The sequence below is a fragment of the Xanthomonas floridensis genome, assembly GCF_001642575.1.
In the GTDB taxonomy this organism is placed as follows: domain Bacteria; phylum Pseudomonadota; class Gammaproteobacteria; order Xanthomonadales; family Xanthomonadaceae; genus Xanthomonas; species Xanthomonas floridensis.
On sequence record NZ_LXNG01000020.1, the window covers coordinates 57672 to 103096 of the forward strand.

37 protein-coding genes and 4 pseudogenes are annotated in these 45425 nt (G+C 66.3%); 27 read left to right on the plus strand and 14 right to left on the minus strand.

Translation table 11 applies throughout. The features are described from left to right. Nucleotides 1-67: 67 nt before the first annotated feature. The 4 genes from A7D17_RS12590 to A7D17_RS12605 form a co-directional block, all read right to left on the minus strand. Entirely contained in the window at nucleotides 68-697 is a 630-nt protein-coding gene (locus A7D17_RS12590; protein ID WP_239692179.1) for a TetR/AcrR family transcriptional regulator, read from the minus strand. A 114-nt stretch (nucleotides 698-811) separates the two neighbouring features. Then, entirely contained in the window at nucleotides 812-2998 is a 2187-nt protein-coding gene (locus A7D17_RS12595; RefSeq protein WP_239692183.1) for a methyl-accepting chemotaxis protein, read from the minus strand. A gap of 47 nt (nucleotides 2999-3045) precedes the next feature. Further along, nucleotides 3046-3348, minus strand: a complete 303-nt coding sequence (locus A7D17_RS12600) for a hypothetical protein (protein WP_153041942.1) — start codon at nucleotides 3346-3348, stop codon at nucleotides 3046-3048. 111 nt (nucleotides 3349-3459) lie between these two features. Continuing rightward, complete coding sequence (locus A7D17_RS12605; protein WP_064509399.1) at nucleotides 3460-4911, minus strand: cellulase family glycosylhydrolase; 1452 nt, start codon at nucleotides 4909-4911, stop codon at nucleotides 3460-3462. 211 nt (nucleotides 4912-5122) lie between these two features. On the opposite strand from A7D17_RS12605, the gene A7D17_RS12610 reads away from it, so the two are divergent. From A7D17_RS12610 to hemC, 8 genes are all read left to right on the plus strand, one after another. Next, on the plus strand, nucleotides 5123-6610 hold the full coding sequence (locus tag A7D17_RS12610; RefSeq protein WP_064509400.1) for a SulP family inorganic anion transporter: 1488 nt from the start codon (nucleotides 5123-5125) through the stop codon (nucleotides 6608-6610). Between the two features lie 234 nt (nucleotides 6611-6844). Beyond that, nucleotides 6845-7825, plus strand: a complete 981-nt coding sequence (locus tag A7D17_RS12615) for a GGDEF domain-containing protein (protein ID WP_064509401.1) — start codon at nucleotides 6845-6847, stop codon at nucleotides 7823-7825. Nucleotides 7826-8143: 318 nt separating this feature from the next. Beyond that, complete coding sequence (locus A7D17_RS12620) at nucleotides 8144-9778, plus strand: M28 family metallopeptidase (RefSeq protein WP_095522605.1); 1635 nt, start codon at nucleotides 8144-8146, stop codon at nucleotides 9776-9778. Between the two features lie 734 nt (nucleotides 9779-10512). After that, on the plus strand, nucleotides 10513-12450 hold the full coding sequence (mdoH, locus tag A7D17_RS12625; protein WP_064509402.1) for a glucans biosynthesis glucosyltransferase MdoH: 1938 nt from the start codon (nucleotides 10513-10515) through the stop codon (nucleotides 12448-12450). 382 nt (nucleotides 12451-12832) lie between these two features. Next, a complete protein-coding gene (locus A7D17_RS12630; protein ID WP_064509403.1) occupies nucleotides 12833-13501 on the plus strand; it encodes an alpha/beta hydrolase in 669 nt (222 codons plus the stop codon). 4 nt (nucleotides 13502-13505) lie between these two features. After that, a complete protein-coding gene (locus tag A7D17_RS12635) occupies nucleotides 13506-14558 on the plus strand; it encodes a sensor histidine kinase (protein ID WP_064509404.1) in 1053 nt (350 codons plus the stop codon). Between the two features lie 33 nt (nucleotides 14559-14591). Then, nucleotides 14592-15329 (plus strand): LytR/AlgR family response regulator transcription factor, encoded by a 738-nt coding sequence (locus A7D17_RS12640; protein ID WP_064509439.1) that lies wholly within the window; start codon nucleotides 14592-14594, stop codon nucleotides 15327-15329. Between the two features lie 30 nt (nucleotides 15330-15359). Next, nucleotides 15360-16274, plus strand: a complete 915-nt coding sequence (gene hemC / locus A7D17_RS12645; RefSeq protein WP_064509405.1) for a hydroxymethylbilane synthase — start codon at nucleotides 15360-15362, stop codon at nucleotides 16272-16274. Nucleotides 16275-16599: 325 nt separating this feature from the next. Here the strand turns inward: hemC and A7D17_RS12650 are convergent, their stop codons facing one another. Then, a complete protein-coding gene (locus A7D17_RS12650; RefSeq protein WP_064509406.1) occupies nucleotides 16600-17406 on the minus strand; it encodes a DUF481 domain-containing protein in 807 nt (268 codons plus the stop codon). A gap of 276 nt (nucleotides 17407-17682) precedes the next feature. Between A7D17_RS12650 and A7D17_RS12655 the strand changes: the two genes are divergently transcribed. Continuing rightward, nucleotides 17683-18648, plus strand: coding sequence for a helix-turn-helix transcriptional regulator (locus A7D17_RS12655; protein WP_029218898.1), 966 nt, complete (start codon nucleotides 17683-17685; stop codon nucleotides 18646-18648). A 159-nt stretch (nucleotides 18649-18807) separates the two neighbouring features. On the opposite strand, the pseudogene A7D17_RS12660 reads toward A7D17_RS12655, so the two are convergent. From A7D17_RS12660 to A7D17_RS12670, 3 genes and pseudogenes are all read right to left on the minus strand, one after another. After that, nucleotides 18808-19086 (minus strand): annotated as a pseudogene (locus A7D17_RS12660) (hypothetical protein). A 62-nt stretch (nucleotides 19087-19148) separates the two neighbouring features. Continuing rightward, a complete protein-coding gene (locus A7D17_RS12665; protein WP_064509407.1) occupies nucleotides 19149-20030 on the minus strand; it encodes a hypothetical protein in 882 nt (293 codons plus the stop codon). A gap of 15 nt (nucleotides 20031-20045) precedes the next feature. After that, complete coding sequence (locus A7D17_RS12670; protein WP_064509408.1) at nucleotides 20046-20615, minus strand: lipocalin family protein; 570 nt, start codon at nucleotides 20613-20615, stop codon at nucleotides 20046-20048. A 307-nt stretch (nucleotides 20616-20922) separates the two neighbouring features. On the opposite strand from A7D17_RS12670, the gene A7D17_RS12675 reads away from it, so the two are divergent. The 5 genes and pseudogenes from A7D17_RS12675 to A7D17_RS24705 all read left to right on the plus strand — a co-directional run. Further along, a complete protein-coding gene (locus tag A7D17_RS12675; protein ID WP_064509409.1) occupies nucleotides 20923-21153 on the plus strand; it encodes a hypothetical protein in 231 nt (76 codons plus the stop codon). Between the two features lie 23 nt (nucleotides 21154-21176). Beyond that, on the plus strand, nucleotides 21177-21488 hold the full coding sequence (locus A7D17_RS12680; protein WP_064509410.1) for a hypothetical protein: 312 nt from the start codon (nucleotides 21177-21179) through the stop codon (nucleotides 21486-21488). Between the two features lie 68 nt (nucleotides 21489-21556). After that, the gene (locus A7D17_RS12685; protein ID WP_064509411.1) at nucleotides 21557-23650 is read left to right on the plus strand and encodes a prolyl oligopeptidase family serine peptidase; all 2094 of its coding nucleotides are present in this window, start codon (nucleotides 21557-21559) and stop codon (nucleotides 23648-23650) included. A gap of 127 nt (nucleotides 23651-23777) precedes the next feature. Further along, nucleotides 23778-24254, plus strand: a complete 477-nt coding sequence (locus tag A7D17_RS24865) for a hypothetical protein (RefSeq protein ID WP_064509412.1) — start codon at nucleotides 23778-23780, stop codon at nucleotides 24252-24254. A 339-nt stretch (nucleotides 24255-24593) separates the two neighbouring features. Then, nucleotides 24594-24868 (plus strand): annotated as a pseudogene (locus A7D17_RS24705) (P-loop NTPase family protein); the annotation flags it as partial. Between the two features lie 292 nt (nucleotides 24869-25160). Here A7D17_RS24705 and A7D17_RS12700 read toward each other — a convergent pair. Next, the gene (locus tag A7D17_RS12700) at nucleotides 25161-26345 is read right to left on the minus strand and encodes a pyridoxal phosphate-dependent aminotransferase (RefSeq protein ID WP_064509413.1); all 1185 of its coding nucleotides are present in this window, start codon (nucleotides 26343-26345) and stop codon (nucleotides 25161-25163) included. 109 nt (nucleotides 26346-26454) lie between these two features. Here A7D17_RS12700 and A7D17_RS12705 point away from each other — a divergent pair, with 109 nt between their 5' ends. The 8 genes from A7D17_RS12705 to hslU all read left to right on the plus strand — a co-directional run bounded on the left by A7D17_RS12705 (nucleotide 26455) and on the right by hslU (nucleotide 34171). After that, a complete protein-coding gene (locus A7D17_RS12705) occupies nucleotides 26455-28569 on the plus strand; it encodes a S9 family peptidase (protein WP_064509414.1) in 2115 nt (704 codons plus the stop codon). Between the two features lie 190 nt (nucleotides 28570-28759). Further along, nucleotides 28760-29158 carry a YbaN family protein gene (locus tag A7D17_RS12710; protein ID WP_064509415.1) on the plus strand — a complete coding sequence of 133 codons (399 nt, stop codon included), beginning with the start codon at nucleotides 28760-28762 and terminating at the stop codon, nucleotides 29156-29158. A 39-nt stretch (nucleotides 29159-29197) separates the two neighbouring features. Beyond that, nucleotides 29198-29440 carry an LPS translocon maturation chaperone LptM gene (gene lptM / locus A7D17_RS12715; protein ID WP_064509416.1) on the plus strand — a complete coding sequence of 81 codons (243 nt, stop codon included), beginning with the start codon at nucleotides 29198-29200 and terminating at the stop codon, nucleotides 29438-29440. Then, nucleotides 29430-30281 (plus strand): diaminopimelate epimerase, encoded by an 852-nt coding sequence (gene dapF, locus A7D17_RS12720; protein WP_064509417.1) that lies wholly within the window; start codon nucleotides 29430-29432, stop codon nucleotides 30279-30281. Before lptM ends, dapF begins: the two co-directional genes overlap by 11 nt. Further along, nucleotides 30281-30952 carry a DUF484 family protein gene (locus A7D17_RS12725; RefSeq protein ID WP_064509440.1) on the plus strand — a complete coding sequence of 224 codons (672 nt, stop codon included), beginning with the start codon at nucleotides 30281-30283 and terminating at the stop codon, nucleotides 30950-30952. Before dapF ends, A7D17_RS12725 begins: the two co-directional genes overlap by 1 nt. Before the next feature lie 75 nt (nucleotides 30953-31027). After that, nucleotides 31028-31930 carry a tyrosine recombinase XerC gene (gene xerC, locus A7D17_RS12730; RefSeq protein ID WP_064509418.1) on the plus strand — a complete coding sequence of 301 codons (903 nt, stop codon included), beginning with the start codon at nucleotides 31028-31030 and terminating at the stop codon, nucleotides 31928-31930. Between the two features lie 221 nt (nucleotides 31931-32151). Beyond that, nucleotides 32152-32703, plus strand: coding sequence for an ATP-dependent protease subunit HslV (gene hslV / locus A7D17_RS12735; protein WP_064509419.1), 552 nt, complete (start codon nucleotides 32152-32154; stop codon nucleotides 32701-32703). A 100-nt stretch (nucleotides 32704-32803) separates the two neighbouring features. Next, nucleotides 32804-34171 carry an ATP-dependent protease ATPase subunit HslU gene (gene hslU, locus A7D17_RS12740; protein ID WP_064509420.1) on the plus strand — a complete coding sequence of 456 codons (1368 nt, stop codon included), beginning with the start codon at nucleotides 32804-32806 and terminating at the stop codon, nucleotides 34169-34171. 893 nt (nucleotides 34172-35064) lie between these two features. On the opposite strand, the gene A7D17_RS12745 is transcribed toward hslU, so the two are convergent. The 4 genes and pseudogenes from A7D17_RS12745 to A7D17_RS12760 all read right to left on the minus strand — a co-directional run bounded on the left by A7D17_RS12745 (nucleotide 35065) and on the right by A7D17_RS12760 (nucleotide 38810). Continuing rightward, nucleotides 35065-35520, minus strand: coding sequence for a nucleoside deaminase (locus A7D17_RS12745; RefSeq protein WP_064509421.1), 456 nt, complete (start codon nucleotides 35518-35520; stop codon nucleotides 35065-35067). Beyond that, nucleotides 35517-36015: pseudogene (locus tag A7D17_RS12750) on the minus strand (GNAT family N-acetyltransferase). The gene A7D17_RS12745 and the pseudogene A7D17_RS12750 overlap by 4 nt, the downstream one beginning before the upstream one ends. A gap of 60 nt (nucleotides 36016-36075) precedes the next feature. Further along, nucleotides 36076-37164 (minus strand): HlyD family secretion protein, encoded by a 1089-nt coding sequence (locus A7D17_RS12755; protein ID WP_064509422.1) that lies wholly within the window; start codon nucleotides 37162-37164, stop codon nucleotides 36076-36078. Beyond that, complete coding sequence (locus A7D17_RS12760; protein WP_064509423.1) at nucleotides 37161-38810, minus strand: MFS transporter; 1650 nt, start codon at nucleotides 38808-38810, stop codon at nucleotides 37161-37163. The genes A7D17_RS12755 and A7D17_RS12760 overlap by 4 nt, the downstream gene beginning before the upstream one ends. Nucleotides 38811-38896: 86 nt before the next feature. Between A7D17_RS12760 and ubiE the strand changes: the two genes are divergently transcribed. From ubiE to A7D17_RS12785, 5 genes are all read left to right on the plus strand, one after another. Continuing rightward, nucleotides 38897-39658 (plus strand): bifunctional demethylmenaquinone methyltransferase/2-methoxy-6-polyprenyl-1,4-benzoquinol methylase UbiE, encoded by a 762-nt coding sequence (gene ubiE / locus A7D17_RS12765; protein ID WP_046965330.1) that lies wholly within the window; start codon nucleotides 38897-38899, stop codon nucleotides 39656-39658. 181 nt (nucleotides 39659-39839) lie between these two features. Then, nucleotides 39840-40730 carry a GGDEF domain-containing protein gene (locus tag A7D17_RS12770; protein ID WP_064509424.1) on the plus strand — a complete coding sequence of 297 codons (891 nt, stop codon included), beginning with the start codon at nucleotides 39840-39842 and terminating at the stop codon, nucleotides 40728-40730. A gap of 474 nt (nucleotides 40731-41204) precedes the next feature. After that, nucleotides 41205-43181, plus strand: coding sequence for a leukotriene A4 hydrolase C-terminal domain-containing protein (locus A7D17_RS12775; protein WP_193395340.1), 1977 nt, complete (start codon nucleotides 41205-41207; stop codon nucleotides 43179-43181). A 489-nt stretch (nucleotides 43182-43670) separates the two neighbouring features. After that, complete coding sequence (locus A7D17_RS12780) at nucleotides 43671-44390, plus strand: hypothetical protein (protein WP_064509426.1); 720 nt, start codon at nucleotides 43671-43673, stop codon at nucleotides 44388-44390. A gap of 3 nt (nucleotides 44391-44393) precedes the next feature. Then, nucleotides 44394-45023, plus strand: coding sequence for an HAD family hydrolase (locus A7D17_RS12785; protein WP_064509427.1), 630 nt, complete (start codon nucleotides 44394-44396; stop codon nucleotides 45021-45023). 295 nt (nucleotides 45024-45318) lie between these two features. On the opposite strand, the pseudogene A7D17_RS23675 reads toward A7D17_RS12785, so the two are convergent. After that, a pseudogene (locus A7D17_RS23675) lies at nucleotides 45319-45425 on the minus strand (IS110 family transposase); the annotation flags it as partial.

Here is a 45425-nt window from a genome sequence, read left to right on the forward strand (position 1 = left end):
CCGATCCACGCAGCGGCGGTCAGTCTGCTGGCATGACTGCTCGCATTTCAAAGCCTCCAGGCGATCGCTAGACAGGCGATGCGCCGGTGGTGCGCGGGTCTTGCGGCCCCGCGGGGGGCATGCCGAGATAGCCGAACACGGCGCGGCCAATGCGCTGTTCCAGCCCGGCATGATCGTGTTCGCCCCGGTCGCCGGCCGTATTGACCATGCCGCGCACGATGGCGATGACATCGTCGATCGCCTTCGTTGGATCCGGCTGCGTGGGGACATCCGCACGTGCCAGCAATTGCCCCACCAATGCGGTCATCGCGACGATGAACGGCGCCAGCTCGCTGGCGATCACCGGGCGCGTCTGCTCGTAGTCGAGCAGGCGTGCCAATGTTGGCCGATGCAGTTGTTGCCTGACTGCGGCGCTGATGAGTTGCACCAACGCGCCGCGGCCGTCCGTCGCCTGCTGCGCGGCCTGTGCCTCGGTCAGAAACGCACCGCGCTCGCGTTGGCAAAGCGCCACGATCAATGCGTCCTTGCTGGGGAAATACTGATAGAGCGAACCAATGCTGACCCCGGCACGCTGCGCCACGCGATTGGTGCTCAGACGCTCGGTGCCCTCGCTCTCCAGCAGGCACGCCACCGCTTCCAGCAACATAGCGACGGTGTAGGCGGCCCGCGATTGCCTTGGCACCTTGCGTGGACGCACCGGAGAAGGCTGTTGTTTCGTCACGATCGCAGGCGCAATGGCAGGGGCACGTATGCTACCGATATTGCCTGCCGCACACCGCGAGACAGCCCGGGTGCAAGGCAGGCAATACGCCTAGGCACGCAGCCGGTGGTCGTGCGCAGTCTGCGGAGCGGTAGCCGGCGTTGCGCTGGTGTGTTCGTTCGATGCGCGGTGAGCATGCTGTCGCTGCGCGCTCGGTGCCAGGCGGAACACGGCCACCGCGCGTGCCAGGTCCGCGGCTTGGTCTTCCAGGCTGCGTGCGGCTGCCGTGGCTTCTTCCACCAGTGCTGCGTTCTGTTGGGTCATTTCATCCAGCTGCATCACCGTGGTGCTGACCTGTTCGATACCGGCGCTCTGTTCGGTGCTGGCGGCGGTGATCTCGGCCATGATGTCGGTCACGCGCTTCACCGAGCTGACCACCTCGGTCATGGTGCTGCCGGCCTGCTGCACCAGGCCCGAGCCCTGTTCCACCTTTTCCACCGAGTCGGAGATCAGCTGCTTGATTTCCTTGGCCGCACCGGCCGAACGCTGCGCCAGTGCACGCACTTCCGTCGCCACCACCGCAAAGCCGCGGCCCTGTTCGCCGGCACGCGCAGCTTCCACCGCTGCGTTCAAGGCCAGGATGTTGGTCTGGAACGCGATGCCGTCGATCACGCCGATGATGTCGGAAATGCGCGCCGAGGCCTGGGTGATCGCCTGCATGGTGGTGACCACGTCCTGCACCACGCGCCCGCCGCTCTCGGCGACGTCGCCGGTGCCCTTGACCAGCTGATTGGCCTGGCGCGCGTTGTCGGCATTCTGGCGCACGGTGGACGTCAGTTCTTCCATCGAGGCGGCGGTTTCTTCCAGGTTCGCAGCCTGGTTCTCGGTGCGCGTGGACAGGTCGGCGTTGCCGCTGGCGATCTCGCCGGCGGCGGTATTGATCATCTCGGCCGAATGCTGGATACCCTGCACGATGCTGGTCAGCTGGATCGCAGTGCGGTTGGCGGCGTCGGCCAGGCGACCGAATGCGCCTTCGTAATGCGATTCAACCCGCTGCGACAGGTCGCCATCGGCAATGGCGGCCATGATGCGGCCCACATCGTCCAGGCCGGCATCGGCCTGCTGCATCAAGCGGTTCAAGGCCTGCACCATTTCTGCAAACGCAAACTGGTAGCGCCCCTGCTCGCCGCGTGCGGAGAAGTCGCCACGCGCGGCCGCATCGGCCAGGCGCGCGATATCGCCATTGATCGCCGACAGGTTGCGCTTCACCGTATCCAGCGCGTCATGCAGGGCAGCGCGCTGGCCGGGCAGGCGGCGCATGTCGCGGCGCAGATCGCCACGGCCATACTCGCTCATCACATCCATCGCCTCGTTGATGGCATCCAGGTGTTCGAACACCACGGTGTTCACGCCATGCGCCAGCGTGCCGTAATCGCCGGGAAAGTCCTCCGGAATGCGATGCGCGATGTTCTCGCCCTGCTGCAGGCGGATCATGGTCTGCATCTCGCCATTGAAGCGCTGCAGCTGGGTCTGCATCTGCTGCATGCTGTGCATCAGCTGGCCGGTTTCATCGCGCGATTCCACCCGGATAGCGTTATCGAAACGGCCCGAGGCGATTGCTTCGGCAGTGCGGGTTGCTGCACGCAACGGCGCGGCCATGGCCGAGGCAATCAGCCAGCACACGCCGATCACCATCGCCACCAGTGCGGCGCCGATCAGGGTGAGTGTGCGGGTGAAGCCCCAGGCTTGCAGCTGGATGTCTTCGGCGTAGACGCCCATCACCAACACCCAGTTCCAGGCCGGAAAGGTCTTGGCATAGCTGATCTTGGGCAGCTGTTCCTTCTTGCCCGGCTTGGGCGCGTCGTAATAGCTGAAGCCGTCGCCGCTGTCGATGGCGGTCTTGATGTCGCGATACACGTACTGCCCGGCATCGCTCTTGTAGTCGGTCATGTCGGTACCGACCGGGCGCTTGGGATGCATCAGGATGCGCATCTGCGGATCGACGATGAAGAAGTAGTCCACGCCATCGTTGGTGCGCATGTCGGCCAGGGTGGTGCGCGCAGCCTCTTTCGCCTGGTCAGCGGTGAGTTCGCCGCTTTTGACCTTGTCGGCGTAGTGCTGCATCACGGTCAGCCCCATCTCGACCTCGGTCTTGACACTGAGCTTGCGTGCCTCGATCAGGTCCAGGTATTGCAGGCGCGCGGCAGCGACCGCCAACAGGATCACGCCCACGGTCAGCAGCGTGCACAACAGGACGAACTTGCGGGTGAGCGGGAGATTGGCAACGTGACGACGCAACAGGGAGACGACAGGCATGGCAACGACATCCAAAAATGCGCAGGGCGCTACCTTCGGGATATCGGCGGCGCCGCGATCGGATGAAGCGCTATCTGCGGCAGCGCCTGCTTGTAGTTGCGATAGGTCGATGCATCGCAGCTGCCTGCAGGCTGGGCAGCCAGCGACACCGGCAATGCGCGGCGATGAATCACGCGTAGATGTGCAAGGGCATTCGCTGCGTGCGTCGCATTGCAGGCATTGATGTCACGTGCGCGCAACGGTTGAGGTGTGGATGCGATGCGCCGGCAGTTCCCCATGACGGATCCTGGCCGCAAGAGATGCAGTGACGGGATCGCATCGATACCGGGCATCGCCGGCCACGGTGCGTGGTCGGCATGCAGTCTTCAATCCAGCCAGGCGGTGATCGCCCGATCACCGCCTGGCCGGTGGGGCGGACACGCAGGGTGTCCGCCGGGTCCTGCTTATGTTGCCGAGCAGAAGCCAAACTCGGCCGTTGCGCCGGCCGAGAGCGTGCGGTTGAAATCCACGCCGCTTGCGCTCAGGCTGCTGCCGCTCTGCGACCACACCACGTTCCAGGCGTTGTTGACCTTGCCGGTGACCGGCACCGTCACCGCCCAGTTACCGCTGGCGGTACCGGTGTTGGTGACCTGCACCCGGTTGCACGCGCCGCCGTTCCAGCTGCTGTCCAGGATCACCTTGGTGCTGAAGGTGCTGGTACCCGGGGTGGGGGTCGGAGTCGGCGTCGGCGTTGGTGTCGGAGTGGGCGTAGGAGTGGGCGTCGGCGTCGGCGTGGTGCTGGAGACGGTGCCCCACAGGGTGCGCAGCAGCGTCATCTTGTCCTGGCGCACGGTGGTCCAGTCATCGCGCAGGATGCCGCCGGTGTCGCCGCTGTTGGGATTCCACGACCAGTAGAAGCCCTCGTTGATGCCCTTGCTGCGCAGGTACTTCACCAGCGCGTCCTGCCAGACCTTGTCGCGTGCATCGCCTTCGCCGTACTTGCCGCCGAACTCGCCCAGCAGCAATGCGTACTTGCCGGCGAACTGGCCGAAGTGGCGGTCCCAGATGGCCGGCATGTTGTTGGGGAAGTTGCTGTCGTTGAAGTACGACTGCACGTACACGTCCGGGCCGTAGACATGCGGCGCCAGCAGCAGGCGGTTGGCCGGGATGTTCAGCGGGGTGCAGGCCAGCGGCTGCAGGTTGCCGCCCCAGTAGATGCCGCCATTGGTGGAGCACACCGGGTTGTCGGTGATGCCTTCCACGGCAATGATCCACTTCGGCGCCACGGCCAGCACTGCGGCCGACCCGCGCTCGGCGGCCTTGTTCCAGTCGGTGGCGGCGTTGCCGGTGCCCCAGGTGGCGGCGCCGTGCGGTTCGTTCTTCAGGTCCAGGCCGAGCACATACGGCACGTTCTTGTAGCGGTTGGCCACAAAGCGCAGGTCGGCCAGCCACTGGGCTTCGGTGTAGGAGCCGGTGTACCAGAGTTCGGAGATGCCGGCGCAATCGGGGGTGTGGTGATCCAGCAGCACGTACATGCCGCGCGCGTTGAATTCGTTGATCACCTTGTCGAGGATCTGCAGCGAGGTCAGGCCCTGCAGATCGGCGTTGCGGCTGTAGTCGATGCTGCTGGGCATCTGGCCGCTACGCAGCGTGGCCGGGCAGAACGGCAGGCGTACCGCATTGAAGCCCAGGCCCTGCATCTGGACGATCATGTCCTTCCAGTTGCGCGCCCACAGGCCGTGCATGACATGGTTGCCGGTCTCGAAGCCGAACACGTTGACACCCTTGAGCTGCACCACCTTGCCGCTGTCGTCGACAACCTTGTTGTTGCTGATGGAATAGCTGAAGGCCGGCGCGGCGGCCAGGGCCATCGCGGTCGCCAATGCGAGCGTACTTGCAGTCCTGAAGATGGACATGGTTATCTCCCTAGATAACCGGACTCGACACCCGAGCCCGGTGAGGGGGGCATCTTGGTCTGCAGCCGCGTCGCGTGGCGTGATCGCTGCCACAGAAAAGCGCATTGGCGCACAGATCACAGGCGGGCTGCGGGCGCGGTCGCTTTCCCGCACACTATCGCCGCTGCGCACTGTCCGCAGGCTGTCCTTTCTGTCCCCGGAGTGTCCCCCAATGTCTTTCCTGCGTGCCGAACTGGCGCAATGGCGCGCGTCGCCCGCGCGCGAACTCATGGCCGGTGCGGTCGCCACGTTTGCCCTGATTCCCGAGGTGATCGCATTCGCCTTCGTGGCCGGCGTGGATCCGCAGGTCGGTCTGTTCGCATCCTTCGTGATTGGCATCGTGATTGCGTTTTGCGGCGGACGCCCGGCGATGATTTCTGCTGCGGCCGGCTCGGTGGCCCTGGTGGCGGCGCCGCTGGTGGCCGCGCACGGCTTGCCGTACCTGTTGGCCGCCGGCCTGCTGGCTGGCGCGGTGCAGATCGCGTTCGGGCTGCTGCGGCTGGGCGTGCTGATGCGCTTCGTCAGCAGTTCGGTGCGTACCGGTTTCGTCAATGCGCTGGCGGTGCTGATCTTCGCCGCGCAGCTGCCGCATCTGCTGGGCGCCAACCTCGCCACCTGGGCGATGCTCGGGGTGGGCCTGGCGATCATCTACGGCCTGCCGCGCCTGCGCGTGCCCGGGCTGTCGGCGATTCCCTCGCCCCTGCTGTGCATTGCGCTGCTGACCATCGCCGGCAGCGTGCTGCACCTGCCGCTCAAGACGGTGGCCGACCTCGGCAAGCTGCCCACTGCGCTGCCGGTCCTGCAGTGGCCGTCGGTGCCGCTGACGCTGGAGACCTTGCGCATTATCGCGTTGCCGGCGCTGGCCATCGCGATGGTGGGCCTGCTCGAATCGTTGATGACCGCGCGCGTGGTCGATGAGCTCACCGACACCCCCAGCAACAAGAACCGCGAGTGCACCGGGCTGGGCATCGCCAACGCGGCGGCCAGCCTGTTCGGCGGCATCGCCGGCTGCGGCATGATCGGCCAGACCGTGGGCAACGTGAAGTACGGCGGCCGTGGCCGGCTGTCGACGCTGTTTGCCGGCGTGTTCCTGCTGGTCCTGATGGTGCTGCTCAAGCCATGGGTGTCGCAGGTGCCGGTGGTCGCGCTGGTGGCGATCATGGTGATGGTCTCGGCCGAGACCTTCGACTGGCGTTCGCTGCGCACCGTCATCACCCATCCGCGCACCTCCAGCGTGGTGATGCTGGCCACGGTGGCAGTGACACTGGCCACCCACAACCTGGCCGCCGGGGTGGCGGTGGGGGTGGTGTTGAGCGGGGTGTTCTTCACCTTCAAGGTGGCCGGGCTGCTGCAGATCACGCACGACGATGGCGCAGACGGCGTGCGGACCTACAGCGTGCGCGGGCAGGTGTTCTTCGCCTCCGCCGACGTGTTCATCGACGCCTTCGATGCGCGCCAGGTGCCCGGCCGCAGCGTGGTGATCGATGTCAGCCGTGCGCACTTCTGGGACATCACCGCCGTGGCCGCCCTGGACAAGGTGGTGCAGCGGCTGCGGCACCATGATCTGGAGGTGCAGGTCAGGGGTTTGAATGCCGGCAGCCGGCGCCTGATGCAGGCGCATGCGCTGGGCGAAGACGCGCTGGAATCCGCGCTCCCCTGAACCCGCGTGGGCGCTGCGAACGCCCGGCGCAGCGGGCGTTTTTGTCCGCAGCATAAGGGTGGCTGGCCGTTGGCTGAGCGTGGCCAGCCAGCGACCTCAAGTTTGCATGGCCCACGCCGATGAACCGGCATCCTGATTGCCGGTCGCTGCCGTGAAGCCTGTGCGTTGCCACTCCAGTTGTCTGCCAGCGGTCCGTGCCCGCCACACCGGGCCTGCGCGTGGGCCGAGGCGCCGATGAGCACCACGCCCTTGCTGGAGCGGATGGTGGACATGACGGCCATCCGCGATGCCGATCTGCTCGACCTGAGCCTGCTGCGCACCATGCGCGAGGTCTGCGCCGCCGACGACCTGTCGCTGCTGCGCATCGCCCCGGACGGCCGCAGCATGGCCGAAACCCGGCTGCGCGACGATGGCCGGCTGCAGTTGACGGTGGCTGAGCTGAAGGATACGCAGCTGCGTGCCCAGCTGGCCGATGTGCATGGCGCGGGCGACGTGGTGCAGCTGCATCAGGACGGCCGCGCGCTGCTGGTCTACCCGATGATGGAAGCACGCGGCATCCGCACCTGCCTGCGGGTGGGTAGCGCACGCGCGCCTGGTGCCGCCGAACAGGCGATGCTGCAAGGCTTCGCACGTTTCTTCCAGAACTACCGCAGCCTGCTCGACGATGCCCAGCGCGACGCGCTGACCGGCCTGCGCAACCGCAAGACCTTCGACGATGTGATCCTGCAGCTGTTCTCCGGCAGCGCCGAGGCGGCAGCGACGCAGGGCGTGTGGCTGGGAATCGTGGACATCGATCACTTCAAGCGCGTCAACGACACCTTTGGCCATCTGTATGGCGACGAGGTCCTGTTGCTGGTGGCGCAGCTGATGCAGCGTGCATTTCGCCAGGACGATCTGCTGTTCCGGTTCGGCGGCGAGGAATTCGTGATCGTGCTGCGTGGGGTGGATCGCGATGTCGCGGTCAGCCTGTTCGAGCGCTTCCGCGCGGCGGTGGCCGGGCACGACTTCCCGCAGGTGGGCCAGGTCACCCTCAGCACCGGCATCGTGGAACTGACCCATGGCCGCTTGATCAGCCAGATGCTCGACGAGGCCGACAAGGCGCTGTACTGGGCCAAGCAGCACGGCCGCAATCGCGCGGCGGTGTATGCCGAATTGATTGCCAGCGGCCAGATGCAGCAGCTGGCCCAGCAGGTCGGCAGCGTCGACCTGTTCTGAGCGCGCGGCAATCACGTCCATTGCGCAACCTCGGGCTGGCGCGCCTGTGCGCCGGATCGAGGTGGCCTGCGTGCAGACCGTGTTGCTCGCGCTTGGCGCAGGATCCTGACGACTGCGCGCAGCCACGCCATGCCGGCACTACAGGCCGGGTCCGCGTGCAGCAAGCCCGCCGGCACGGATCGCGCCTCACTGCACCGCCAGCAGGTCCCGGCCGCAGTGGCTACACTCGGGGGCTGTTCGGATAACACCTGGGGTGCTGCAGTGAAGCGAGTTGTGATCAAGCGTGCCGCGATCAAGCGGGCCGGCAAGACCGCGGCGATGGGCCTGCTGGCGATGGCGGTCTCGACCGTGGTGATGGCGCAGGCGCCGACGTTCGATGGCGCGCGCATCTCGCGCGACGTCAAGGAACTGGCCTCCGACGCCTATGAAGGCCGCGGCCCGGCCACCGCCGGCGAAGAGAAGACCATTGCCTACCTGAGCAAGCAGTTCGCAGACACCGGCCTGCAGCCTGGCGGTGATCTCGCCGATGGCAAGCGCCTGTGGACCCAGGCGGTGCCGTTGCGGCGCGCCGATATCGTCGGTGCACCGACCATCGCGCTGGCCGATGCCGGCAAGTCGCAGCCGCTGACCCAGGGCAAGGAGATCGCCATCCGCGCTGCATTGGACGGATCGTCCAAGGTCGACATCGCCAACGCGCCGTTGGTGTTCGTCGGCTACGGCGTCAAGGCGCCCGAGCGCGACTGGGACGACTTCAAGGGCGTGGACCTGAAGGACAAGATTGCGGTGGTGCTGATCAACGATCCGGACTTCGAAACCGGCAAGGGCGCCTTCGACGGTGCCGGCATGACCTACTACGGCCGCTGGACCTACAAGTACGAAGAGGGCGCACGCCAGGGCGCGCTCGGCGTGCTGGTGGTGCACGAAACCGCGCCGGCCTCCTACGGCTGGGACACGGTGGCCAGCTCCAACACCAATACCATGTTCGATGTGGTGCGCGACAACCCGCGCAGCGCGCATCCCACGCTGGAAGGCTGGATCCAGCGCGATCTGGCGGCCACGTTGTTCAAGCGCGCCGGCCTGGATTTCGACGCCTTGAAGAAGCAGGCGCAGACCCGCGGCTTCACGCCGGTCGAACTCAAGGGCCAGGGCCTGAGCGCGAGCTACCAGGTCGCCTCCGACGTGATCACCTCGCATAACGTGGTGGCGCGGCTGGAGGGCAGCAAGCGGCCCGGCGAGACGCTGATCTACAGCGCGCATTGGGACCACATCGGCGTGGGCAAGCCGGATGCGCGGGGCGACACCATCTTCAACGGCGCGCTGGACAACGCCAGCGGTACCGCCGCCTTGCTGGAACTGGCGCGCGGCTTCGCCAAGGCGCCCAGGCCGGAGCGCTCGGTGGTGTTCCTGGCGGTCACCGCCGAGGAAAAGGGCCTGCTGGGCTCGGAGTTCTACGCCTCCAAGCCGCTGTACCCGCTGGACACCACGGTGGCGGTGATCAACATGGACGGCATGAACCCGTTCGTGCCCTCGCGCGACTTCGGCATCTACGGCACCGCCAAGCTCGAACTGCTCGACCAGCTCAAGACCGTGGCCGCGCAGTCCAAGCTGCGCTACACCCCCGACCCCAAGCCGCAGGCCGGGTACTTCTTCCGTTCCGACCACTTCTCCTTCGCCAAGCGTGGCGTGCCGGCGCTGTCGTATGCGGCCGGGCAGGATTGGGAAGTGGGCGGCGTGGCCGCAGGCAAGGCCGCATCCGACGACTACACCGCCAAGCGCTATCACCAGCAAGGCGATGAGTGGAAGCCGGACTGGACCTTTGCCGGCGCAGCGCGCGATCTGGGCGTGCTGTACACGCTGGGCCAGCAGTTGGCCGATTCGCGCCAGTGGCCGAACTGGAGCCAAGATTCGGAATTCCGCGCCACCCGCGATGCCAGCAAGGCGGCACGCAAGTAAGGCATGGTGGTCGGGCAGGGCGGGAGCGCATGCATCACCATCGCCGCTCCCGTCCTTGCTGCTGTCGCCGTCCCGCCGTGCGGGGCGCGTCGCCTGGTGTTGCAGGTCCTGCCTGCGCGCTCTCCCTGCGGTGTGTGCCGGATCGCAGCGATCGTACGCAATGGGGCACTACGCGCCACCGTGGCGAACCGGTCGCAGGATCAGCCGACCCCGGCGTGCGCCTGCCACGCAGCCCGGGTGAGCTGGCGCGCGACACGCCGCCCGACACACGCAGCACGCGACGTCGATCACGCGGGTCTGCCCGTTCCCGGCACGCCCGACATCCCGCAACCGATTGCATGTTTGCGTGCCATGGGTGGCACAACGCTTGCAAAGATCGCGACCACAGCGTGATTCGCGGGCCGTGACAGCGCGCTTGCCAGGCTGCAATCTGTTGGGGTTGCGTTCGGTCGTTACCGCGTAGTCTGCCGCGCGGTCCTCGTCGGGAGGGGCGAAGACCGCACGATGGCCTTCGTTTCCTTTAACGGTCGATTCTTTAGGATGAGCCGCGACGTCGCGTCGCCGCCAGGAGAGTTTGTGCATCGGAGTGGTTTCATAGCTGCCAATACCGCGACCTGGTCGCATGCCGCCGGGCATCCCGCCCGTGCGGTGCGCTCTGCACGATCGCTACGCGTGGCGGGGATGGACCTCCCGCTGCAGCCCGCACTGTCGCACGCATGCGACGGGCAGCCCTGATGGACGGTACCGTGACCCTTTCCCCCGCACCAACCGACTTGCCCCCCACCTCCGCGCTCGATGCCGGCCAGCCCACGCTGCCGCCGGAAGCGCCGTTGGCGATGCCCGAACAATCGCTGCGCGAGGGCCAGCTGAAGGTGCCGCACCAGCGCACCTCGCCCCCCGGCATCGGGCTGCGCCGCTTCTATCTGATCGGCGGTACCTTCGCCACCACTGCCATCGCGGTGTGGGTGATGCTCAGCGTGCTGTGGCCCGACGGCATCAGCGTGCTGGAAGGCTGCCTGCTGGGCCTGTTCGTGCTGCTGTTCGCCTGGATCGCGATGTCCTTCGCCAGCGCGGTGGCCGGCTTCGTCACCGTGGTGGCGCGCGCCGGGCGCAAGCTCGGCATCGACCCGGAGCAGCCCCTGCCCACGCTGCGTTCGCGCACCGCGCTGCTGATGCCCACCTACAACGAAGACCCGCGCCGCCTGCTGGCCGGCCTGCAGGCCATCTACGAATCGGTGGCCGAGACCGGACAGCTGGAGCATTTCGACTTCTTCGTGCTCAGCGACACCACCCGCGAGCATATCGGCCGCGCCGAAGAGCTGGTCTATAACGCGCTGTGCGACCGCGTCGGCGGGCATGGGCGCATCTTCTACCGCCGCCGTGCGGACAATGCCGCGCGCAAGGCCGGCAACGTGGCCGACTGGGTGCGCCGCTTTGGCGGCAGCTATCCGCAGATGCTGATCCTGGACGCCGACAGCGTCATGACCGGCGACACCATCGTGCGGCTGGTCGCGGGCATGGAAAACAACCCGGACGTGGGCCTGATCCAGACCCTGCCGGCGGTGGTCAACGGGCAGACCCTGTTCGCCCGCATGCAGCAATTCGGCGGGCGCGTGTACGGGCCGATCATCGCCTTCGGCGTGGCCTGGTGGCACGGCGCTGAAAGCAATTACTGGGGCCATAACGCCATCATCCGCACCCAGGCCTTTGCCGATCACGCCGGCCTGCCGTCGCTGCGCGGGCGCAAGCCGTTCGGCGGGCATGTGCTCAGCCACGACTTCGTGGAAGCGGCGCTGATGCGGCGCGGCGGCTGGGCCATGCACATGGTGCCGTACCTGCAGGGCAGCTACGAAGAAGGCCCGCCCACACTGACCGACCTGCTGATCCGCGACCGCCGCTGGTGCCAGGGCAACCTGCAGCATGCCAAGGTGGTCAGCGCCAAGGGCCTGCACTGGATCAGCCGCATGCACATGCTGATCGGCATCGGCCATTACTTCACCGCGCCGATGTGGGGCCTGTTGATGCTGATCGGTATCGGCATTCCGCTGGCCGGCGGCGGCATCGACCTGGCCGGCGACCTGCCGTTCTCGCCTGCGCGCTACTGGCACGGCAGCAGCCAGGGCAATGCGATCTGGATCTTCATCTGCACCATGTTTGTGCTGCTGGCGCCCAAGCTGCTGGGCTACATCGCGTTGCTGCTCAACCCGCGCGAACTGCGCGCCTGTGGCGGCGCCATTCGCGCGCTGCTGAGCATCCTGCTGGAAACCGTGCTGGCCGCATTGATGGCGCCGGTGGTGATGTATCTGCAGTCGCGCGGCGTGTTTGAAGTATTGGCCGGCAAGGATTCGGGCTGGGATGCGCAGGTGCGCGACGACGGCAAGCTGTCGTGGCCGGCGCTGTTGCGCAGCTATGGCGGGCTGACCGTGTTTGGCCTGTTCATGGGCGCGGTGGCCTACACCGTCTCGCCGTCGCTGGCCGCCTGGATGGCGCCGGTGATCGTGGGCATGGCGGTATCGATCCCGGTGGTGGCGCTGACCTCGCTGCGCCGTTCCGGCCTGGCACTGCGCCGCGCCGGCATCTTCTGCATCCCCGAAGAGCTCGATCCGCCCAAGGTCCTGGTGCGCGCGTCCGAACTGCGCCGTGCCGCGGCGCTGGAACCGTCGCTGATCTGAGCGACCCTGCCATGCTGGCCAGTGGCGGCCAGCATGCATGCATCTGACACCGCTGACTTCGCAGCGTCGCTACACCTGGCGCTGTGCCACGCCTGCATCCTGAGCAAGTCCCCCCGACATCGATCCGGACAGGGTGCGCGCGTCCCAGCCGCGTCGCGGCCAGTAGCCGATCGTCGATCTGGGCGCCCGCATCCGGCCGGTTCGATCCGGGCAGTGCGTGCATCCGCTGTTGCCGTAACGACGCACGGCGCAGCAGCTGCCCGGATGGCGATCCCTGGCGCATCCGGCACCCCATCGACGGCAAGGCGCTGCAATCCAACCCCGGCGTGATCAGGCAGGCCCGGCGCGCAAGGCATAATGCCCGGCCCCCGAACGGAGCTGGATGATGCTGGAAGTGATCGAACGCGAGACCGGACCGAACCCGCAATGGACCGTGCTGTGGCTGCATGGCCTGGGGGCCGATGGCAGCGATTTCGCCCCGCTGGTGCCGGAGCTGGTGCGTCCGGACTGGCCGGCGTTGCGCTTCGTGTTCCCGCATGCGCCGATCCGCCCGATCACCATCAACAACGGCGTACGCATGCGCGGGTGGTATGACATCGTGGGCATGGATTTCGCCCAGCGTGCCGACAAGGCCGGCATCGCCGAATCGGTGGCCCAGGTCGAAGCGCTGATTGCCCACGAGCAGCGCCGCGGTACCGCGCCCGAGCGCATCCTGCTGGCCGGCTTCTCGCAGGGCGGCGCGGTGACCCTGGCGGTGGGCCTGCAGCGCAGCGTGCCGCTGGCCGGGCTGATCGCGCTGTCGACCTATCTGCCGGACCCGGCCGCCGCGGCCACCCAGCTGCGGCCGGCCGCCACTGGCCAACCGGTGTTCATGGCCCACGGCAGCGCCGATCCGGTGGTGCCGTTCGCGGCCGGCCAGGCCAGCATGCAGGCCCTGCGCACGCTCGGCTTCGTGCTGGACTGGCACAGCTACCCGATGGGCCATCAGGTCTGTCTGGAAGAGATCGACGCCCTGCGCGACTGGATGCAGGCGCGCTTCGCCGCTGCCTGAGCCCATGGCCGCCAGCGCGCCCCAGATCACCTGGATGCCGGACTTGTGCCGGCTGCCCCGGCTGGGCGCGATGCTGGGGCTGGCCGAGCTGGTGGTGCTGGTGGTGACCCTGGTACCGGACGCCGGCGCGGCGCGCAGCATCACCTTGTCGCGCTTCGTCTCGGCCAGCGGCCTGGCGCTGTGGCTGGCGCTGGCGGTCAGCGTGTTGCTCTGCGTGCTGCGCCCCGCGTTGTCGCGGCTGCCGCCACGGCTGGGCGGGCTGGCCGCGCTGTCGATCGCCGCCGTGGTGGCGATGCTCGGTGCCGGGATCGTGCACGCCCTGTATGCGGCGCTCGACCAGGCCCCGCTGGGTCCGTTGGTGGGATTCTGGCGGTTCACCCTGGGCAGCGCGGCCACCGTGGTGCTGATCACCGCACTGGCGTTGCGCTACTTCTATGTCAGCGACCGCTGGGAAGCGCAGGTGCAGGCCAATGCCCGCGCCGAGGCCGATGCGCTGCAGGCGCGCATCCGCCCGCATTTCCTGTTCAACAGCATGAACCTGATCGCCAGCCTGCTGCGCCGCGACCCGGTCGTGGCCGAGCAGGCGGTGCTGGACCTGTCGGACCTGTTCCGCGCCGCGCTCGGCGCCGGCGAGGGCGTGTCCACGCTGCGCGCCGAATGCGAACTGGCCGAGCGCTACCTGGCCATCGAGTCCTTGCGTCTTGGCGAGCGCCTGCAGGTGCGCTGGCACCGCCAGGAACCGCTGCCGTGGGAGCTGCCGATGCCGCGCCTGGTGCTGCAGCCGCTGGTGGAAAACGCGGTGCTGCACGGGGTCTCGCGCATGCCCGAGGGCGGCACGCTGTACCTGTCGCTGCGCCAGCGCGGCAGCCAGTTGCAGATCCGCATCGTCAACCCCGCTCCGCAACCGGGAACCCAGTTGCCGCTGCTCGCCGGCGCCGGGCATGCGCAGGCCAGCATCTCGCACCGGCTGGCCTTCCAGTTCGGTGCCGGGGCACGGATGGCGGCCAGCTGGGCCGAAGGCTACTATGCCTGCGAGATCACATTGCCGCTGCCGTGAGGGAGAGTCACCGCAGCGTAGGGGGGGATGTCCATGACGGCCACGCAAGTGCGGGTGTTGATCGCCGATGACGAGCCACTGGCGCGCGAGCGCCTGCGCATGCTGCTGGGCGAGCATCCGCAGGTGCAGGTGATTGGCGAGGCCGAGAACGGCCAGCAGGTGCTGCAGCAGTGCGAGCAATGGCACCCGGACCTGGTGCTGCTGGATATCGCCATGCCCGGCGTCGACGGCCTGGAAACCGCGCGGCTGCTGCGCCAGTGCCAGCCGCAACCGGCGGTGGTGTTCTGCACTGCCTACGACCAGCACGCGCTGTCGGCCTTCGATGCCGCCGCGCTGGACTATCTGATGAAGCCGGTGCGCCCGGAACGCCTGGCCGCCGCACTGGAGCGCGTGGCCACCTTCCTGGCCGGGCGCGTGCCCAGCGCCGCGCCGGTGCCGCTGCGCACCCATCTGTGCGCACGCCTGCGTGGCAGCCTGCGGCTGATCGCCATCGGCGATATCCGCTATCTGCAGGCCGAAGAAAAGTACGTCATCGTCCACCACACCCGTGGCGAGGACCTGATCGAAGAGTCGCTCAAGTCGCTGGAAGACGAATTCTCCGACCGCCTGGTGCGCATCCATCGCAACTGCCTGGTGGCCCGCGACGAACTGGTGGAGTTGCGCCGCAGCGGCGATGGCCAGGTGCATGCGGTGTTGCGCAACGTGCCGCAGACCCTGGAAGTGAGCCGTCGCTGCGTGGCCAGCCTGCGCGATCAATTACGTCAACTGTGAGTTCCGCGCCGGCTCCGCGATAATGCCGGCATGACCACGCTCCGTATCGCCACCCGTAAAAGCCCGCTCGCCCTCTGGCAGAGCGAACACGTCGCCGCCGCGCTGCGTCAGCACCATCCCGGACTGGAGGTGGTGCTGGTGCCGATGAGCACCCGCGGCGACGAAGTACTGGACCGCTCGCTGGCGGCGATCGGCGGCAAGGGCCTGTTCCTGAAGGAGCTGGAGCTGGCCATGTTGCGCGGCGAGGCCGACTGCGCGGTGCATTCGCTCAAGGACGTGCCGATGGAACTGGACGATCCGTTCGTGCTGCCGGCCATCCTGACCCGTGGCGATGCCGCCGATGCGCTGGTGTCCAACCTCTATGCCAGCCTGCAGGCATTGCCGCTGGGCGCGCGGGTGGGCACCTCGTCGTTGCGACGGCAGGCGCAGTTGCGCGCCGCGCGCCCGGACCTGGAGCTGATCGACCTGCGCGGCAACGTCAACACGCGCCTGGCCAAGCTCGACAACGGCGGTTACGACGCCATCGTGCTGGCCTGCGCCGGCCTGCAGCGGCTTGGCCTGGACGCACGCATCAGCGCACGGCTGGACGCGCCTGAGTGGCTGCCGGCACCGGCGCAGGGCGCGGTGGCGGTGGAATGCCGCGGCGACGATGCTCGCATCCACAGTCTGCTGGCGGTGCTGGATGCCGGCCGCACGCGTGCCTGCGTGGAAGCCGAGCGCGCCATGAATCGCGCCCTGCACGGCAGCTGCCATGTGCCTGTGGCCGCCTTTGCGCGCTGGGAAGGGCAGGGCCTGTTCCTGCAGGGCATGGTGGGCAGCGCCAGCGACGGTCGCCTGATCCACGCCGATGCGCATGGCAGCGCCGAAGATACCGAAGCGCTTGGCCGCCGCGTTGCGCAAGGGCTGTTCGACAAGGGCGCCGCGCAGCTGCTGGCCGAGCTGTAACGCGCTGCCATCGCGCGGGCTATTGGCCGCTCGGCCCATGCCCGGGCTGTCGTAGGAGCGGAACCGGCCGCGACGGGCGTCCCGCGGAGGAGCGGATTTGACCGCGACAGATGTTCTGTTAGAGCTGTCGCGGCCAGGTCCCCTGCGCCTACCCGGTGCGGTCGTGTCCCCGAACCTGTGGACCGGGGTCGACCATGGTCGACGTATCGCCCTTCGCCTCGCCCCGTCTGCCGCCAGGCCCGCCGTCGCAGCAGCGGACCGGCCGCGACAGGCGTTCCCGGGAGCGCCTGTCGCGGCCGGGGCCGCTCCCGCCCAGCCGGATCGCTTACTTGAAGGTATAGACCAGATTGACCGTGGTCAGCGTATCGGTCTTTTTGTCGCCTTCGCTGACATCGCTGTTGTGACGCATCTGCCAGGCGGCCTTCAACGCGAAATGCGAGTTCATGCTGACCTGCACGCCGAAGTCGTTCTGCGCGTAGGTGTTGTACTCGCCCGATTCCACCAGCAACGTGTTGATCAGATCGGTGTTGTCGGTGACGGTGTACTTCAGGTCGAACAGGCCACGTCCGATCAGGCCGGTCTCGTTGCGGTCGTCTTCGCTGTTGTGCGCGCGGCGGATACCCGGACCCACCTGCGCATCCAGATAGAAGCGCTGCGCATCGATCAGGCGCGTGCCGTAGCCGATACCGAAGGTGGCCAGCCGGTCGTAGGTGGCGAAGTCGTCGTGTTCGTAACGGCCGGTGGCGGTGAGCTGGCGGTGTTCGCCCAACTGCAACGCGCTGCCGGCGCTGCCGGTGTAGCGCTCGGCGGTGGTCTGGCGCTCGCGCGTGGTGCTGCCGTCGTCGTTGGTATTGGTGTATTCGGAGCTGGAACGCAGCGCGGTGGCGTCCAGGCTGTGGATCCAGTCGCCATCGGTGTAGCGCAGGCGGACGCGGCCATTGAGGCTGTCGGTGGTGCTGTTGCCGTGCGCCGAGGCATACCCCAGTTCACCGCTGCTGCCGCTCCAGGGTGAGGGCATCAGCGCAGCGGCAGGGTCAACCGGCGTCGGCGCAACCGCGATCGACTGGGCCCACACGGCGGGCGTGATCAACAGCAACGGCAACAGGGCGGACAACGGGGCACGGCGTGACATGGGCGGCTCGCTTCAGAACGGGGCGGGGAGGGCGGTGGGTGAAAGCGATTTCATGATAACGGACTGTGCGCCCCGTCATGACCAGGTGAACGCCATGCTTCATTGGCGGTTCGGGCGCTGCCCAAATTCCGGGCGGTTGCGTCCGGTAAGAAGTGGCATGTCAGCATCGCTTGCTGCATTGCGCGCTGTACGACCGGGGCGCTGGCTTGGCGCTCGGACGCCGGGCGCAGTGCGCACGCTCACCCCGTCGCGCGAAGAACCGGACATAATCGGCGCATGGACCGCTATGAACGCATCAACTCCCTGCATCGCTTGCTCAAATCGGCACGCTATCCGGTCACGGTGGCGCGGCTGCAGGATGAGCTGAGCTGTTCCCGTGCCACCGTGTACCGCGATCTGGCGTTTCTGCGCGATGCGCTGATGGCGCCGGTGGAAGGCGACGGCGAATCCGGCTTTCGCTATCTGTCCGGCGAAAGCGATCGTTTTGAACTGCCCGGCCTGTGGCTGAGTTCCGAAGAGCTGCACGCGCTGCTGGCCTCGCAGCAACTGCTCGCGCGCACCGGCGGCGGCGTGCTGTCCTCGATGCTGGCGCCGTTGCAGCAGCGCATCGAAGGACTGCTGGCGGCACAGGCCGGGGTGTCGCAGTGGCCGGTGGACCGGGTACGGGTAATTCCGCACCGCGGCCGCAAGCTGGACGAAGCCAGTTTCCGCACCGTGGCCTCCGGCGTGCTGGAGCGCAAGCAGCTGAGCTTCGACTACCGCGCCCGTTCCACCGACGAATCCACCAAGCGCACCGTCTCCCCGCAGCGCATCACCCACTATCGCGACAACTGGTACCTGGATGCCTGGGACCACGGTCGCGATGGCGTACGCAGCTTCGCGGTGGACCGCATCAACCACGCCCGCCTGCTCGATGCAGCACCGCGCGATGTGCCCGACAGCGAGCTGGACGAACAACTCGCCGCCAGCTACGGCATCTTTTCCGGCGCACCCAAGGGCTGGGCGACCATCGTGTTCAGCGCCAAGGCCGCGCGCTGGGTGGCCGACGAGCACTGGCATTCCAAGCAGCAGGGCCGCTTCTTGCCCGACGGCCGCTACGAGCTCAAATTGCCGTACAGCAACTCGCGCGAGCTGCTGATGGACGTGCTGCACTACGGCTCGGATGCGGAAATCGTCGAGCCCATCTCGCTGCGCGAGCAGGCCAAGGCGCTGCTGTCGTTGGCGCTGAGCAACTACGACTGAGCCTTGTAGGCAGTTGAGGTGTTGGGCAGGGCTGCAGTGGCGGCAGACGCGTGCAAGCGTCCGCAAGACGCACCTGGCCTAGTGCGTGGCGATGCGGTCAATGACGCTCAAGGCCTGAAGTAAGCCGAGTTGCGATGCGGGTTCTGCTTTGATGACTTGTTAGGCCCCATCTTGCGCCACGCGCATCTGTTCCGGCTCCAAGCCCAAGGAGTGGGAGTCAACCAAATCCTCACCTTGATGCCACTGCTTCTCTACCTAGGCCTGTCTTTACCGATCTACCTCTTAAACCTCGAACGTTTCGCCGACCGTGGATAGAAGTCGATCTCTCTCCAACTGCGGCAAGAGGCAGACAGTGGACTCGTGGAGATGCGTGACTTGGACAAGCGTACCGACTTGAACTACGAGGCCTGTGCTGTCAGTTGTCGTGTGCTCTGGCATTGAGTCTGACACCTGAGTTAAGCCGACCCGCGAAGCGGGTTCGGCTTGAAGATTGTTAGCCATCAGGCCCAGAAACGCCACCAAGAGCGCTTTTGAGGTTTAAGTTGAAGCCTCGCGGCAGCCAGCAACGCGGTGGAGTTGGTCGCTGAAACAATTGAATCATTAAGCAGCTTGTAGAGGTCCTCAGAAAGATCCTCGTATGTCTTTTGGTCGTCATCGTCAAAGCCGAGATCGTTCCAAGAGCCCATGCCGCCGAACACCCATGATGATTGGGCTGCCGAGAGCAATTGAGCGGCAGTGAGAGGCATGTCAGCTGTCAGCAGGTCATTGTGATGAAGATCGGCGTCAGGCGATGAAGACGCGAGGTCGGATAGGCCAGCCTCAAAAGCATTTGCAAAGCCATCAAGTTTCTGACGATGGGCGAAGGCGGCTATATCAGTTAGGTTCTTGGTTAGGCGCTGTCGAAGGCTCTGCAGGTCGCTAGCAGCGTGAGGCGATGGGGGTTGATTAGCGGCGATGCGGCCGTATGTGACCCGCCAAATCTTTTTATCAGCGCGACTTTGGTCACCTACCTCCCAGCGGCCTTCCCAGTAGTCAGAGCCGTTGGAACCTGTTGTCTCCAACAGCCAACGTCCGCCGCCGCCAACAAACCCAACGCGCATTCGGTCCGTTGCTCCGCTCAAGTTCTGCCCGCGGGGCATGTAAATCATCCGGATTGCATAAACCCCGCTTTCGCGAAGCTCTTCTAGCCATGATGCAGGATCTTGAGCAAAAAGCGTTTCGCTCCAATTCTCGCCGGAGCGCGTTAGGCCAACGAACTTGACGAACTCGCAAAATGTGAGCGTGCTGTGGTCGCCGGGAAACGCGGCAGCTTGCTCTGCGCCGCGGAAATAGGTATTTCCGTGAACGACAAGAGCCACGATCTGCGCAACGGTTCCCTGCATACTTTCCCCTGATGCCTAACGCTTGTTCGGCACCTCAAACCCCAGGCGGTCCACCTGCTCGCGCAACTGCGGCACGCGCTTGAGTTTGTCGGTGTAGATGGAATAGTCGTCGCGCATCTTGTCGACCAGGGTGCGGTACTGCTCGCGGCTCATGTCCGGCTTGCGCGCGAAGATCCAGGCCAGGTCGCGGCCGGGGTAGGAGATCAGCATCCAGGAACCATCCGGAGCGATTTCCAGGATGCGCTGCTTGGCCGGGATCACCTTGTAGAACCACACGCGCCAGTCGCGGTTGCCGCTGTCCGCATCCACCGAGGCACGCGCGCTGACTTCCTTTTCCGGCTCGCCAAAGCCGTCGCGGTACAGATAGCGCACGGCGACCTTGCCGTCTTCCACCAGGGTGTACTCGTCGCGGCTGGTGACGTGCCCGCGCTCCACCGGGTTGGGCATGCGGGCGATCACATACCAGGTGCCCATGATCTTGGACAGATCGATCGCCGGCTCGGTGGTGGATGCGTCCTTGGCATGCGCCACCGGCAGGCCAAGGACGAGCAGGACAGCGAGGGCGATCGTAACGGTCAGGCGCATCGCAACATCACAAAGGGGCAATAGGTGCAGCACACTACCGCATGCAGGGGGCAAGTTCGCGTCAACGGTCGGGTCTGGCGTGTGCGCCAGCGGTGTTCGCGGCCGATCGCTGCTGGCTGCTGGCTGCGACGGGCGACTGGCTGGCGCCGCCATTGCCGCGCGGCGGGTGGGCGGCGCGCATTCGGCCGCCTGGGTGAAGCCGTGGTGCTGCCATACGGGCCGTGTGGCGCTCGCCGCAGCGCCTGCGCACCAACACGCCGCGTGTCCCCGGCCGGGGGGCGCTGCGCATGCGAGGCATTGGAGCGGCATGCCCTGGCCGCTGGCGTCGGTCGACCGCTGCGCTGACGCGGCGTCGCAGACCCATCGCCTGCTGCAACGGTCGCCGCTTGGCGCCACGGGTCGCATCCTGCAAGGCAGTGGGCAGCCCGTCGATCTCCAGCGGACCTTGCGCGGCGGTGACAGTGCGCGCTGCCGCCGTCCTGGCGTCGAGGTCGCAATCGGTGAGATGGGCGCAGGCAATCCTGCCGGCCTGTCCTGACCTTCCAGCCACGGAGTGCCGCCATGTCGCATCGTTCTTCTCCTCGTTCCGAACGTCCCGATCCGCGCGTGCTGCGCCCGGTGCGGCAGATCGCCCTGGCCGGGCTGGCGCTGGTGCTGGTCTGGCCGGCCGCCCGCGGCCATAGCGAATGGATCGGGTGGCTGCCGCTATGGCTGGTCGGCATGCCGATGCTGGCCTGGTGGAGCCTGTACCGGTTTGCGTTACCCACCCTGGCACGGCCCGGCGTGCGCCGCGCGGTGCCGCGCCGGCGTGGCCCACAGGCGCAGCGCCGGCGGGTGACTTCGCGCGCAGCGACACCGGCGCGGGCGGCCTGACCTTCGGCAGGGGAGCGCGGGCGAGCGCTGTGTTAGGTTTTCCGGCATTGGTTTTTCCGGAAAACTACATGCCCAAGTTCGCCTCGATCTGCCTGGTTGCCGGCCTGATCACCGCTGGCGCCGTCTCTGCAGAGGAAACCGCCGTGTCCAACGACCCTTACGCCTGGCTGGAAGATGTCACCGGCACCAAGCCGCTGGACTGGGTCAAGGCCCAGAACGCCAAGACCGAAGCGCGGCTCGCCGTCACCCCGGCGTTCAAGCAGATGGAAACCCGCATCCGCGAGGTGCTGGACTCGGACGCCAAGATTCCCGGCGTACAAAAGATCGGCGAGTACTACTACAACTTCTGGAAGGACAAGCAGCATGAGCGCGGCCTGTGGCGGCGCACCACGCTGGACGAATACCGCAAGGCCTCGCCCAAGTGGGAAACGGTGCTCGACCTGGACGCGCTCAACAAAGCCGAAGACGAGAACTGGGTCTGGCACGGTGCCGACTGCCTGCGCCCGGACTACCAGCGTTGCCTGATCGCGTTGTCGCGTGGCGGCGCCGATGCCGACGTCACCCGTGAATTCGACCTGGGCAGCAAGCAGTGGGTCAAGGACGGCTTCTTCCGTCCCGAGTCCAAGGGCGGGCTGGGCTGGATCGACCAGGACACCGTCTACGTCTTCACCGATTTCGGTGCCGGCAGCATGACCAGCTCCGGCTACCCGCGCGTTGCCAAGCAGTGGAAGCGCGGCACCCCGCTCAGCGCCGCCGCAGTGGTCTACGAAGGCAAGCCGACCGATATGTACATCGCGGCGATGCACGACGACACCCCGGGCTTCGAGCGCGATTTCGTCAGCCGGACGTTGGCCTTCTACAACGACGAGCTGTATCTCAAGGGCGCCGACGGCAAGCTGGTCAAGGTGGACGTGCCCAATTCGGCCAGCAAGTCGGTCAAGCGGCAGTGGCTGACATTGGAGTTGCGCGAGCCGTGGACGGCGGGCGGCAAGACCTACACCGCCGGCTCGCTACTGGCCACGCGTTTTGACGACTTCATGGCCGGCAAGCGCAGCTTCGAAGTGCTGTTCGAACCCACCGACACCACGTCGCTGGCCGGCGTGGCGTGGACCAAGTCGCATCTGGTCTTGAACGTGCTGGAAGACGTCAAGAATCGGCTCAGCGTCATCACCCCATCGCAGGATGGCTGGAAGAAGAGTGCGTTTGTCGGTGCGCCGGCCTTCGGCACTGTCGATGTCAGCGCCGTGGACAGCGACGATAGCGACGCGCTGTGGCTGACCGTCACCGATTACCTGACTCCGACCACGCTGTCGTGGGTGGACATGGGCAGCGCGCCGCAGCCGCTCAAGACCATGCCGGCATTTTTCGACGCCGGCAAGGACACCATCGAGCAGCACTTCGCCACCAGCAAGGACGGCACCCGCGTGCCGTATTTCCTGGTCCGCCCGAAGGCGCTGAAGCTCGATGGCAGCGCGCCGACGCTGCTGTACGGCTACGGCGGTTTCGAGATCTCGATGACGCCGAACTACTCCGGCGCCCTGGGCCGCTCGTGGCTGGAAAAGGGCGGCGTGTACGTGGTGGCCAATATCCGCGGCGGTGGCGAGTACGGCCCGCGCTGGCACCAGGCCGCCCTCAAGCAGAATCGCCACAAGGCCTACGAAGACATGGCCGCGGTGGCCAAGGATCTGGTCGCGCGCAAGATCACCTCGACCAAGCACCTGGGTGTGCAGGGCGGCAGCAACGGTGGCCTGATGACCGGCAATATGCTCACTCAGTATCCGGAGCTGTTCGGTGCGGTGGTAGTGCAGGTGCCGCTGCTGGACATGAAGCGTTACAGCCATCTGCTGGCCGGCGCCTCGTGGATGGCCGAATACGGCGACCCCGATACCGACGATTGGAAATTCATCCAGACCTTCTCGCCGTATCACCTGTTCGATCCGAAGAAGACCTACCCGCCGGTGATCTTCCTGACCTCCACGCGCGACGACCGCGTGCATCCCGGCCACGCCCGCAAGATGGCAGCCAAGATGATCGAGGCCGGCAAGGACGTGACCTACTACGAGAACATCGAAGGCGGCCACGGCGGCGCAGCCAACAACGCGCAGGCCGCGCATATGGCGGCACTGGCCTACAGCTTCCTGTGGGAGCGCCTGGCCGACTGAGCCGCTGGCCACATGCGGCATGATGCGTCGCGCGATACGAGGCCGCTGGCAGTCCGCAGCGGCCTCGTGCCGTTTGAGATCGGCAGGCGAGAACAACAAGCGAGAACAACAAGACGGAGCGCGAGCGATGTTGGTCCTGACGATGGCATTGGCGGTCAGCGGCTGTGTGGCCGAGCACGCGCGCTTTGCATTGCGCGACGATAGCGACGTGCAGGCAGCGTTCCAGCGTGTTGCCAGCGGCCCGCAGTGGCCGGCCCAGCTTGCAGTGCATCTGGTGTCTGCGCGGATCGGGCTGGATGCCTGGTTCCTGCCCTGGAACGGGGGCAGTGACGGCAATCAGCATCTGGCCTCCACCACCGATGTAACTGCGCCCGGATGGCAGCCGCCCGATCCCGACGGCGGGCCGCGTCCGTTGGGCGACATCGACTATCTCGGGACCGATGCGAGCTATCGCATCCTGAGCGAAGTCCCGCGCACAGGCATGCCGGCACCGGCGCACTTCCTGCTGCCCGACCTGGGTGAGGCACTGCGGTATCTCCCCGCGCCAGCCCAGCGGCAGCCTGCGAGGCAATTCTTCGATCTGGTGGGCTGCGCGTCACCGTGAGCCTGCGTTGCGCGCTGTCGCCGTTGCATCCATTCTGCGTGGGGCAGCCAGCGGTCATCGACTGTGTTCTCGCTGAAGGCGCTGGACGTGCGCGCACAACTCCCTGGCTGCCTTCCGCTGCAGTGACCTGATGACACGCGGGCGTGTGGTGTCGCCGCGCAGCAGCAGTACCGCCGCAGCACCGCACGCCCGTGCCAATCGACAACCGCGTCGAGGTCCCGGTGCAGGGCGGTAGGGCGTGAGAAGGCCTTTGGACATGGTGGGAGCGGCGCAATGAACCTGGAGGATCTCGGCCCGCGGATCTGTCTTGTCGGGCCATCCAGTCGCGGTAAATCCACCCTGGCGCGGGCGATCGGGCAGGCACGTGGCTGCGTGCCGGTGCATCTGGACCAGTTGCATCATCTCCCCAATACCGCCTGGATACCGCGGCCCAGCAGGACTTCATGGCGCTCTACGATCGGGCACCCGCCCAGGACCGCTGGGTGATGGAGGGAAACTATCTCGGTTGTCTTCCGCAGCGTCTGGCGCGTGCCATCGGCATCACCGTGTTGGATGTCCCAATCCTCACTCGCCTGTTCCGCTATCTACAGCGCAGCTGGTGTGACCCGCATCGTCAAGGTGCGCCAGACGGCGACAGCAGCCGGGTGAGGTGGGCGATGCTTCGCCATATCGCGATGATCGAACCCGGCAAACAGACCAAGCTCTGGAAACTGGTCGACGCTGCGGCCCTGCCGAAGAGCGTAGTGCCAGGCAGCGCTGCCATCGACGGCTTCTACCGCTCCGAACGGCTGCAGCGCCCAGGATGATGCAGCTGGCCTGGCTGCGGGTGTGCCTTTTGCGATGGACAAGGCCACGCCCGGACATCAAGCGGAACTGCACGCGCACCTGGCCATGCGCGATGGGGGTCTATAAACGCAGCAGCCCGCGCGCAATCCGTTGCACCGCCTGCTCCAGCCGCGGCAGGCTTTGGGTGTAGGCGATACGCACGTGCTGGTTGGCACGGTGGGCACCGAAGTCGATGCCAGGCGTAAACGCAACGTGTTCGGTTTCCAGAAAATGCGCGCAGAACGCCTGGGCATCACTGGAGAACGCACTGATGTCGGCGTAGAGGTAGAACGCGCCTTGCGGTTCGACGGCAATGTCGAAACCCAGCTGGCGCAGCGCCGGCAGCAGATAGTCGCGGCGCTGCTGGAATTCGGCGCGGCGTGCTTCGAAGATGGCAATGCTCTCGGGCGTGAAGCAGGCCAGTGCGGCGTGTTGCGCAATGGTGGAGGCACTGATGTAGAGATTCTGCGCTAGCTTCTCCAGCTCGGGCACCGCGTCCGGCGGCGCGATCAGCCAGCCAAGACGCCAGCCGGTCATACCGAAGTACTTGGAAAAACTGTTCAGCACGAAGGCGCTGTCGTCCACTTCCAGCACGCTGTGCGCGTCCAGGCCATAGGTCAGGCCGTGATAGATCTCATCCACCACCAGATGCCCGCCGCGGGCATGCAACGCATGGGACAGCCCAGCCAGTTGTTCGCGCGACAACACGCTGCCGGTGGGATTGGCCGGCGAGGCGACCAGCGCGCCGACGCTGTCGGTGTTCCAACACGCGTCCACCAGTGCCGGGGTCAGCTGGTAATCGCTGTCTGGCCCGACCGGCACCAGCTGCGCGGCACCTTCGACCAGGCGCAGGAAGTGGCGATTGCACGGATACCCGGGGTCGGCAAGCAGCCAGTGCCTGCCCGGGTCCACCAGCAGGCTGCTGGCCAACAGCAGCGCACCGGAGCCGCCGGGCGTGACCAGGATCCGCTCCGGGTCGACGCTGCGGCCGTAGCGCTGCGCATAAAACCCGGCAATCGCATCGCGCAGTGCCGGTAGCCCACGTGCGGCGGTGTAGCGGGTATGGCCGGCAGCCAATGCGGCTTGCCCGGCGGCCACGATCGGCGCGGCGGTGGTGAAGTCGGGTTCGCCGATTTCCAGATGGATCACATCGTGTCCGGCCTGCTCCAGCGCGTTGGCACGCGCCAACAGCGACATCACATGGAACGGGGCGATGTCCTGGCTGCGGCGGCTATATCCGCTGGGGGGCAAAAGCGGGGAATCCATGACGAAGATGATAGACCAGCATGACCTAGGACACATGACGCTCGGCGACGGGCTCTTCCACACTCGGGCGCTGGGATGGCATTGCGTTCATCCAACGGACCCCAATCTGATGAAGCCTGTCCTGACCTTGTTGATCGCCAGCCTGATGACCACATCCGCTTCCCCCGCCTTTGCCGCTCTCCCGACGCCGCCGGATGTCGCCAGGCATCCGCATGTGGTCAAGGCGCCGTTCGGTGCCACCCGCAACGACGACTATTACTGGCTGCGCGACGACAAGCGGCAAGACAAGGCGATGCTGGCCTATCTCACTGCCGAAAACGCCTACACCGACACCGTGATGGCGCCGCTCAAGTCGCTCGAGGACACGCTCTATAACGAGATCGTGGGGCGTATCAAGCCGGACGACGCCAGCGTGCCATACCGCGAGCGCGGCTATTGGTATTACGCCCGCTTCGAAGCGGGCAAGGACTATCCGATCCAGGCGCGCCGCAAAGGCAGCATGGAGGCGCCGGAAGAGATCCTGCTGGACGTCAACCAGATGGCGCAGGACAAGGGGTATTTCAGCGTCGGTGAGTCGGAGGTCAGTCAGGATAACCGCATCCTGGCCTGGGCCGACGATGCGATCGGCCGCCGCCAGTACACGATCCGTTTCAAGAACCTGGAGACCGGCGAACTCTATCCCGACACGGTGGAAGGCGTGTCCCCGAACATGGTCTGGGCCGACGACAACAAGACGCTGTTCTATGTCGAAAACGATCCGGAAACACTGCTCACCGTGCGCGTGAAAAAGCACGTGCTCGGCACGCCTTCCAGGGACGACGTGCTGGTCTACGAAGAAAAAGACGACAGCTTCTACATGGGCGTGGGGCGCACCCGCGACGACAAGTACATCACCATCGGCGTGGAAAGCACGGTGTCCTCGGAGACCCGTTATACCTCCGCCGCCAAGCCGGGCACGTTCAAGGTGCTGGCCAAGCGCAAGCGCGACGTGGAATACCAAGCCGACCATTTCGATGGCCGCTGGGTGATCCGCACCAATGCCGACGGTGCCAAGAACTTCAAGCTGGTGACCGCGCCGACCGATGCGACCACCCGCAAGCAGTGGACCGATTGGGTCGCGCACGATGACAGCGTGTACATCGAGAATTTCGAGCTGTTCGACGGATTCACCGCCATCGAAGAACGCTCCGGCGGACTGGAGTGCGTGCGTCTGCTCAAGCGCGATGGCAGCCATGAGTACGTCAAGGCCGAGGAACCCGCCTATTCGATGGGCCTGGCGGTCAACTCGGAGCCGGACACCGCGTGGCTGCGCTACAGCTACACCTCGTTGACCACGCCGGCCACCACTTACGAACTCAATACCCAGACCGGCGAACGCAAGACGCTCAAGCAGCAGCCGGTGATCGGCTACGACCCCACCAAGTACGTCACCGAGCGGGTGTGGGTGACGGCGCGCGACGGGGTCAAGGTGCCGGTGTCGCTGGTGTACGCGCAAGGCTTCAAGAAGGATGGCTCGGCGGCGCTGTTTCAATACGCCTACGGCAGCTACGGCATGTCGATGGATCCGGCGTTCAACCTGCCCGCCATCAGCCTGCTGGACCGTGGCGTGGTGTATGCCATCGCGCACATCCGCGGCGGCCAGGAAATGGGCCGCCAGTGGTACGACGACGGCAAGCTGCTGCACAAGAAGAACACCTTCACCGATTTCGTCGATGTCACTCGCGGCCTGGTGGCACAGGGCTATGCCTCCAAGGACCGCGTGGCGGCCTCTGGCGGCAGCGCCGGCGGCCTGTTGATGGGTGCGGTGGCCAACATGGCGCCGCAGGACTACCGCGTGCTGGTGGCGCAGGTGCCATTCGTCGATGTGGTCACCACCATGCTGGATGCCAGCATTCCGCTGACCACCAACGAATACGACGAGTGGGGCAACCCGGAAGACAAGGACTATTACGACTACATGCTGTCGTACTCGCCATACGACAACGTGCGCAAACAGGCGTATCCGGCGATGTTCGTCGGCACCGGCCTGTGGGATTCGCAGGTGCAGTACTGGGAGCCGGCCAAGTGGGTGGCCAAGCTGCGCGATGACAACACCGGCAAGTATCCGATCGTGTTCCGCACCAACATGGAAGCCGGCCATGGCGGCAAATCCGGCCGGTTCCGGCGCTACCGCGAGCTGGCCGAGTCGTACGCCTTTGTGCTGGACCAGCTTGGGGTGAAGTAGCTCAAGGGCCGGGAGTCGGGATTGGGGATTTGGGATTGGGGATTGGTAAGGCAGGTCTTCCATCCCTGCATGCAGACGTCGCCTCATCCGCCCTTCGGTCACCGTCTCCCCCATGAAGAAGGACAATGTCCCGGTGGGATAAAGGGGATGTCCAGACCATCTCGGTGCCTGCTGGTCGTATCATTTGCGCATGACGCGACCGAACCGATTTCGCTGGGCCTGGTGGTTACTGGCGTATGCCAGCCTGGCGACCGGCATTGTCGGAATCTTCGTGCCCGGCTTGCCGACCACCGTGTTCATCCTGATCTCGGCCTGGGCCGCCTCGCGCGGGTCCGAACGCCTGCATCGCTGGTTGCTGTCGCACCCGCGCTTTGGCCCCGCCATCGTGGAATGGCAGACCTATCGGGCAGTCAGTCGCAAGGCCAAGTGGATGGCCACGCTGACCATGACCGTCTGCGCCGGCATCATGCTGTGGTGCGTGCCGGTGCTGTGGGTGAAGTGCCTGTCGATCGGCAGCATGGCGGTGGTGGCGATCTGGTTGTGGTTGCGTCCGGAACCGCCGCCGCGCACGCTGCCCGCACCGCACTGAGCGCACGGCAGTCAGGGTGTTCTGGCTATACTCGGGGCCATGAGCCTCATGTCCCGACCTTCCGTTCGTCTCGCACTGGTTGGTGCGACCTTTGTCCTGCTTGCCGGCTGCGGCAACAAGGGCCCGCTGGTGATGCCGCAGAAGCCGGTGCCGGTGGAAGCCCAGCCCGTGCCGCAACCGCCGGATGCGCCGCAACCGCTGGACGAGTCCACGCCCGCGCAGACCGAGACGCCGCCTGCCTCCACCACCGACCAGCCCGCTAGCAGCGGCAATGAGCGCTGACGGCCGCACCGGACGCCTGCGTTTCACCAAAATGCATGGTGCCGGCAACGATTTCGTGGTGCTGGACCTGCGCGACGGCTCGCCGCCGCCAGATGCCGCGCTGGCGGCTCGCCTGGCGGACCGGCATTTTGGCGTGGGCTGCGATCAGATCCTGACCATCGAAGCCCCGAGCAGCGATGGCGCCGTGGCTGCCTACGGCATCTGGAATTCCGATGGTTCGGCGGCCCGCCAGTGCGGCAACGGTGCGCGCTGCGTCGCAGCCTGGCTGGTGCGCGACGGCACTGCGCAAGGCGATCGCTTCATCATCGACAGCCCGGTCACCGCGCATGCGGTGGAGCGGGTGGACGCGGATACCTACGCGGTGGCGATGGGCGTGCCGCAGTTCGAACCGGCGCAGATTCCGCTGGCCGGCTTTGCGCACGCGCGCGAGGAATACGCGCTGCCGGTGCACGGCGAGACGGTGCGCTTTGGCGCAGTGTCCATGGGCAACCCGCATGCCGTGCTGGAGGTTGGTCGCGTGGAGGCCGCGCCGGTGGAACGTGTCGGCAGCCTGTTGCAGCAGAACGCCGCGTTCCCCGATTCGGTCAACGTGGCCTTTGCCCAGGTCGTGGACCCTGCGCATCTCCAGTTGCGCGTGTTCGAGCGCGGTGTCGGCGAGACGCTGGCCTGCGGCAGCGGCGCCTGCGCGGCGGCGGTGGTGCTGATGCAGCGCGGCCGCGTGGAGCGCGATGTTCGCGTGTCGCTGCCGGGCGGTGAGCTGCGGATCCGCTGGCCCGGCGACGGGCAGGAGGTGGTGATGTCCGGTCCGGCCGTGTTCGTCTTCGATGGAGAATGGATCTGATGAGCGACACCACCGACAAGCTGGGCGCACACGATGTGGCGACATGGTTGCGCCGTCATCCCACCTTCCTCAAGCAATTTCCGGATCTGGCGGTCAGCCTGCTGGTGCCGCGTGACGATGGCCCCACCGCCTCGCTGGCGACCTACCAACTGGAAGTGTTGCGCGACAAGAACCGCGAGCTGTCGCGGCGGCTGCACGAGCTGGGCAGCAATGCCCAGGTCAACGAGCGGCTGGCGGTGCGCACCCATCAGCTGACGCTGGCGCTGATGCGCCAACGCACCGCGGCCGAGACGCTGAAGGCCATGGCCGCTTCGCTGGCGGAAGATTTCAATGGCGATCTGGTGCGGCTGGTGCTGCTGACGCCGGTGGCTGGTCTGCAGGCCGACTGGTTGCAGACCATCGCCGCCGACGATGCACGCCTGGCGCCCTTCCGCGACTGCCTGAGCGATGGTGAGCCGATCTGCGGCCGCCTGCAGGCCGACAAGCACGCGCTGCTATATGGCGAGCAGGCCGGCGAGGTGCAGTCCACTGCCTTGCTGCCGCTGCCCGGCATCGGCTTGATCGCGGTCGGCAGCCACGACGCCAACCGCTTCTATCCCGGCATGGGGACCTTGTTCCTGCGCATGATGGGCGAGTCGCTGAGCGTGGCGTTGCAGCGCTTCGACGCGTGATGGCGGTGGCGTGGCAACGGATGGGCGCGTCGCAGCGCACTGTTGCCGTAGCGCCACAACCGCGGGACAGCTGACATGTCGTCGGTGGAGGATTTCCTGGCGTATCTGCAGGTCGAGCGACAGGTCTCGGCCCACACGCTGGACGCGTATCGGCGCGATCTAGCCGCACTGCTGAGCTGGGTGGCCGAGCAGACCAAAGGCACCGCCGAACCGCTGGATGTCGCGCAGCTGGACAGCGCGCACCTGCGCCAGTTTGTCGCTGACGAACATCGACGCGGTCTGTCCGCAAAGAGCCTGCAGCGGCGTCTGTCTGCCTGCCGCAGCTATTACGCCTGGTTGCTCAAACATGGCCGCATCGCGGTCAGTCCTGCAGCGGCGCTGCGAGCGCCCAAGGCGCCGCGCAAGCTGCCGCAGGTGCTCGATGCCGACGAGGCCGTGCGCCTGGTCGAAGTGCCGACCGATGCGCCGCTGGGGTTGCGCGATCGTGCATTGCTGGAACTGTTTTATTCGTCGGGGCTGCGTCTGAGCGAACTCTGCGCGCTGCGCTGGCGCGATCTGGATCTGGCCACCGGCTTGGTGATGGTGCTGGGCAAGGGCGGCAAACAGCGTCTGGTGCCGGTGGGCTCGCATGCGATCGCGGCGCTGCGGCAGTGGCAGCGCGACAGCGACGGGCGTGCCGAAACGCATGTCTTCCCCGGGCGTGCCGGCGGTGCGATTTCGCAGCGTGCGGTGCAGATCCGCATCAAGCAATTGGCCGTGCGCCAAGGCATGTTCAAGGACGTGCACCCGCATATGTTGCGGCACAGTTTTGCCAGCCACATCCTCGAATCCTCCGGCGATCTACGCGGCGTGCAGGAATTGCTTGGTCATTCCGATATCGCCACCACGCAAATTTACACACACCTGGATTTCCAGCACCTGGCCAAGGTCTACGACGCCGCGCATCCACGCGCCAGGCGCAAGAAAGCCGCTGAGTGAGCTGGCGTGTGCGTGATGTCAGCGACATCGCCGCATGATGCAACTGAAGCAGCGGTGGGCGCGTTCTGGGGAGGTGGCTCAAAGCCACTCTCCCGGTAGGAGCGGAACTAGATGGCTGACGCGGTAGCGGGGCCTTGCGTCGCGTCCCCGCGTCGCTTCATCGCAGCGCGCTTGAACCCGGCAGGGGCGTCCCCACCTCCTTGGAAACCCCCGGAGGATCCATGGACCCCAGCCAGAACCCCAACATCGTTCACGCCACCACCATCATTTCGGTGCGGCGTGGTGGACACGTCGCCGTCGCCGGCGATGGCCAGGTCACCCTCGGCCATACGGTCATGAAGGGCAACGCGCGCAAGGTGCGCCGGCTTGGCCGCGAGGGTCAGGTGCTGGCCGGATTCGCAGGCGCTGCGGCCGATGCATTCACCCTGTTCGAGTTGTTCGAAGCCAAGCTGGACAAGCATGGCCAGCTGACCCGTGCAGCAGTGGAACTGGCCAAGGATTGGCGCACCGAGCGGCGCCTGGGCAAGCTCGAAGCCCTGCTGGCGGTGGCGGATAAAGAGACCTCGTTGATCATCAGTGGCACCGGCGATGTGATCGAGCCGGAAGACGGCATCATCGCGATTGGTTCTGGTGGTTCGTATGCGCTGTCTGCTGCGCGCGCGCTATTGGCGCATACCGAGCTGGATGCCAAGACCATCGCCACCGAGGCCATCAATATCGCCGGCGATATCTGCATCTATACCAATCACAACGTGGTGGTCGAAGAGCTGTGAATCGGGAGTGGGGAGTGGGGATTCGCAAAAGCGCTCCTCTCCCTGTACCCGGACATGCATCGATCGTTCCTACTCCGCTTCTACGAATCCCCAATCCCAAATGCCAAATCCCGAAACTTCAACCATGACTCCGCGCGAAATCGTGCAGGAGCTCGACCGTCATATCGTGGGTCAGCACGATGCCAAGCGCGCCGTTGCCATCGCGCTGCGTAACCGCTGGCGTCGCATGCAGCTGCCTGAAGAGCTGCGCAACGAGGTGATGCCCAAGAACATCCTGATGATCGGCCCGACCGGCGTCGGCAAGACCGAGATCGCGCGGCGCCTGGCGACGCTGGCCAATGCGCCGTTCGTCAAGGTGGAAGCCACCCGCTTTACCGAGGTTGGCTACGTCGGCAAGGACGTGGAGCAGATCATCCGTGATCTGGCCGATACCTCGGTCAAGCTGTATCGCGAGCAGGCCAAGGTGCGTGTACGCAACCAGGCCGAAGAACGCGCCGAAGACCGCATCCTCGATGCGCTGCTGCCGCGTCGCGCTGCCGGTATCGGTTTTGACCCGGAAGCCGCACGCAACGAGCCTTCGGCGCAAGACAACGACACCCGCATCAAGTTCCGCCGCATGCTGCGTAACGGGGAACTGGACGAGCGCGAAATCGAACTGGACGTGGCCGTCAACGCCAGCATGGACATCATGACCCCGCCGGGCATGGAGGAAATGGGCCAGCAGCTGCGGCAGATGTTTGCCAACATTGGTAGCGGCAAGTCGCAAAAGCGCAAGCTCACCATCAAGGCCGCGCGTCCGCTGTTGATCGAAGAAGAAGCCGGCAAGCTGGTCAACGAAGACGACGTGCGTGCAGCGGCGATCGAAGCCTGCGAGCAGCACGGCATCGTGTTCATCGATGAAATCGACAAGGTTGCCAAGCGCGGCGAAGCCGGTTCCAGCGGTGGCGATGTCAGCCGCGAAGGCGTGCAGCGCGACCTGCTGCCGTTGGTGGAAGGTTCCAACGTGTCGACCAAGTACGGTACGGTCAAGACCGACCACATCCTGTTCATTGCTTCGGGCGCGTTTCATCTGGCCAAGCCCAGCGACCTGATTCCGGAACTGCAGGGCCGTTTCCCGATCCGGGTGGAGCTGACCGCGCTGACCAAGGCCGATTTCGTGCGCATTCTCACCGAGCCGAAGGCCGCCTTGATCAAGCAGTACGAAGCGCTGTTGCAGACCGAAGGTGTGTCGTTGAGCTTTGGTGCCGATGCAGTGGAACGCCTGGCCGAGATTGCCGCCCAGGTCAACGAGCGCCAGGAGAATATCGGCGCACGCCGACTGCACACGGTGCTCGAGCGCCTGCTGGATGGTTTGAGCTACGAAGCACCCGACCGCGATGGCCAGAGCGTGACCGTGGATGCGGCCTATGTGGACGCGCAGCTGGGCGAGCTGGTGCAGGATCCGGACCTGAGCCGCTACATCCTGTGATCGTCCGCCGTCTGCGTGCTTGCGGTGCTACATGCAAGCAGGCAGCGGTAGCGTAAAAGACCCGCCAATGGCGGGTCTTTTACGTCATGGCGATCTTGGTTTTTTTGCGCTCAACGCCGATGTGAGTAGTCGCCCGGGACGCCGTCGTCGCACCAGCGGCATGGGCCACATGCGGCGCTGCAGCTGTGCCGCGCCGCATACCTCGACCTGCCAGTGGCTGGCTACCCAACACGCGGCGTTCGCCGTCATCGGTCAGCGCAGACTGGCGCTGTAGCGTTGGATCAACAAGGCGCCAAGGTGCGCACGGGCATTGACTGCGGGATCCGTCAGTGCAGGCGGCTGCGGCGTATCAAGCCGGCTCCGGCCAGCCGTTGGGGGGCCGGCAGCCGGTTGCGGAACAGGCGCCTGCAGCAGCGGCTTCCGCAGTAAGGCCATCGTTTCCAATGGAGATCTCTGCGTCGCTCCGCTTGGCGCCTGTGCAAGACCACTGCCAGCCAGCGCAGACGCGGCAACCAGGCGACCGACGTTCACTCCGAACCCTGCCGCCTGTCCTTCTCCGGCCTGCGGGAGACGGTGCCCGAAGGGCGGATGAGGGCAGCGCGCATGGTCCACTGCGAGCAGCCCTGTAGCCCGCGCATCTGCCGGCGCCACCGACAACACGCCCGCGGCCGCACCTGCCACTTCCATGACCGGCTGCACCGTGGCGCGGCCGGGTATGACGACATCTGGCACTGCCATTGAACGATCCCCCCGTGGGCAAAGCGCGAGCCTGGCGTCGTGCATGTCAAGGCGCGTTGACGTCGGCAATGGGCAATGCGTCACCGGCAGCGTGCAAGGCGTTTGCAACACGCGTGGCAATCGCCAGGCCAGCTGTCGCGGGAACCCCGCAGGCGTCAATCCTCGCCGATATCCTCGTTCCACACCTCCGGATTGGCGGCGATATAGCCGCCGAGCAGGTCGATGCATTCCTGGCTTTGCAGGTCGATCACATTGACGCCATGCTCGCGCAGCCAGGCGACACCGCCCTGGAAGGTGACCGATTCGCCCACGACCACGGTGCCGATATTGAACTGGCGCACCAGCCCGCTGCAGTACCAGCACGGGGCCAGGGTGGTGACCATGATGGTGTCCTTGTAACGGCGCTGACGGCCGGCCTTGCGGAAGGCATCGGTTTCGCCGTGCACGGATGGGTCGTTTTCCTGCACGCGGCGATTGTGGCCGCACCCAAGCAGGCGGCCGTCGTTGTGGTACAGCGCCGCGCCGATCGGAATGCCGCCTTCGGCCAGTCCCTGGCGGGCTTCGGCGATGGCGGTGTCGAGCAGGGCACGATAGTCGGGGGTGGTGATCATGTGGGCTCCAGGGGCGCCGCGCCGGCAGGGCGCAGCATGTCGAGATGGGGAATGCCGTCTTCCAGATACGGTGCCGATGCCGGCGCAAACCCGTGCGCGGCGTAGAACGCTTGCAGATGCGCCTGCGCCGAGTTGAATGGCGCTGCCCGGCCAATGCGCATGCACCAGCTGCAGGCCGTGCTGCATTAAGGCATGGGCCAACCCGCGACCGCGAAACGTGTTGCCGATCACCACGCGTCCGATGCTGGGCTCGGGATAGCTCAGCCCCGGCGGCAGTACGCGCAGATAGGCGGCCAGCTCGCCGGTATCGGTCGTTCCAAGCAGATGCAGCACACCCGGGTCGGTGTCCTTGCCATCCAGCTCGGGATAGGCACAGCGCTGCTCCACCACGAACACGTCGGTGCGCAGCTTCAGCAGCGCATACAGCTGCGCGGTGCCGAGCTGTGCAAAGCGCAGTGATTGCCACTGCAGGTGGAGGGGCGTGGAAGAGGGCATCGCCGCATGATAGCGGCTGCTTCGCGCGGGGGGCGCCGCGCAGCATGCCGATGGCTGCGCTCAGTCGACGGCGCTGGCGGTATCCACGGCCACCACCACCGACATGCCCGGGCGCAGGCGCGCGGCCAGCGGTTGATCGGGGTCGACGCTGATCCGCAGCGGGATGCGCTGGGCAATCTTGACGAAGTTGCCGGTGGCGTTGTCGGCCGGCAGCACGCTGAATTCCGAGCCGGCGGCCGGCGAGATCTCCTGCACGCGGCCGCGCAGGGGCGCGTTGTTCAACGCATCCACGGTGAAGCTGGCGCGCTGCCCGATGCGGATCTTCGCCATCTGGGTTTCCTTGAAGTTGGCCACCACCCACAACGTGTCCGGTACCAACGCCATCAGCTGCGTGCCGTTGGTGACGTAAGCGCCCTGGCGCACGCCGAGCTGGCCGAGCTGGCCATCGCGCGGGGCCAGGATGCGGGTGTTGTCCAGGTTGATCTGCGCCAGTTGCTGTGCGGCCTGCGCATTGGCCACTGCGGCCTCCAGTGCGGCGCGGTTGACGGTGACGCTGCGGGCGTTTTCTTCGGCGGCCTGCACTGCGGCGCGCGCCTGCGTCACGCCCGCTTCGGCCTGCGCGCGCGCCGCAAACGCAGTGTCGCGGTCCTGCTCGGACACCAGCTTCTGGTTGGCAAGCTGCTGCGCGCGGGCATAGGCCGAGCGGGTGCGGTCGCGCTGGGCCTGCGTGCTGCTCAGCGCTGCGCGCTGTTCGGCGATGGTGGCCTGCGCGCCATGCCGCTGCTGCTCCCAGTTGGCGAGATTGGCCTGCGCGGTCTGCACCTGCGCCTTGGCCTGTTCCAGTTGCTGGGCATAGATGCGGTCGTCGATGGTGGCCAGCAACTGGCCGCGGGTGATATGCGCAAAATCCTGCACCGGGACCTGCGTGACATAGCCGCTGACCTGCGGCGCGATCACCGTGATCTGCCCGTGCACCATGGCATTCTCGGTGCGTTCGATGGCGCTGACGAACGGCGGCAGCCGCCAGGCATACAGCACCAGCGCCACGCCGATCAGCGCCAGGCCGCCGAACCCGATTGCGCCGGTGATGCGACGGCGGCGGCGACGTTGCCGGTCGGCGACAGGGGAAGACTCTGCAGCTGTATTCATGGGCGCGCGCTGGAAGCAGGAGAGGAGGGAGAGGCGGCAGGGCGTAGATAGCGCCGCCACACCAGCACGGACAGGATCCACAGCCCGGTGGCGATGGCAATGCAGCCGATCAGCAGAAACACATCGTTATAGGCCAGCACATTGGCTTCGCGGGTGGCTACGCTGCCCAGCGCACGCACGCCCTGGGCCTGGCGCAAGGTCGGGTCGCCGATGCTGCTGCCGTATGCGCGCGCATAGGCCTGCACGCGCGCGGCCACCTGCGGGTCGGTCAGCACCAGGTGCTCCACCAACTGGCTGGAATGGTATTTCTCGCGCACCACCTGCACGCTGCCCAGCAGCGCGCTGCCGAGCAGGCCACCCATGTTCTGCGCCATGCCGAACAGCACGATGAAACTGATCAGGTTGCCGGGCTGCGCGATTACCCGGCCGATGCCGGCCACCATCGCCGGGCCGATGAAGAAGGTGCTGCCGAAGGCGAGCAGGAACTGGCTGACGTACATCTGCTCGGGGCGCGTGAGACTGGTGGCATCGGCATCCATGAAACAGCCCACACAGATGGCTGCCACCGCGATGATCAGGTGTTCGGCGATGCGCGCCGGATTGATCAGCCATGCACTGGCGGCCACGCCGACCACCGCACCCAGCAGCATCAGCGCGAACAGGGTCTGCAGCTGGGAGTTGGCCAGGCCCAGGGTCTGGAAGAAGCCGATCGCGCCAGTGCTTTGTTCGGACAGCACCAGCCGGATCAGCAGGATGGCCAGGCCCAGCCGCAGCATGTCGCCGCTGGCCAGCCAGCGCGTGTTGATCATCGGGTTGCGGCGGTTGTGCTCGATCCAGGTGGCCGCGCACAGCAGCACGATCGAGGACGCCAGCACCACGCCCAGCCACGGTGTGCTGGTCCACCACAGCAGCCGCCCCAGCGACAGCACCGCCGCCAGGCCGGCCGCCCCGGCGGCAAACAGGCTGAAGGTGAGAAAATCCAGCGGTTCGAACACCCGGTAGCGGTCCCCCGGCGGCAGTTTGAGCGCCAGCACGCACGCCAATGCGAACACCGCCAGCCCGAACTCGAACAGGTACAGCCCCTGCCACTGCCCGAACTCGAGCAGGTCGGTGGAAAACACCCGCGCCAGCGGCAACGCCAGCTGGGTGATGCCCAGCCCCAGGACCACTGCCTTGAGGCGGTATTTGTTGGGGAAGGCCTGGATCACGTAATACAGCCCCAGCGAGCTGAGCGCCGCGCCCACCAGCCCATGCGCCGCACGCACGGTGATCGCCGAACTCAGGCTGTGCACGAACAGGTGGGCGAAGGCGATGGCCGCGTACAGCGCCAGGAAGATCTCGGTGAACCGGCGCAGCCCGAACTGCTGGCGGAACTTCACCAGCAGCAGGTTGGCCGACATGTTGGTCATCACATAGGCGGCCGGCAGCCACGCCATTTCAGTGCTATAGGCGCCCAGCGTGCCTTGCAGATACGGCAGGTTGGCAGTGACCAGCGCATTGCTCAGGCCCCCGGTCAGCGCCACCACCATGCCCACCAGCCCGTACTGGATGCGGCGCCGGGTCGGATGCAGCGGCGTGGAGGCCGACCCGGGCAGGGTGGGCTTTTCATGGGGCTGCCAGTCGCGCTGAACATACTTGTCGCGCACGCAATGCTCGCGGGGCCGGTTGCGGAAGAGGTCGCAGTGTGGTCCGGTTGCGGTCACGGTGGCGTCAGCAGTGCGATAATCCCCCCATGAGCGAATCCCCCTATACCTCCGGTACCACCCATTTCGGCTTTCGCGATGTCGCTGCCAAGGACAAGCAGAAGCTGGTCGGCGAAGTGTTCACCTCGGTCGCGCGCAATTACGACCTGATGAACGACCTGATGAGCCTGGGCGTGCACCGCGCCTGGAAACGCTACTTCGTGGCCACCGCGCAGGTGAAGCCGGGCGACCGGGTACTGGACCTGGCCGGCGGCACCGGCGACATCGCCGTGCTGCTGAAAGAGCGCGTGGGCGATGAAGGTGCAGTGGTGCTGGGCGACATCAATGCCGGCATGCTGTCGGTGGGCCGCGACCGGCTGACCAACCGCGGTTTGGTGGCCGGCTTCGACTACGTGCAATGCAACGCCGAGGCGCTGCCGTTCCCGGACCAGAGTTTCGACCTGGTCACCATTTCCTTCGGCCTGCGCAACGTGACCGACAAGGACGCTGCACTGCGCGAGATGTACCGCGTGCTCAAGGTGGGCGGGCAGGCGCGCGTGCTGGAATTCTCCGAAGTCACCGCCGAGTGGTTCAAGCCGATCTACGACTTCCACTCGTTCAAGATCCTGCCCAAGCTGGGCCAGCTGTTCGCACGCGACGCCGACAGCTACCAGTACCTGGCCGAGAGCATTCGCAAGCACCCGCCGCAGGATTCGCTCAAGGGCATGATGGGCGAGGCCGGATTCGCGCGCTGCCACTACAAGAATCTCACCGGCGGCATCGTGGCGATCCACTCCGGCTACAAGATCTGACGCCGCGCCATCGAGGCTGGCATGCGGCGCATCGGGTGCTGCATGACGGCCCAAGTGCTCGTGTTCGCTTCGCGCCGGTTGCTGCTTGCATCGGCGTGCGCACCGCCAGATTCTGCGACTTCCGTCGCGTTGGCTCCACCAGCGGTCGGCGACACTAGGCGCCCCTTTGCCGGAGAGTTGGATGCGCTTGTACGCCGGGCTCTCGCGCGTGTTTCCCCGTTCCTTCAGCGCCAAGCTGCTGGCGGTGACCTTTGTCGGCATCCATCTGCCGCTGTTGTTGCTGATTGCATGGCTGGCCTCGCAAAGCGAACTGGGCGGGCACCTGCTGTGGTCGGTGATCATCGTGGCGCTGCTGGCAACGCTGGCCGGCACGGCCTTGACGCTTTCGGCGCTGTACCGGCTGTTGGCGCCACTGCGTATCGCCGCCGATGCACTGGATACCTATTACGCCGACCAGCGCCTGCCCAGCCTGCCCGAGCATGGCGATGACGAACTGGGCCGGCTGCTGCGCGGGATCAACCGCAGCCTGCGCGGCATCGATGCCGGTATGCGTGACCTCAAGAAGCACGCCCTGTTCGACCCGCTCACCGAGGCGCTGAACCGACGCGGCTGCGAACAGGCCATGCGCGACTCGGTGGCCGCCGCGCAGCGCGAAGGCTGGCCGTTCGTGCTGTTCGTGTTGGACATGGACAACCTCAAGCCGATCAACGACCGCTTCGGGCACCTGGCCGGCGACCGCGTGCTGGTACGTCTGGTGGAGTCGGCCTACGGCTGGCTGGGGGCGCAGGACTGGATCGGCCGTTGGGGTGGCGACGAGTTCCTGGTTGGCGTGCACGCCAGCGAAGACGAGGCCACGCTCAAGCTCAATCAATGGCTGTCCATGCTCGAACGCGAAGACGGCGAGGAAGCCCCGTTGCACCTGAGCGCGGGCAGCGCGGTCTGCGCGCAGGGCGTGGACGCGACCGAGCTGTATCGGCGCGCGGATGCGGCGATGTACCGCGCCAAGTTTTCCGGCGGCCGGCGCCTGGTGCGCGACGGGCATGACACGCCGCGCGGTCATCCGGTGACCTGAAACGCAGCTGCGCCTGCAGGCGCGCTGCCACCGGGTCGTGCGCCTGCCGTTTTGCCGCAGCTGGGCGGCATGCCATCGCCGATGCCCTCCGCGCTCGTCGGCGCGTTGGTTCGATCGGCCGCCGTGGCTGTGTTGGCCCTTTGCGCATTGCCGTAATTTAGGGCTTGTGTCGAGGCATTTGCAGGTAGGCAGCAGCGTGGCGACCTCGCGGTAAGCGAACGCGGCCTTGGCGCGGCCAACGTAACGGCTGTGCCGCCGCCGGGTAGGCGTGCGGGTGCCCGCAATCCTTGTGGCTGAAGCGCGCACCCCGGTTCTGGGCGCCGTCGGTCGTTGGCGGATGGCTGCGCGCGAGGTTCTTCCAGCGACGCTTAATTCCCGCTGCCATGTCGGCCGATCGTCGCCGGTTGGCGGCTGCGCGGGCAGCCAATGGCGCGTAGCGTTAAAATGCCCGATTCCTTCGCTGCGGTGCCGTCGATGCGCTTCCCGTTCCTGTCGCTGTCCCTGGCCGTGTCCATCGCGCTGGCCGGCTGTTCCAATGACTCCACGCCGCCGGCGTCCACCGCCGCCGCGCCGGCCGCCACCGCCAAGGCTCCCGTGAAAGCAGACGCCCGCAACCACGACGAAAGTTCCTACGCCCAGCCGCAGCTGGTGGTGATCAAGGATCTGGCACTGGACCTGAAGCTGGATTTCGATGCCAAGCAGATCGGCGGTACAGCCACCTACACGCTGGAGTGGAAGGACAAGGCCGCCAAGCAGCTGGTGCTGGACACGCGTGAGCTGAGCATCGCCCAGGTGCAGGCCGACGACGGCAAGGGCGGCCTGGCGCCGCTGCAGTTCGCACTGGCGCCGGCCGACAAGACCTTCGGCAGCAAGCTCACCATCGAGACGCCGAACCAGCCCGCCAAGGTCGTGATCAGCTATCACACCGCACCGACCGCCTCGGGCCTGCAGTGGCTGGAGCCGTCGATGACCGAGGGCAAGCAGCTGCCTTTCATGTTCAGCCAGTCGCAGGCGATCCATGCGCGCAGCTGGGTGCCATTGCAGGACACCCCGAGCGTGCGCTTCACCTATAGCGCGCACGTGACTTCGCGCCCGGACGTGATGGTGCTGATGAGCGCCGACAACGACCCCAAGGCCGCGCGCGACGGCGACTACAGCTTCAAGATGCCCGAGCCGATTCCGTCCTATCTGCTGGCGATCGCCGCCGGCGATGTGGTGTTCAAGCCGATCTCCGCGCGCTCGGGCGTGTGGGCCGAGCCGGCGATGGCCGACAAGGCGGCCAAGGAATTCGAAGACACCGAAAAGATGATCGGTGCCGCCGAAAAACTCTATGGCCCGTATCGCTGGGGCCGTTACGACATGCTGGTGCTGCCGCCGTCGTTCCCGTTTGGTGGCATGGAGAATCCGCGCCTGACCTTCGCCACGCCCACCGTGATCGTCGGCGACAAGTCGCTGGTGTCGCTGGTCGCGCACGAACTGGCACATAGCTGGTCCGGCAACCTGGTGACCAATGCGAGCTGGAAGGACATCTGGCTCAACGAAGGCTTCACCACCTACGTGCAGGGCCGCATCACCGAAGCGCTGTATGGCACCGAGATGGCCGAGATGGAGCGCGAGATCGACCAGGGCGATCTGCTGGCCGAAGTGAAGGACATGGCGCCTGCCGACCAGGCCCTGGCACTGCCACCGCTGGCGCAGCGCGATCCGGACGAAGCCTTGAGCCAAGTGGCCTACGTCAAGGGCGCCTGGTTCCTGCAGTTCCTGGAGCAGCGCTTCGGCCGCGAGGTATTCGACCCGTTCCTGCGCGGCTGGTTCGATGACCACGCGTTCCAGAGCGCCACCACCGACCAGTTCGTCGATTACCTGAAAAAGAACCTGCTGGCCAAGAAGCCCACCGCGGTGACCGCTGCCGAAGTGGATGCGTGGTTGAACCAGCCGGGCATCCCGGCGTTTGCGACCAAGGCGCGCTCGCGCAGCTTCTCCATCGTGGACACCGCGCGGATCGCCTGGAGCGGCAGCGGCACGCTGCCCAGCAAGCAGGTCACCAGCGAATGGGGCACGCAGGAGTGGGTGCATTTCCTCAGCGGCATGGGCGCCACGCTCAAGCCCGAGCAGCTCAAGCAGCTGGACGACGCCTATCACTTCACCGGCACGCCGAATGGCGAGATCGCCATGCGCTGGTACCCGCTGGCGATCCGCAGCGGCTACAGCGATGCACGCCCGGCCGCCGGCGAGTTCATCGAACGCGTGGGCCGGCGCAAGCTGGTGCTGCCGATCTATGCCGAGCTGTTGAAGACCCCGGACGGTATTGCGTTTGCCGAACAGGCCTTTGAAAAAGCCAAGCCCAGCTATCACCCGATCACCACTGCCTCGGTGGCCGAGATGATTGCCAAGGCCAAGGCGGCGGCACCTGCCGCTGCGCCGTCAGCGCCGACGCCGACGCAGCAGTAAGCGCGGCGGCGGCGTCACTGCCCGCACCTGCGATAAAAAGGGAGCCTTGTGCTCCCTTTTTATTGGCGCCTTGGCAGTTGGCTGCTCGGCGCCTGGGCCGCAGCGCGCCGCTGCGGTCCGTGACCGGCGTAGAAGGCGCGCCCGGAAGATCACGGTGAGCCATGGATCGAAGACCACCGGCAGACGTTGCTGCATGCGGTCATCGCGTATCGCTCCATGCCCAGGCGTGCGTGTCATCGATCGACGTTAGGGTGGAGGGCAAGCACCTTGCAGCATCAGCCATCCCCGCTAGCACGAACAGGAGAGCTGCACGCCAGATGGCGCTGCAATCGCAAGCCTGCACGTGAGCCGGGGGCGCGTCGCCACATGGCATTGCGCCGGTCCCTTCGCATCTGCAGACGCGCACGCGACGCGTCGCCGGCATGTATGCGATGTGCAACGGCACACTGCTATTGTTGTGGGCGGTTTCCACGTCTTCCGGAGTCGACGATGAAGTATCTGTTGAGCGCGGTCTTGTGCGTTGCGGCCCTGAGCGCATGCACCGACCGCGAGGCGCAACGCAAGGCGCAGGAAACCGCGCAGGCGCAGGCCAAGGAAACCCAGGCCGACGCGCTCGCCAAACAATACGATGAAGCGGTCAAGGCACAGAACTGGGACATGGCGCGTGCGCACGGTGCGGCCTTGATCGAAGGCTATGCCGGCACTGCGGCCGCCACGCGTATCGAGCCCGGCTATGCCGACATCAAGGCCAAGGGCGAGCAGGCGCGCGAGCTGCGTCGCATGCAGGCGCTCTGGCAGTACTCGCAGGTGCCGGCAACGGGCGGCACGCAGCGCTCGGCGATGATCGATGCCAAGCAGCGCGTGGATGTCGACGGCAGCGGGCCCAAGCCGGTGAGCCTGGTCTTCCGGGATCATCCGCAGTGGAAGCGCCACAGCTATCTCGTGCTCAAGGCCGGCGACTTCAAGTGCTACGGCGGCTGCAAGGTGCAGGTCTCCGTCGATGGCGGCGCACCACGTGCGATGGCCGCGCATCGTCCGGAGACCGACGAGGCGATCGCCATGTTCATCGACGACGACAAGGCGTTGTGGAAAGCGGTGCGCAACGCCAAGCGCATCAGCATCGCCTTCCCGGTCAAGGCCGGTGGCACGCGGACCGCGGAGTTCGAGGTAGGCGGGCTGGATACCACCCAGATGCCGGGCTGGAAATAATCCATGGATGGCGCAAGCGCTGCCCGACTGCCGCTGTCTGCTTACCGGCATTGGGTATTCGACATGGATGGCACGCTCACGCTGCCGGTGCACGATTTCGCACTGATTCGGCGCGCGCTGGAGATCCCGCCCGAAGACGACATCCTGCATCACCTGGCCGCATTGCCGGCCGATCAGGCGCAGGCCAAGCACGCCTGGTTGCTGGAGCACGAACGTGAACTGGCCGAGACCGCGCAACCTGCGCCGGGCGCGCCAGCATTGGTGCGCGCACTGCAGGCCGATGGCTGCCGGCTGGGTCTACTGACCCGTAATGCGCGTGTGCTGGCGCAGGTGACATTGAAGGCGATCGGCCTGGGCGATGCCTTCGCCTGGGACGACATCGTCGGCCGCGACGAGGCTGCGCCCAAACCCGCGCCAGACGGCCTGCAGTCTTTCCAGCAGCGTTGGGCAGTGCCTGCCGCTGCACTGCTCATGATTGGCGACCACCACAACGACCTGGCCTGCGGCCGCGCCGCCGGCGCAGGCACCGTACTGGTCAACACCCCCGGGGACCCCTGGCCCGGTCTGGCCGATTGGCGCCTGTGCGATTGCAGCGAATTATTGCAGCGCTGGCAGGCCCACGTAGACGGCTGAGGTTGCGTCAGCCGCTTCTGTGCGACTGAGCGCAATGCCGTGTCAGCCGTATCTCCCCAACGGGAGAGCAATGAGGCTCGCTGCCTCGCACGCGTCGATATGCCAAGTGTGTCTTTGCACTGCGGGAGAGGGGGGGGGCGAGGGTGCGGGTGGCGAAGCGCTGACGCCGCTTCGACCGCATGAGGCTTCGCCCGTACCCTCATCCGCCCCTTCGGGGCACCTTCTCCCGAGGGGAGAAGGAACAGACGCGCGGCGCGCGCTAGCCCCTCTCCCCCCGGGAGAGCAACTGTCTTGATCAACTGGTGGCGGCAGCCGCCAGTTGATCCCGCATCTTGGCGTTGAGGATGACCAGCAACTTGCGCATGGCCGCCACCAGAGCCACCTTGCCAGCCTTGCCCTTGG

What these genes read in the sequence shown, in the direction of transcription:
- A7D17_RS12755 (WP_064509422.1), bottom strand. Translation starts at nt 37,164, where the DNA reads ATGAATACAGCTGCAGAGTCTTCCCCTGTCGCCGACCGGCAACGTCGC.
- A7D17_RS12640 (WP_064509439.1), top strand. Translation starts at nt 14,592, where the DNA reads ATGACGGCCACGCAAGTGCGGGTGTTGATCGCCGATGACGAGCCACTG.
- A7D17_RS12635 (WP_064509404.1), top strand. Translation starts at nt 13,506, where the DNA reads ATGGCCGCCAGCGCGCCCCAGATCACCTGGATGCCGGACTTGTGCCGG.
- A7D17_RS24865 (WP_064509412.1), top strand. Translation starts at nt 23,778, where the DNA reads ATGTTGGTCCTGACGATGGCATTGGCGGTCAGCGGCTGTGTGGCCGAG.
- A7D17_RS12630 (WP_064509403.1), top strand. Translation starts at nt 12,833, where the DNA reads ATGATGCTGGAAGTGATCGAACGCGAGACCGGACCGAACCCGCAATGG.
- hslV (WP_064509419.1), top strand. Translation starts at nt 32,152, where the DNA reads ATGGACCCCAGCCAGAACCCCAACATCGTTCACGCCACCACCATCATT.
- A7D17_RS12680 (WP_064509410.1), top strand. Translation starts at nt 21,177, where the DNA reads ATGTCGCATCGTTCTTCTCCTCGTTCCGAACGTCCCGATCCGCGCGTG.
- A7D17_RS12650 (WP_064509406.1), bottom strand. Translation starts at nt 17,406, where the DNA reads ATGTCACGCCGTGCCCCGTTGTCCGCCCTGTTGCCGTTGCTGTTGATC.
- A7D17_RS12705 (WP_064509414.1), top strand. Translation starts at nt 26,455, where the DNA reads ATGAAGCCTGTCCTGACCTTGTTGATCGCCAGCCTGATGACCACATCC.
- A7D17_RS12670 (WP_064509408.1), bottom strand. Translation starts at nt 20,615, where the DNA reads ATGCGCCTGACCGTTACGATCGCCCTCGCTGTCCTGCTCGTCCTTGGC.
- A7D17_RS12770 (WP_064509424.1), top strand. Translation starts at nt 39,840, where the DNA reads ATGCGCTTGTACGCCGGGCTCTCGCGCGTGTTTCCCCGTTCCTTCAGC.
- A7D17_RS12710 (WP_064509415.1), top strand. Translation starts at nt 28,760, where the DNA reads ATGACGCGACCGAACCGATTTCGCTGGGCCTGGTGGTTACTGGCGTAT.
- A7D17_RS12780 (WP_064509426.1), top strand. Translation starts at nt 43,671, where the DNA reads ATGAAGTATCTGTTGAGCGCGGTCTTGTGCGTTGCGGCCCTGAGCGCA.
- A7D17_RS12745 (WP_064509421.1), bottom strand. Translation starts at nt 35,520, where the DNA reads ATGATCACCACCCCCGACTATCGTGCCCTGCTCGACACCGCCATCGCC.
- A7D17_RS12600 (WP_153041942.1), bottom strand. Translation starts at nt 3,348, where the DNA reads ATGCCCGGTATCGATGCGATCCCGTCACTGCATCTCTTGCGGCCAGGA.
- A7D17_RS12785 (WP_064509427.1), top strand. Translation starts at nt 44,394, where the DNA reads ATGGATGGCGCAAGCGCTGCCCGACTGCCGCTGTCTGCTTACCGGCAT.
- A7D17_RS12620 (WP_095522605.1), top strand. Translation starts at nt 8,144, where the DNA reads ATGGGCCTGCTGGCGATGGCGGTCTCGACCGTGGTGATGGCGCAGGCG.
- xerC (WP_064509418.1), top strand. Translation starts at nt 31,028, where the DNA reads ATGTCGTCGGTGGAGGATTTCCTGGCGTATCTGCAGGTCGAGCGACAG.
- A7D17_RS12665 (WP_064509407.1), bottom strand. Translation starts at nt 20,030, where the DNA reads ATGCAGGGAACCGTTGCGCAGATCGTGGCTCTTGTCGTTCACGGAAAT.
- A7D17_RS12610 (WP_064509400.1), top strand. Translation starts at nt 5,123, where the DNA reads ATGTCTTTCCTGCGTGCCGAACTGGCGCAATGGCGCGCGTCGCCCGCG.
- hslU (WP_064509420.1), top strand. Translation starts at nt 32,804, where the DNA reads ATGCCAAATCCCGAAACTTCAACCATGACTCCGCGCGAAATCGTGCAG.
- lptM (WP_064509416.1), top strand. Translation starts at nt 29,198, where the DNA reads ATGAGCCTCATGTCCCGACCTTCCGTTCGTCTCGCACTGGTTGGTGCG.
- hemC (WP_064509405.1), top strand. Translation starts at nt 15,360, where the DNA reads ATGACCACGCTCCGTATCGCCACCCGTAAAAGCCCGCTCGCCCTCTGG.
- A7D17_RS12615 (WP_064509401.1), top strand. Translation starts at nt 6,845, where the DNA reads ATGAGCACCACGCCCTTGCTGGAGCGGATGGTGGACATGACGGCCATC.
- ubiE (WP_046965330.1), top strand. Translation starts at nt 38,897, where the DNA reads ATGAGCGAATCCCCCTATACCTCCGGTACCACCCATTTCGGCTTTCGC.
- mdoH (WP_064509402.1), top strand. Translation starts at nt 10,513, where the DNA reads ATGGACGGTACCGTGACCCTTTCCCCCGCACCAACCGACTTGCCCCCC.
- dapF (WP_064509417.1), top strand. Translation starts at nt 29,430, where the DNA reads ATGAGCGCTGACGGCCGCACCGGACGCCTGCGTTTCACCAAAATGCAT.
- A7D17_RS12685 (WP_064509411.1), top strand. Translation starts at nt 21,557, where the DNA reads ATGCCCAAGTTCGCCTCGATCTGCCTGGTTGCCGGCCTGATCACCGCT.
- A7D17_RS12725 (WP_064509440.1), top strand. Translation starts at nt 30,281, where the DNA reads ATGAGCGACACCACCGACAAGCTGGGCGCACACGATGTGGCGACATGG.
- A7D17_RS12775 (WP_193395340.1), top strand. Translation starts at nt 41,205, where the DNA reads ATGCGCTTCCCGTTCCTGTCGCTGTCCCTGGCCGTGTCCATCGCGCTG.
- A7D17_RS12655 (WP_029218898.1), top strand. Translation starts at nt 17,683, where the DNA reads ATGGACCGCTATGAACGCATCAACTCCCTGCATCGCTTGCTCAAATCG.
- A7D17_RS12700 (WP_064509413.1), bottom strand. Translation starts at nt 26,345, where the DNA reads ATGGATTCCCCGCTTTTGCCCCCCAGCGGATATAGCCGCCGCAGCCAG.
- A7D17_RS12605 (WP_064509399.1), bottom strand. Translation starts at nt 4,911, where the DNA reads ATGTCCATCTTCAGGACTGCAAGTACGCTCGCATTGGCGACCGCGATG.
- A7D17_RS12675 (WP_064509409.1), top strand. Translation starts at nt 20,923, where the DNA reads ATGCCCTGGCCGCTGGCGTCGGTCGACCGCTGCGCTGACGCGGCGTCG.